The organism is Endozoicomonas sp. 8E, assembly GCF_032883915.1.
In the GTDB taxonomy this organism is placed as follows: Bacteria; Pseudomonadota; Gammaproteobacteria; order Pseudomonadales; family Endozoicomonadaceae; genus Endozoicomonas_A.
On the sequence record NZ_CP120717.1, the window covers coordinates 7,277,626 to 7,334,282 of the forward strand.

General features: G+C 47.5%; 63 protein-coding genes and 1 pseudogene (2 of these 64 only partly in view). 28 read left to right on the plus strand and 36 right to left on the minus strand.

The features are described from left to right. Positions 1–1,579, minus strand: partial view of a Na/Pi symporter gene (locus P6910_RS26125; RefSeq protein WP_317144149.1) — the 5' portion only. Its footprint begins 266 nt before the window's first position; only the first 1,579 of its 1,845 coding nucleotides appear in the window; it begins with the start codon at positions 1,577–1,579; its stop codon lies beyond the left edge, outside the window. Between the two features lie 265 nt (positions 1,580–1,844). Between P6910_RS26125 and P6910_RS26130 the strand changes: the two genes are divergently transcribed. After that, positions 1,845–2,039 carry a hypothetical protein gene (locus P6910_RS26130; protein WP_317144150.1) on the plus strand — a complete coding sequence of 65 codons (195 nt, stop codon included), beginning with the start codon at positions 1,845–1,847 and terminating at the stop codon, positions 2,037–2,039. A gap of 81 nt (positions 2,040–2,120) precedes the next feature. Here the strand turns inward: P6910_RS26130 and P6910_RS26135 are convergent, their stop codons facing one another. Beyond that, complete coding sequence (locus P6910_RS26135) at positions 2,121–3,380, minus strand: FAD-dependent monooxygenase (RefSeq protein ID WP_317144151.1); 1,260 nt, start codon at positions 3,378–3,380, stop codon at positions 2,121–2,123. 428 nt (positions 3,381–3,808) lie between these two features. Between P6910_RS26135 and P6910_RS26140 the strand changes: the two genes are divergently transcribed. Both P6910_RS26140 and P6910_RS26145 read left to right on the plus strand, forming a co-directional pair. After that, complete coding sequence (locus P6910_RS26140) at positions 3,809–5,065, plus strand: hypothetical protein (protein WP_317144152.1); 1,257 nt, start codon at positions 3,809–3,811, stop codon at positions 5,063–5,065. A 252-nt stretch (positions 5,066–5,317) separates the two neighbouring features. Continuing rightward, positions 5,318–7,111 (plus strand): hypothetical protein, encoded by a 1,794-nt coding sequence (locus P6910_RS26145; RefSeq protein ID WP_317144153.1) that lies wholly within the window; start codon positions 5,318–5,320, stop codon positions 7,109–7,111. Between the two features lie 29 nt (positions 7,112–7,140). On the opposite strand, the gene P6910_RS26150 is transcribed toward P6910_RS26145, so the two are convergent. Then, positions 7,141–7,413, minus strand: a complete 273-nt coding sequence (locus P6910_RS26150; protein ID WP_317144154.1) for a hypothetical protein — start codon at positions 7,411–7,413, stop codon at positions 7,141–7,143. 207 nt (positions 7,414–7,620) lie between these two features. On the opposite strand from P6910_RS26150, the gene P6910_RS26155 reads away from it, so the two are divergent. Both P6910_RS26155 and P6910_RS26160 read left to right on the plus strand, forming a co-directional pair. After that, on the plus strand, positions 7,621–8,241 hold the full coding sequence (locus tag P6910_RS26155; RefSeq protein WP_317144155.1) for a hypothetical protein: 621 nt from the start codon (positions 7,621–7,623) through the stop codon (positions 8,239–8,241). Between the two features lie 263 nt (positions 8,242–8,504). Beyond that, positions 8,505–8,774, plus strand: coding sequence for a hypothetical protein (locus P6910_RS26160; RefSeq protein WP_317144156.1), 270 nt, complete (start codon positions 8,505–8,507; stop codon positions 8,772–8,774). On the opposite strand, the gene P6910_RS26165 is transcribed toward P6910_RS26160, so the two are convergent. Together P6910_RS26165 and P6910_RS26170 are read right to left on the minus strand one after the other, a co-directional pair. Further along, positions 8,771–9,259 carry a DUF29 domain-containing protein gene (locus tag P6910_RS26165; protein WP_317144157.1) on the minus strand — a complete coding sequence of 163 codons (489 nt, stop codon included), beginning with the start codon at positions 9,257–9,259 and terminating at the stop codon, positions 8,771–8,773. The two genes, P6910_RS26160 and P6910_RS26165, sit on opposite strands and share 4 nt — an antisense overlap. After that, positions 9,252–9,749 carry a DUF29 domain-containing protein gene (locus P6910_RS26170; RefSeq protein ID WP_317144158.1) on the minus strand — a complete coding sequence of 166 codons (498 nt, stop codon included), beginning with the start codon at positions 9,747–9,749 and terminating at the stop codon, positions 9,252–9,254. The genes P6910_RS26165 and P6910_RS26170 overlap by 8 nt, the downstream gene beginning before the upstream one ends. A gap of 52 nt (positions 9,750–9,801) precedes the next feature. Between P6910_RS26170 and P6910_RS26175 the strand changes: the two genes are divergently transcribed. Together P6910_RS26175 and P6910_RS26180 are read left to right on the plus strand one after the other, a co-directional pair. Beyond that, positions 9,802–10,026 carry a hypothetical protein gene (locus P6910_RS26175; protein ID WP_317144159.1) on the plus strand — a complete coding sequence of 75 codons (225 nt, stop codon included), beginning with the start codon at positions 9,802–9,804 and terminating at the stop codon, positions 10,024–10,026. 57 nt (positions 10,027–10,083) lie between these two features. After that, the gene (locus P6910_RS26180) at positions 10,084–10,272 is read left to right on the plus strand and encodes a transposase domain-containing protein (protein WP_410493955.1); all 189 of its coding nucleotides are present in this window, start codon (positions 10,084–10,086) and stop codon (positions 10,270–10,272) included. Here P6910_RS26180 and P6910_RS26185 read toward each other — a convergent pair. Both P6910_RS26185 and P6910_RS26190 read right to left on the minus strand, forming a co-directional pair. After that, positions 10,269–10,757: a DUF29 domain-containing protein gene (locus P6910_RS26185; RefSeq protein WP_317144160.1), complete on the minus strand. Its 489-nt coding sequence runs from the start codon at positions 10,755–10,757 to the stop codon at positions 10,269–10,271. The two genes, P6910_RS26180 and P6910_RS26185, sit on opposite strands and share 4 nt — an antisense overlap. Continuing rightward, a pseudogene (locus P6910_RS26190) lies at positions 10,750–11,216 on the minus strand (DUF29 domain-containing protein). The gene P6910_RS26185 and the pseudogene P6910_RS26190 overlap by 8 nt, the downstream one beginning before the upstream one ends. A gap of 52 nt (positions 11,217–11,268) precedes the next feature. Between P6910_RS26190 and P6910_RS26195 the strand changes: the two are divergent. The 5 genes from P6910_RS26195 (at position 11,269) to P6910_RS26215 (ending at position 15,604) form a co-directional block, all read left to right on the plus strand. Beyond that, a complete protein-coding gene (locus tag P6910_RS26195; protein ID WP_317144162.1) occupies positions 11,269–11,403 on the plus strand; it encodes a hypothetical protein in 135 nt (44 codons plus the stop codon). A 172-nt stretch (positions 11,404–11,575) separates the two neighbouring features. Further along, complete coding sequence (gene murI / locus P6910_RS26200; RefSeq protein ID WP_317144163.1) at positions 11,576–12,400, plus strand: glutamate racemase; 825 nt, start codon at positions 11,576–11,578, stop codon at positions 12,398–12,400. Between the two features lie 326 nt (positions 12,401–12,726). After that, positions 12,727–14,130 (plus strand): hypothetical protein, encoded by a 1,404-nt coding sequence (locus tag P6910_RS26205; protein ID WP_317144164.1) that lies wholly within the window; start codon positions 12,727–12,729, stop codon positions 14,128–14,130. A gap of 317 nt (positions 14,131–14,447) precedes the next feature. After that, positions 14,448–14,999 carry a hypothetical protein gene (locus P6910_RS26210; protein ID WP_317144165.1) on the plus strand — a complete coding sequence of 184 codons (552 nt, stop codon included), beginning with the start codon at positions 14,448–14,450 and terminating at the stop codon, positions 14,997–14,999. Between the two features lie 173 nt (positions 15,000–15,172). Further along, positions 15,173–15,604, plus strand: a complete 432-nt coding sequence (locus P6910_RS26215; protein WP_317144166.1) for a hypothetical protein — start codon at positions 15,173–15,175, stop codon at positions 15,602–15,604. A gap of 165 nt (positions 15,605–15,769) precedes the next feature. Here P6910_RS26215 and uvrD read toward each other — a convergent pair whose 3' ends face one another. Then, positions 15,770–17,923: a DNA helicase II gene (uvrD, locus tag P6910_RS26220; protein ID WP_317144167.1), complete on the minus strand. Its 2,154-nt coding sequence runs from the start codon at positions 17,921–17,923 to the stop codon at positions 15,770–15,772. Between the two features lie 281 nt (positions 17,924–18,204). Here uvrD and P6910_RS26225 point away from each other — a divergent pair, with 281 nt between their 5' ends. Both P6910_RS26225 and znuA read left to right on the plus strand, forming a co-directional pair. Next, a complete protein-coding gene (locus P6910_RS26225) occupies positions 18,205–18,384 on the plus strand; it encodes a hypothetical protein (protein ID WP_317144168.1) in 180 nt (59 codons plus the stop codon). Positions 18,385–18,666: 282 nt separating this feature from the next. After that, entirely contained in the window at positions 18,667–19,668 is a 1,002-nt protein-coding gene (gene znuA, locus P6910_RS26230) for a zinc ABC transporter substrate-binding protein ZnuA (protein WP_317144169.1), read from the plus strand. 55 nt (positions 19,669–19,723) lie between these two features. On the opposite strand, the gene P6910_RS26235 is transcribed toward znuA, so the two are convergent. Continuing rightward, the gene (locus P6910_RS26235) at positions 19,724–19,993 is read right to left on the minus strand and encodes a hypothetical protein (RefSeq protein WP_317144170.1); all 270 of its coding nucleotides are present in this window, start codon (positions 19,991–19,993) and stop codon (positions 19,724–19,726) included. 571 nt (positions 19,994–20,564) lie between these two features. Between P6910_RS26235 and def the strand changes: the two genes are divergently transcribed. Next, the gene (def, locus tag P6910_RS26240) at positions 20,565–21,173 is read left to right on the plus strand and encodes a peptide deformylase (protein ID WP_317144171.1); all 609 of its coding nucleotides are present in this window, start codon (positions 20,565–20,567) and stop codon (positions 21,171–21,173) included. A gap of 5 nt (positions 21,174–21,178) precedes the next feature. Here the strand turns inward: def and P6910_RS26245 are convergent, their stop codons facing one another. The 8 genes from P6910_RS26245 to P6910_RS26280 form a co-directional block, all read right to left on the minus strand. Further along, positions 21,179–21,520, minus strand: a complete 342-nt coding sequence (locus P6910_RS26245; protein WP_317144172.1) for a hypothetical protein — start codon at positions 21,518–21,520, stop codon at positions 21,179–21,181. Between the two features lie 10 nt (positions 21,521–21,530). After that, positions 21,531–22,130: a hypothetical protein gene (locus tag P6910_RS26250; protein WP_317144173.1), complete on the minus strand. Its 600-nt coding sequence runs from the start codon at positions 22,128–22,130 to the stop codon at positions 21,531–21,533. Then, positions 22,102–22,716 carry an NUDIX domain-containing protein gene (locus P6910_RS26255; protein WP_317144174.1) on the minus strand — a complete coding sequence of 205 codons (615 nt, stop codon included), beginning with the start codon at positions 22,714–22,716 and terminating at the stop codon, positions 22,102–22,104. The genes P6910_RS26250 and P6910_RS26255 overlap by 29 nt, the downstream gene beginning before the upstream one ends. 8 nt (positions 22,717–22,724) lie before the next feature. After that, positions 22,725–23,288, minus strand: a complete 564-nt coding sequence (locus P6910_RS26260) for an adenylyltransferase/cytidyltransferase family protein (RefSeq protein WP_317144175.1) — start codon at positions 23,286–23,288, stop codon at positions 22,725–22,727. After that, positions 23,285–24,157, minus strand: coding sequence for an endonuclease/exonuclease/phosphatase family protein (locus P6910_RS26265; protein ID WP_317144176.1), 873 nt, complete (start codon positions 24,155–24,157; stop codon positions 23,285–23,287). The genes P6910_RS26260 and P6910_RS26265 overlap by 4 nt, the downstream gene beginning before the upstream one ends. Before the next feature lie 65 nt (positions 24,158–24,222). Beyond that, complete coding sequence (locus tag P6910_RS26270; protein WP_317144177.1) at positions 24,223–24,918, minus strand: thiol:disulfide interchange protein DsbA/DsbL; 696 nt, start codon at positions 24,916–24,918, stop codon at positions 24,223–24,225. Between the two features lie 315 nt (positions 24,919–25,233). Then, a complete protein-coding gene (locus P6910_RS26275) occupies positions 25,234–25,845 on the minus strand; it encodes a c-type cytochrome (RefSeq protein WP_317144178.1) in 612 nt (203 codons plus the stop codon). A gap of 119 nt (positions 25,846–25,964) precedes the next feature. Beyond that, positions 25,965–26,225 (minus strand): hypothetical protein, encoded by a 261-nt coding sequence (locus P6910_RS26280; protein ID WP_317144179.1) that lies wholly within the window; start codon positions 26,223–26,225, stop codon positions 25,965–25,967. A gap of 56 nt (positions 26,226–26,281) precedes the next feature. On the opposite strand from P6910_RS26280, the gene yihA reads away from it, so the two are divergent. Next, on the plus strand, positions 26,282–26,905 hold the full coding sequence (yihA, locus tag P6910_RS26285; protein WP_317144180.1) for a ribosome biogenesis GTP-binding protein YihA/YsxC: 624 nt from the start codon (positions 26,282–26,284) through the stop codon (positions 26,903–26,905). 730 nt (positions 26,906–27,635) lie between these two features. Here the strand turns inward: yihA and polA are convergent. After that, a complete protein-coding gene (gene polA / locus P6910_RS26290; RefSeq protein WP_317144181.1) occupies positions 27,636–30,374 on the minus strand; it encodes a DNA polymerase I in 2,739 nt (912 codons plus the stop codon). Between the two features lie 158 nt (positions 30,375–30,532). Between polA and P6910_RS26295 the strand changes: the two genes are divergently transcribed. From P6910_RS26295 to znuB, 5 genes are all read left to right on the plus strand, one after another. Next, positions 30,533–30,943, plus strand: coding sequence for a DUF2782 domain-containing protein (locus tag P6910_RS26295; protein WP_317144182.1), 411 nt, complete (start codon positions 30,533–30,535; stop codon positions 30,941–30,943). 268 nt (positions 30,944–31,211) lie between these two features. Beyond that, positions 31,212–32,687, plus strand: a complete 1,476-nt coding sequence (locus P6910_RS26300) for a hypothetical protein (RefSeq protein ID WP_317144183.1) — start codon at positions 31,212–31,214, stop codon at positions 32,685–32,687. A 211-nt stretch (positions 32,688–32,898) separates the two neighbouring features. Continuing rightward, a complete protein-coding gene (locus tag P6910_RS26305; RefSeq protein ID WP_317144184.1) occupies positions 32,899–33,384 on the plus strand; it encodes a Fur family transcriptional regulator in 486 nt (161 codons plus the stop codon). 74 nt (positions 33,385–33,458) lie between these two features. Further along, entirely contained in the window at positions 33,459–34,238 is a 780-nt protein-coding gene (gene znuC / locus P6910_RS26310) for a zinc ABC transporter ATP-binding protein ZnuC (RefSeq protein WP_317146594.1), read from the plus strand. Next, on the plus strand, positions 34,231–35,013 hold the full coding sequence (znuB, locus tag P6910_RS26315; RefSeq protein ID WP_317144185.1) for a zinc ABC transporter permease subunit ZnuB: 783 nt from the start codon (positions 34,231–34,233) through the stop codon (positions 35,011–35,013). The genes znuC and znuB overlap by 8 nt, the downstream gene beginning before the upstream one ends. 48 nt (positions 35,014–35,061) lie before the next feature. Here znuB and P6910_RS26320 read toward each other — a convergent pair whose 3' ends face one another. The 7 genes from P6910_RS26320 to P6910_RS26350 all read right to left on the minus strand — a co-directional run bounded on the left by P6910_RS26320 (position 35,062) and on the right by P6910_RS26350 (position 41,941). Further along, positions 35,062–35,724, minus strand: coding sequence for an SCO family protein (locus P6910_RS26320; protein WP_317144186.1), 663 nt, complete (start codon positions 35,722–35,724; stop codon positions 35,062–35,064). Between the two features lie 58 nt (positions 35,725–35,782). Continuing rightward, positions 35,783–36,700 (minus strand): heme o synthase, encoded by a 918-nt coding sequence (gene cyoE, locus P6910_RS26325; protein ID WP_317144187.1) that lies wholly within the window; start codon positions 36,698–36,700, stop codon positions 35,783–35,785. Beyond that, complete coding sequence (locus tag P6910_RS26330) at positions 36,697–37,782, minus strand: COX15/CtaA family protein (protein WP_317144188.1); 1,086 nt, start codon at positions 37,780–37,782, stop codon at positions 36,697–36,699. The genes cyoE and P6910_RS26330 overlap by 4 nt, the downstream gene beginning before the upstream one ends. A 17-nt stretch (positions 37,783–37,799) precedes the next feature. After that, a complete protein-coding gene (locus P6910_RS26335) occupies positions 37,800–38,405 on the minus strand; it encodes a hypothetical protein (RefSeq protein ID WP_317144189.1) in 606 nt (201 codons plus the stop codon). Positions 38,406–38,453: 48 nt separating this feature from the next. Continuing rightward, positions 38,454–39,641 (minus strand): diacylglycerol/lipid kinase family protein, encoded by a 1,188-nt coding sequence (locus P6910_RS26340; RefSeq protein WP_317144190.1) that lies wholly within the window; start codon positions 39,639–39,641, stop codon positions 38,454–38,456. A 165-nt stretch (positions 39,642–39,806) separates the two neighbouring features. Beyond that, positions 39,807–40,964 (minus strand): diacylglycerol/lipid kinase family protein, encoded by a 1,158-nt coding sequence (locus P6910_RS26345; RefSeq protein ID WP_317144191.1) that lies wholly within the window; start codon positions 40,962–40,964, stop codon positions 39,807–39,809. Positions 40,965–41,158: 194 nt separating this feature from the next. Then, positions 41,159–41,941 carry an SURF1 family protein gene (locus tag P6910_RS26350; protein ID WP_317144192.1) on the minus strand — a complete coding sequence of 261 codons (783 nt, stop codon included), beginning with the start codon at positions 41,939–41,941 and terminating at the stop codon, positions 41,159–41,161. 202 nt (positions 41,942–42,143) lie between these two features. Here P6910_RS26350 and P6910_RS27060 point away from each other — a divergent pair, with 202 nt between their 5' ends. Further along, positions 42,144–42,296: a DUF2909 family protein gene (locus P6910_RS27060; RefSeq protein ID WP_410493956.1), complete on the plus strand. Its 153-nt coding sequence runs from the start codon at positions 42,144–42,146 to the stop codon at positions 42,294–42,296. 50 nt (positions 42,297–42,346) lie between these two features. Here P6910_RS27060 and P6910_RS26360 read toward each other — a convergent pair whose 3' ends face one another. The 4 genes from P6910_RS26360 to coxB are packed head-to-tail and all read right to left on the minus strand — an operon-like array spanning position 42,347 to position 46,650. Continuing rightward, entirely contained in the window at positions 42,347–43,243 is an 897-nt protein-coding gene (locus P6910_RS26360; protein ID WP_317144194.1) for a cytochrome c oxidase subunit 3, read from the minus strand. A 10-nt stretch (positions 43,244–43,253) separates the two neighbouring features. After that, the gene (locus P6910_RS26365; protein ID WP_317144195.1) at positions 43,254–43,823 is read right to left on the minus strand and encodes a cytochrome c oxidase assembly protein; all 570 of its coding nucleotides are present in this window, start codon (positions 43,821–43,823) and stop codon (positions 43,254–43,256) included. Further along, positions 43,823–45,424, minus strand: coding sequence for a cytochrome c oxidase subunit I (gene ctaD / locus P6910_RS26370; protein ID WP_317144196.1), 1,602 nt, complete (start codon positions 45,422–45,424; stop codon positions 43,823–43,825). Before ctaD ends, P6910_RS26365 begins: the two co-directional genes overlap by 1 nt. Positions 45,425–45,435: 11 nt before the next feature. Beyond that, a complete protein-coding gene (gene coxB, locus P6910_RS26375) occupies positions 45,436–46,650 on the minus strand; it encodes a cytochrome c oxidase subunit II (RefSeq protein ID WP_317144197.1) in 1,215 nt (404 codons plus the stop codon). A 1,239-nt stretch (positions 46,651–47,889) separates the two neighbouring features. On the opposite strand from coxB, the gene P6910_RS26380 reads away from it, so the two are divergent. Then, complete coding sequence (locus P6910_RS26380; protein ID WP_317144198.1) at positions 47,890–48,540, plus strand: hypothetical protein; 651 nt, start codon at positions 47,890–47,892, stop codon at positions 48,538–48,540. Between the two features lie 95 nt (positions 48,541–48,635). On the opposite strand, the gene P6910_RS26385 is transcribed toward P6910_RS26380, so the two are convergent. Beyond that, positions 48,636–49,841: an RNA-guided endonuclease InsQ/TnpB family protein gene (locus tag P6910_RS26385; RefSeq protein ID WP_410493957.1), complete on the minus strand. Its 1,206-nt coding sequence runs from the start codon at positions 49,839–49,841 to the stop codon at positions 48,636–48,638. Continuing rightward, positions 49,762–50,184: an IS607 family transposase gene (locus tag P6910_RS27065; protein WP_410493958.1), complete on the minus strand. Its 423-nt coding sequence runs from the start codon at positions 50,182–50,184 to the stop codon at positions 49,762–49,764. The genes P6910_RS26385 and P6910_RS27065 overlap by 80 nt, the downstream gene beginning before the upstream one ends. On the opposite strand from P6910_RS27065, the gene P6910_RS26390 reads away from it, so the two are divergent. Continuing rightward, positions 50,125–50,307, plus strand: coding sequence for a hypothetical protein (locus P6910_RS26390; protein WP_317144200.1), 183 nt, complete (start codon positions 50,125–50,127; stop codon positions 50,305–50,307). The genes P6910_RS27065 and P6910_RS26390 overlap by 60 nt on opposite strands. Positions 50,308–50,502: 195 nt before the next feature. On the opposite strand, the gene P6910_RS26395 is transcribed toward P6910_RS26390, so the two are convergent. The 4 genes from P6910_RS26395 to P6910_RS27070 all read right to left on the minus strand — a co-directional run bounded on the left by P6910_RS26395 (position 50,503) and on the right by P6910_RS27070 (position 54,574). Then, entirely contained in the window at positions 50,503–50,754 is a 252-nt protein-coding gene (locus P6910_RS26395; RefSeq protein WP_317144201.1) for a YheV family putative zinc ribbon protein, read from the minus strand. Between the two features lie 116 nt (positions 50,755–50,870). Beyond that, complete coding sequence (gene prlC / locus P6910_RS26400) at positions 50,871–52,919, minus strand: oligopeptidase A (RefSeq protein ID WP_317144202.1); 2,049 nt, start codon at positions 52,917–52,919, stop codon at positions 50,871–50,873. A gap of 157 nt (positions 52,920–53,076) precedes the next feature. Then, positions 53,077–54,291: an RNA-guided endonuclease InsQ/TnpB family protein gene (locus P6910_RS26405; protein ID WP_410493959.1), complete on the minus strand. Its 1,215-nt coding sequence runs from the start codon at positions 54,289–54,291 to the stop codon at positions 53,077–53,079. Beyond that, positions 54,203–54,574 carry an IS607 family transposase gene (locus P6910_RS27070; RefSeq protein WP_410493960.1) on the minus strand — a complete coding sequence of 124 codons (372 nt, stop codon included), beginning with the start codon at positions 54,572–54,574 and terminating at the stop codon, positions 54,203–54,205. Before P6910_RS27070 ends, P6910_RS26405 begins: the two co-directional genes overlap by 89 nt. Between P6910_RS27070 and P6910_RS26410 the strand changes: the two genes are divergently transcribed. After that, on the plus strand, positions 54,575–54,757 hold the full coding sequence (locus tag P6910_RS26410; RefSeq protein ID WP_317144200.1) for a hypothetical protein: 183 nt from the start codon (positions 54,575–54,577) through the stop codon (positions 54,755–54,757). Between the two features lie 50 nt (positions 54,758–54,807). On the opposite strand, the gene P6910_RS26415 is transcribed toward P6910_RS26410, so the two are convergent. Then, positions 54,808–55,556 (minus strand): IS5 family transposase gene (locus tag P6910_RS26415; protein ID WP_317144204.1). Its coding sequence is split into 2 segments (ribosomal slippage): positions 54,808–55,232 and positions 55,232–55,556, totalling 750 coding nucleotides; the frame shifts between segments, so codons are not numbered across the junction. Positions 55,557–55,740: 184 nt separating this feature from the next. On the opposite strand from P6910_RS26415, the gene P6910_RS26420 reads away from it, so the two are divergent. The 3 genes in view from P6910_RS26420 to P6910_RS26430 are tightly spaced (each overlapping or abutting the next) and all read left to right on the plus strand, a layout consistent with a single transcriptional unit that may run on beyond the window. Next, the gene (locus tag P6910_RS26420) at positions 55,741–55,974 is read left to right on the plus strand and encodes a DUF4160 domain-containing protein (RefSeq protein ID WP_317144205.1); all 234 of its coding nucleotides are present in this window, start codon (positions 55,741–55,743) and stop codon (positions 55,972–55,974) included. Next, a complete protein-coding gene (locus P6910_RS26425) occupies positions 55,934–56,224 on the plus strand; it encodes a DUF2442 domain-containing protein (protein ID WP_317144206.1) in 291 nt (96 codons plus the stop codon). Before P6910_RS26420 ends, P6910_RS26425 begins: the two co-directional genes overlap by 41 nt. After that, a protein-coding gene (locus P6910_RS26430; RefSeq protein WP_317144207.1) for a gamma carbonic anhydrase family protein crosses the window boundary here: on the plus strand, positions 56,221–56,657 show its 5' portion. It continues 103 nt past the right edge of the window; the window shows 437 of its 540 coding nt (coding positions 1–437); its start codon is at positions 56,221–56,223; its stop codon lies beyond the right edge, outside the window. Before P6910_RS26425 ends, P6910_RS26430 begins: the two co-directional genes overlap by 4 nt.

A 56,657-nucleotide genomic window follows, 5' to 3' on the forward strand; every position in this document is an offset into this window, starting at 1 on the left:
TGTAACTGCGACGAACGCCCAAAATGTCAACCAGCTTGAGAACGGAAGCCAGACAGAGCCTCAATTGATTGTACTGTTCCCGAATCTGCTCATTTTCCGACTGGGTGTATTTGCCCATGTTCTTGTAGATATGCTTGACGTGCTTGATGGCCTGAACAAAATCACGACAGGCCACCTTCAGGGCAAACAGCTCCTGAGCTTGCTGTCTGGGGAGTTTACCTTCCAGGGCACCAGAATACTGGACAATATCGGCATAGATGCCCTTTATATGGCGAATATAAAGTTCCTTGATCGTCCAGGGCTGGTCGTCCCTGCGCCAGCTCTGAACCAACTCTTCGAGGTCGTCAGACTCACGAAGCTTTTCACCGCTGAGATAAATGCCATAACAGATCAACTCGAGAGTATTGCGATAGAGATGACCACACTCCTTGGTAATGGCTCTCAATGCGGTATCGGGATAACTGAGAGTGACCGGGTTCAGGTAAATAGCTCTTTCAACCTTCAAAGATTCATCCCCTGCAAGATTTAACGGAGCCTGCGGTGTGCTCTCGGTAAAGAGCTTCTGTAGCCAATGCACCATTTTATTGAGGAAGGGTAAAAGGGCTATGATACCAATGATGTTGAACAGGCTATGAAAGATGGCCAGCTTCAGGGTGTAATTATTCGCTGCAATACCATAAGCAGAAGCCAGATAGTCTACTGCCCCCATCAGAGGTTTGAGAGCAACAATAGCAATGACAGCCGTGACGACATTAAAAGCAAGGTGGGCAACAGCCAGCCTCTTACCTTCTGCGTTGGCACTGATGGCTCCAAGGATGGCTGTAATGGTGGTGCCAATATTTGAGCCGATGGCCAGGGCCAGGGCATTCTCATAACTGAGCTGACCCGCAGCAAGGGCCGAGAATGTCAAAACCATTGTTGCGTTGGTTGACTGCATAATGATGGTGGCCATCATGCCTAACCCGGTATACACCAGCACCCCCGGAAAACCCTGCATGGCAAATTCAGCCAGGTCAATGGAGCTTTTGAAGGCATCAAAGCCCACCTTCATGTAGTGGATACCGAGGAACAGAAAGCCTATGCCAAGAAGGATGTAGCCTAATCCATTAATATTCTTGTGCTTGTTGGATTTCAGGAGCACTCCTATCACTAACAGGGGCATGGCATAGGTTGACAATTTAACCTTCAAGCCAAAAAGAGCCACCAGCCAGGCACCGGCTGTACTGCCAAGATTAGCACCAAAAATAATCCCGATTCCTGCCGTCAGGCCTATCAGTCCGGCACTGAGAAAGGAAATGACGATAACCGAAACCAGAGAGCTGGATTGCAGAAAAGCGGTGGAAATCACACCAAAGGACAGGCTTTTCCAGACCTTATCGGTGGTTTTCTTGAGCAGGGCTTCAAGAAGCCCTCCGGTATAGACCTTGAAGCCCTGCTCCAGATAAACCATGCCAAACAAAAAAATAGCAACACCAGCCGCTATCTCGCGAAACTCGGGGCTGACCCAGAAACCATAGATCAGCATTACGATGATAGAAGGCAAGAAAAGCCGACTTAACATGCCTGATTGAAAGCTCATAAACATTCCGAACGCTGACTTCATTACCGTCCTTATCGGCGCGTTGGTTCGGACTTTTCAATTAATTTATCTGTAGCAAAACTGTCACTAAAGAGTCAGGACTAGGGCCCGATAATATGGGTTCCCGAGGTTCTACTGCCTGATCAGCGGTATGGAATAGCCTCGCGGATAAAGATGACAGAGATGAGAAACATTCAAAGGGCTGTGACGGCAAGTTTCATAACAGGGAACTTCGTTCAGATGGTTGAGTAACAAGGTTAGGAAGATGGCCGGAAATCTGATAGTGAAAGATCGAATCACCTGCGAGCAGGGGCGATTATATCAATGCCTGCGAAATGGTCGGATCAAGGTACTGATGGACACTGGTGAGGTCAGAGAGTACTTTGCCAAAGATCTGGTGGCTACACTGGCCTCCAGTCCGGTGGCAGAGCTGTCCAAAAGACGTCGTCTGAAGCAGTGACATAATGGACTGAAGTGCACTAATAAATGAAGGCCTGTTTTTTCAGGCCTTTTTTCTGACACTCCCCGCCCTGTCAAAAGTTTACGACGATTTTGCTAATTCGGCTTGTCGCCCGGAAATACCCATGGCGTATTTCATGACTTCCTTTACGGCAGGCTTTGATTTAGCGGCAAGACTCAATGCAACGTTTCTCAAAACCTTCAGGGGCGCACTGTTGTTGCTGAAAGCAAGGTAGAAAGCATCCATAGTACTCATCATCAGTTGATTGTCTCTGCGACGAGCTTTTTCGTAACGCGACAGCACTTTCTGGCTACCCAGTGACTCACCTGTTTGAAAGGCATCAGTCAGTACCTCTGCCAGCCAGGCAACATCCTGAAAGCCCAGATTGACCCCCTGACCCGCAAGAGGGTTGATGGTGTGTGCGGCATCGCCTGCGAGCACTACTCCATTAGTGAAATAGTTCATGGCATGACGACGGGCCAGCGGGAAAGAGCCTCTTTCGTGCAGCTTAACCAACGGTGGTAACTCTTTGGGAAAAGTTGATGACAGTTCTTCCAGAAAGTCACTGTCCGAAAGTTTCATGAGTTTCTGGACATTCTCAGGCAGGTTATACCAGACAATGGAACCATAACTTTTGCTGTCGATATCAGACAGTGGCAGAAAGGCTTCCGGTCCGGTAGGCGTGAAAGCCTGCCAGGTAATGTCCTGCAAGCCCCCTTCAATCTCTACAGTAGCCACCAGACACTGTTGCTCATATTCACGCGTGTCAAGACGAATATTAGCCTGCTCCCTGACCTTGGACTGGGCACCGTCAGCCCCAATAAGCAGATCCGCTTTGAATACACTTCCATCCTGCAGCATGATTTCAGGCTTTTCAGCCTTTAGATTCATACTTTCAATAGTTGCCGGGGCGAACAAGGATACCGACTCTACCTCTTTGAGCCTTTTTAAAAGACCCAGCTGAGTGATGCGATTCTCGACGACAAAACCCAGCTGGTCGTGCCTGATATCTGCTGCGTTGAATACGGTTTGATTAGGACGCTTATCCAGTTCACTGCCGGGCGGAAAGTGCAATTTCTCCCATACAGCCATGCGTCGGTATGGGCACATTCTCATGGCTTGCATGTATGGCCAGACTCCCAGGTTTTTCAGAATCTGCTCCGATGCATAACTCAGTGCCGACACTCTCAGATCCGGCAACTGATCGGGTTTGAATGCTAATGGCAAGGCCCGGTCAAAAACCGCAACCCGGATACCTTTGAGACCCAGAGCACAGGCAATTGCGGCACCCACCATACCCGCGCCAACCACCAGTACATCGTAGTTTTCTGATTTCACCATAGCCTCACTTCCCATTAACCCGATCTATGCAGATAACCGGCCCATATGACCACAGGGCCCCTTAATGCTCAACTACCCCGATGAGGGAGGCTGCCGCAGCATCTTATAAATAAAAAACCAATTTTCTTGCATATCAATCAACTACTGCTAAATACATTGTCATCATAAATAAAACTTATTAAGTGAGTATTCAAATGCAGTATCGGTTTCTTCCGATAGTCCCTCTCCTTGTGTCATTTTACAGTGAAGCAGGACAATGGCCTAACTTAGCTCGGTATTCAACTTCTTATTATTACAACCAACCCACAATAATGGACCGGTATCATCCACCTTTACTGCGATTGTCGGAAATTCCCAAAGTACAATGGACTGATGAATTATCTTATCATCCCGAAACACCCCTGAGTGAAACAAAAAAACTTTTTCAATTGAATATTGCTACTGCTGGTGCTTCCTGTATCGAGATTTCTGAAGCCGATGACGGAGTTTTCGTCAGTGCATTTAAAGACGCAGAGGGAACTTCCAAAACAACATCTGCATCGGAGCAGGTCTACCTGAATCATCTGGATATTCTCAGACTGAACAAGATAAGACTGGTGTTTGATTCTCAGTTCAACACCGTGAGATTTTCTTTTCATGGAAAAGCGTTCATTATTTCTGAATTCAGCGATTCTGAAATTTCTGAACCCTATCACTCATTCCTGGTCCCGGCTATCTTATTAATGCCGGAAGTCCTTCAACTGGTTGTCAACCTGATCCAGCACCTGAATGAGCATCCTGACGGTATAGAAGGAGAAGAAGCTTTTCCTGGGGGGATGCTGGAACAGGCTGAAGTAAATGAGTATTTCATTTCTCCCGACATGACTCTTTTTCCCACTTATCCCAACACAAGCTTCTGCAGGGGAAGCAGTCACTGTGTTCCCCTGAGTCAATACGCCTGGCTGGTCTATTCAGGGCATGGGAAAGCAGCCATTATCAGTGATCCTTATTCCTCCGATGAGCCCATGGATGGAAAAAAAGGGAAGAGTGGCAATGGTGGTGGAGGGAAAAAAACGGTCTACAGACCAGCACCCGCCGGGTTTACTAACTTCCGGGTTGGTAGTATCCGAAATGGATACATCGGACTTGGCTCGGGTGGTGAAGACAATGATCCACCTGAAAGGGCAACGGATTATTCCAGAACACCTCCAGAAGACAGGAACGATTTTGAAGATAATGAAACCTCTTTCCTGCTGCCTGAGGATGATGAAGCTGACGAGCAAGATGCTCAGAGAAGGTCTGACCTCGAAAGGTCTCTATTTGCCATACTGAAACGAAATGCAGTTCCGGGCAGAGGCATCGATACTGTCCAGATAGAAAAATTCGCAAACTTCAGAGGCCGTTTTTATCGTGTAAATCGAGGCAAAGGAAATTGGCATCAGCTGAAGGATGACCAAAGCTTTGAATCCAGTGACTCAAAGGAAGCGTCGCAAAAACCGTCCACACCCCCCCCTGAAACACCTGCAACTTCTGATCAGGAACCTGCTGAAACAGAGACAACAGTCGTGGCTCCTGACACGGCCCCATTGCTAGCAAAGGATGAAGAGGAGCCCGTCGTCAGTCCAGGGCCTTCAAAACGCAGAGAGCTGCGCAAGGGTATGTCATCCAGAGAAAGGAGATCACACATCAGCATTGATGATATTTAGCATTTTCGCCTTAAGCCTCCCTACTTTTAGTGGGGAGATATAAGGCGGGAGTCCCTAAGGACTCCGTTTGAGTTTCGAGAGCAGTAGAAGTAGAAGATGGATTGATCTTCATTGGTTGCGCTTCCTTGCTGACCTGCAGAATGAATGTATCCTGAAAAATCTTTTACCTCCAAGAGTAATTAGCTAAATCGTCACAAACCTTAAAAATCAGTTCTGCCAAATGGTTGGAAGATAAATAAAAAAACAATTTTCTTGCATATCGATCAATTACTGCTAGAAATATTCTTTCCATTAAAAGTATTAATTAAGTGGGGTATCCTAATGCAGTATCGGTTGCTTCCGATAGTCCCTCTCCTCGTGTCATTTTACAGTGAAGCAGGACAATGGCCTGATCTGGCCCATCACTCAACTTCTTATAACTACCAACCCAAAACATCGGACTCATATCTACCACCTATAGAAGTATTGGAACTTCCTGAAGCACAATGGACTGATACTTTTTTTTATCAACCCGAAGCGTCCCCTCTGAGTAAAACAAAAACATTTCTTCAGTTAAATGTTGCTACTGCCGGTTCCTCCTCTATTGAGATTTCTGAAGCCGACGAAGGTGTTTTCGTCACTGAATTTAAAACCGCAGAAAGAACTTCCAAAACAACATCTGCATTAGATCAGGTCTATCTTAATCATCTCGATATTCTCAGACTGAACAAGATAAAGCTGGTGTTTGATTCTCAGTTCAACACCATGAGATTTTCTTTTCATGGAAAAACGTTCATTATTTCTGAGTTCAGCAATCCTGAGATTTCCGAACCCTATCACTCATTCCTGGTCCCGGCTATCTTATTAATGCCGGAAGTTCTTCAACTGGTTGTCAACCTGATCCAGCACCTGAATGAACATCCTGACGGCTTAGAAGGAAAAGAAGCTTTCCCTGGGGGAGTGCTGAAACAGGCTGAAGTAAATGAGTATTTTATTTTTCCCGACATGACTCTTTTTCCCACTTATCCCAACACCAGCTTCTGCAGGGGCAGCAGTCACTGTGTTCCGCTGAGCCAATATGCCTGGCTGGTCTATTCAGGGCATGGTAAAGCAGCCATTATCAGCGATCCTTATTCCTCCGATGAGCCTATGGACGCAGATAATGGAAAACAAGCTGAGGGAGGTGAAGTGAAAAAGCCTGCCGATACACCTCCTCCTGCCGGGTCCACTGACTTTCGGGCAGGTAATATCGGCAGTGTTGGAGGTATTGGGGCTGGCTCAGGCGGTGAAGACAATGATCCACCGGAAAGAGCAACCGATTATTCCCGAACTCCTCCAGAAGACATACACGAGTCTGATTATGTTTTTATCTCTTTCATGTATGACATCTCTTTGCTTTTAGCCAAGGTTAGTGAAGTCTACGAGCGACAAGGCTGGACCTTCTCTGACAGGGAAAAGGCTACAGTAATTTATGCACCTGAAGGCGTAACATTTAGTGCATATTCTTTTAGTGCAGATTCTGGAGCAGAGATTCCGAAAGATATGCCACAGGAAGAACTTGAGAAGCTACGATACGCTTTAATGCTCGCCCAGAATGCTATTGGTGATAAATTTAAAGTTATAGGCATAAGACATCTTATACAGAAGCTGGAAAAGCTCATTGGCAAATCTGATGATTCAGGAGAAGCTTCGCCAGAAGCACCTGTCGCTTCTGCTCAGGGATCTTCTGAAACAGAAACAACCGTCACCACTCCTGACAGGGCTACAAGTAGTGCAGCTGGTGGCTACCGTCACTGGATGTTCCTGAAATCTTATGGCACGCTGTACGGCGTCGGTGTTATTTTTGAAGACGTAAAGATGCAGCCAGATGATTCCCACACCAGCATTTCTGATGGCTCAGGGAAAGCTTCCCCAGAAGCACCTGTTACTTCTGCTCAGGGATCTTCTGAAACAGGGACAACCGTCACCGATTTTGACACGGCCCCCTTGCTATCGGAGGAAAAACCTGTCGTCGATCCAGATCCTTCAAACACTGGAGAGCTTCCGGAAGATCGTTCAGGCTCATAAGGGGACTTATTGATCAATACCGAAGGTAACTAAACTTCTGACTCATCTTCACCACGATCCTTGTCTTTTTGCCGGGCCCGACGCTCAGAAAGTTTTCGGGCCCCACGCTTTTTATTGCGTTTTTTTGAAGCTTTTCGGGATCGCAGATTTCGGGCAGAGTTGAGCCCCCGCTCCTTTTGAGGGACTTTAGGCTGATACTCATCGCCACCCTGTTGAGAACCTTCACCCTGATCGCCTGAGCTTTTGTTTGGGTTTTCACCATAGTCCAGGGCAGTCGAAGTAGAAGACGGATTGATCTTCATCAGTTGCGCTTCCTTGCTGACCTATTGAATGAGTGTATCCTGAAAGATCTTTTACCTCCAAGAGTAATTAACTAATTCTTCACAAACCTTAAAAACAGTTCTGCCAAATGGCTGGAAGATAAATAAAAAACAATTTTCTTGCATATCGATCAACTACTGCTAGAAATGTTTTTGCCATAAACAGTGTTGATTAAGTGGAGTATACAAATGCAGCATCGCTTGCTTCCGATAGCCCCTCTCCTTGTTTCATTCTACAGTGAAGCAGGACAATGGCCTGACCTCGCCCATCATTCAACTTCTTATAACTACCAACCCAAGACAACGGACTTATATCTACCACCTATACAACTATTGGAACTTCCTGAAGCACAATGGACTGATACTTTGTTTTATCAACCCAAAGCCTCCCCTCTGAGTAAAACAAAAACATTTCTTCAATTAAATGTTGCGACTTCCAGTTCTTCTTCTGTTGAGATTTCTGAAGCTGATGAAGGTGTTTTCGTCACTGCATTTAAAACCGCAGAAAGAACTTCCAAAACAACATCTGCATTAGAGCAGGTCTATCTGAATCATCTGGATGCACTCAGACTGAACAAGATAAGGCTATTTTTTGACTCTCAGAACAACAGCCTGAGATTTTCATGTTATGGAAAAACGTTCATTATTTCCGATTTCACTGATTCTGAGGTGCCTGAACCCTATCAGTCGTTCCTGATCCCGACTGTCTTATTAATGTCGGAAGTCCTGCAACTGGTTGTCAACCTGATCCAGCACCTTAATGAACATGATGGCGTTATGGATGCCAGTTTACCAGAGCGACATGTCTGAAACAGAGACAACAGTCGCAGATTTTGAGACGTCCTCCTTGCTGACGAACGATCATGAACAGTCCGTCGTCGATCCAAACTCTGCAAACAGAGGAACGCTCCAGAAAGATAGTCCAGACACAGAATTGGACGTAGTTGATCAGCATTAATGAAGCCAAGGTGACCGCGGTCAAGGTGTTTGATTCGGGCAGTGGTCAGGTGGATCGTCAACTGACCGGGTATGGTGTCGGGCTGACAGGGGCATAGAAACAAGCCCGGGAGCGCATGAGGTCACTGAGCCGGAACGGTGCCCGGATTGTCGCCGCCAATACCGTGCAAGAAGGGACAGCACAACGTCAGGACAGTCTGAGGACAGGCTTGATGAATCTTGGCAGAAGCGCACAGGGTCAGGGTTTGCAGGGGATTAACTCAGCAGCCGCATTGGAAAGCCCGCGCAATCAGGCGGCGGTTCAGCAGAGTGCCCGGAACCAGGGCGGGTTCTTTGGCACCATTGGTACGGTGGCGGGGATTGGGGCTGCTGCGCCGCTGTTTTAATCGCCGGGGAGCCAGTTTTTTTTGGTGGCTTGCTCAAAAGACCATGGGCATTCCTTGGGGAAACTGTTTTTGTTCAGGCGTTTGCTTTTGATCTTGATGTAGCGGTTGAGTTCTTCAATGGCGCTTTTTTTTGCCTTTGGGTAAACGTCGTCCATGATCGCCTCCGTACTTGATTGCAGACAGGGGTTTTGCGTTAGAATGTCCTCGATTTCGACTCTTGCGTTGTTAATACTGGGAACCCAGGTATGCAGGACTTTGTCTTCTACCCAGTGATCCTGCAATACCCGTTTCTGATGATCGTATTTCAGTAAATGTATGAGCAGTATTTTAAAATGGGAACCTAATTCGCGGGTATTGTCGCCCATTTCTGAATCCATCGCCTCCAACAAATTGTCGATGTCAAGCTGGTCGAATTGTCTCTGGGCCAGCAGTTCACGCTGTTGGCTCAGCCATTGGGTGTAGTCGGTTTTGTATAGGTTACTCATGGTCAGCCTCCGGCAGCCAGTCTTCTGTCATGATCTGTTCAAATGTCCATGGGCATTGGTCTGGGAAGCTGCTTCTATCAAGCTTATGGCTTTCACTACGGGCGTGTTGATTCATCTCCTTAACTGCAAGCTTTTTGGCATCTCGATAAACGTCGGTTATCAGCTCGTCAGCCTTGGATTCCAGACAGTGGTCGCCCTTTAAATGGCGATTGATCTGAACTCTTGATTGCCCAATACTAGTGATCCATAAATGGGCTACCATACTTTCCACCCAAGGGTCTTTTAACACTCGTTTCTGATAATCGTACTTGAGTAGATGCAGCAACAAGATAGTTAAATGAGAGTCAAAAGCCCTGATACTGTTGCCCATCTCGTACTCCATCGCCTCCAGAAGATTGTCTATGTCGAGCTGGTCAAACTGTCGCTGAGCCAGTAACTCCCGTTGCTTGCTGAGCCATTGGGTGTAATCGGTTTTGTATAGGTTTTCCATAAAATACCTCCATTGCCCTACCACTGTAGGCAAATAACAGAAGGGAATCAAAATGAATGACCAAAGCACAGATGCCTTTGCCGGGGGCTTTGCCCGTGGTTTTGGGCTGGTCAATTCGGCCATTGATGCCAGGGAGAACCGTCAGTATCGAAAACAAATGATGGGGATGCAGAAAGGTCTATATGATGTAAGCGTCAGGGGAACAACATCTACTGCCCCACTGAAAAATCCTGAACACTCATGTTTCCAATTATTCTGGGACGTGCCCGAGCGCTAACCACAAGATGTCAAAAGTGTCAATGATGCAAATGCCAGCGCTACACTTTATAGCCTTATCGAAACCACCAAAGGCAACGGTCTTGAGCCATACGCCTGGCTGCGTTACGTGCTGCCCAGAGTACCTCAGCTGCCCAAAGGGGCGAACGTTGAACACCTGCTGCCTATGAACCGTGCCCAGAGCCAGGGCGGGTTCTTTGGCACCATTGGGAAGGTGGCGGGGATTGGGGCTGCTGCGCTGTTTTAGTCGTCGGGGAGCCAGTCTACTGTCATAATCTGGTCAAACGTCCATGGGCATTGGTCTGGAAAGCTGTTGTTGTTCACAAGATAACGCTTGTTGGTTATGAACAGGTTCATCTGCTCGATAGCTCTTTTTTTAGCTTTAGGGTAACTGTTTGATAAACACTCGTCCTGCTGGGGTTGTAGGTGTGGGTGTTTTTTAATTAAATCACTAATGTCGTTACGTGCATTGGAAATACTTATAAACCAGCTTCTAAAAGTCTTGGGTTCATACAGGTTAGGGTTAATAACAAAGGTTTGGTACTGATACTTGAGTAAGTGCAATACCAGAGTAACAAGATGAGATTCCAGATTATCGGCATAATCCCCCATTCGTAGCTCCATAGCCTCCAACAAATTGTCGATGTCAAGCTGGTCAAATTGTCGCTGGGCTAGCAAATCCCGTTGCTGTCCCAGCCACTTGTGGTAGTCAGTTCTGTATAAATCAGTCATTGTCTGTCTCCGGCAGCCAGTCTTCTGTCATGACTTGTTCGTAGGTCCATGGGCATTCAGTCGGGAAAGCGTCGGGTTTGCACTGCATCTCGTTGGCGGCCAGTTTTCGGGAATATTCGTAAGCGTCAAAAAAATCTCGTCGAGTTTGTTGTGCAAGCCAGGATTTTTTTTTAATTCCTTTAAAATAGCAACCCGTTTTTTACCAATGCTGATCGACCAGCTTCGGAACCATTGATCCATCTCATGCAGGTCATCTTTTTTCCATTGCGTCTGCGATTTGAGTGCATGTAAAAAAAGCTGTTCAAGACAACTCTCCAGGGCACGGTAACGGGCTCTGCCCATGTCCTCAACTTCCTCGTTCAGGTTGTCCATATCAAGTTCATTGAAACGGCCTTGCCTGATAAGCTCAGCTTGTTGGTGACACCATGTGTAAAAATCAGTGTCATACAAGTTTTCCATAAAACACCTCCATTGCCCTACCACTGTAGGCAAATAACAGAAGGGAATCAAAATGAATGACCAAAGCACAGATACCTTTGCCGGGGGCTTTGCACGTGGTTTTGGGCTGGTCAGTTCGGCCATTGATGCCAGGGAGAACCGTCAGTATCGGAAACAAATGATGGGGATGCAGAAAGATTTAATATGATCGCAAGATTCAATCTGGATTCCCTGCACCCAGTAAGTAACCTCATAATCTTCACCAAATGCCCCAATGAGGCATGTGCCGGGCAACTAAGTTTAAGCAACTATTTTCAAAGAGAAACAAAGGCTCTAGTCTATGTTGTTTATTTTCATTGAACCGGTACCTCTGTCATCCTATGCAACAGAAGCCTATCGTCATTTTTGACTCCGGAGTCGGAGGTCTCAGCATTTACCAGAAAGTCAGGGAGAAGCTGCCGTTTCTATCCGTGATTTACTGCTCTGACAGTGAAGGTTTTCCCTATGGCCCAAAACCAGAAAATGATGTGGTAGACCGAACCCTTTATTGCCTGACACGACTGGTCGCCAATTTTCAACCAGCCCTCGCCATCATAGCCTGCAATACAGCCAGCACTATTTCGCTACCCAGAGCCCGCCAGCTGCTCGACATTCCTATTGTTGGCGTTGTGCCAGCCATCAAGCCTGCCAGTCAGACATCACAAAAACGCTGCATTGGTCTTTTAGCTACGCCGGGCACAATTGCAAGAGATTATACCAATCGGCTGATCCATGAGTTTGCGGGAGACTGTGAGGTGATCCAGGTAGGCAGCAGTGAACTGGTACACCTTGCTGAACAACATCTGCGCGGTCAAACAATAAACCCTGAAGATCTGAAAAAGATTATTGAACCGCTGTTCAGTGGCAATAACTGGCCAGACTGCGTTGTTTTGGGTTGCACCCATTTTCCACTGGTTCAGGAACTTCTGGATTCTGTGGTACCCGCCCCCGTGACCTGGATTGATTCGGGAGAAGCCATTGCCCGCAGAGTGGCCTCTTTGCTGGAGGAACACTATTCCCATCATGAAGGGCCTGTTGAACATCGCTTCCTTTATACAGGCTCAGACAAATCGGTCAGGTCATTGCTACCCGCTCTGGAAGCCATGAATTTTTCGGAAATAACCTGTCTGGATAACTGCCTGACCGGGAATGCCCCGTCAGGCTGACAATCAAAGTTCCCTGAAGAAAGGCGCTATTGAAGTCTCTATGTACCTGGCCAGTTGGTTTCGTATTCTGGCGAGAGGATTTTTTCATCCTTCAAGGCGCAACGACGGGCGCGTAGCCATAGCTACGCAACCAGAGTTGGAACGCAGAAGGATGGAAAAAGCCGCCGTCCAGAATATGCGAAACCAACTGGTTAGGTACTTATAACCTTTCAGCTCTCAAGCCTGCTGTGATCCGGATTCTCGTCTACGCTCAATGCCATGATTTCATTATCTGTCAAAAATCAATCAGCAGTTTTCAATCCATTTGATAACTGAAAGGCAATGTTATGTTTATTCAAAAATTGAGATATTCAAATTACAGTCTGGTGTTCATACTCATCATGCTGTCAGTTCTTTCAAATTCTGCCCGTTCTTATTCACATTCAAGCTCGAATTCCTGGCTAAAATCTCTGGCAACCATGTTTGTTCTCCACTCCACTATTAACCGTCCTGATAATCAAAATAGCGGCCTGGCTGACGCTAGCAATCTTAAGAGTTGTAATCCAAGATGTCAGTTTGAGCCACAGTTGCATGAATATTTTGAAGGCAGCACTGTTGCTCTTTTTGTCAGGGTTATTCAAGCCCCTTGTTTACAACGGATGTTTGATGAAAAAAAAGAGATTTGGTTTGGGCTCTGGAATCGTCAATATAATTGGGTCGATTTTTCTATGATGAAGGTAGAAAATCATACATTGGATACAGAAAGAGGTTACGAAGGACGGTTTTCTTATTCTTACAAAGAAGATGTGGCGGGCGCTAATTTGGAAATCTTTTTTAAGGATGTACAGCCAAAAGAGGCCGGATTTTATGGCGTAGAATTCCGGTATGACACCTTCCCATCATTCAGGTTCAGCTGCCCTCTTGTACTAAGACACATTCATCATGGGCCAGTGAATCCAAACATTGCTGCTCTTGAGGGCAATGAAGCACGATTCCAATATAGGTTCAACCCCACTGTTGATAATGAAATACCATCACTGGATTCGGTTCGCTTTGGCCCCCAACAAAAAAATGGCAGTATCGAAACCTACCTTTATTGGCAGAAAGACAAGAAAGAAAGTAACCCCTATCAAAATGACGAAAGACAAATACCGATGAATTTTTCCAGTCCGGGAAACACATCGCTGAGTTTTTCCAATCTGAGAAATATTTCACTGGATCTTTCCAATCTTGGAAACTATACCTTCACTGTGACTATGCACGGAGTCAATGTAACTGATACTGGTCGTTATCTTTGTGATATTGAAGTGACACGCTCTCTAAAAACTTTCCACACGCTAACCACAGACCTGGTTGTCAAAGCAAATCTCTCCGACCCTGAGGTGATAGAAGCATCCACCCAAAGCCCATTTTCACAAACGCACACTTTCTATCCCGGAGATACCAAAACCCGAAAAGCAGGTTTTGCCAATAGACTCAACTCACCCATTGCCACACATCAGCCAATGCCTCAAGAACCGCCTCAACAGGAGTGTCTTTATCCCAACCCCGACTGGGAAAAATTATCACGAGATTACAATAAGGGAATAGAGACAGGAATCGCCGTTGGAATCCCCATAGGGATGGTTGCAAGTGCTATAGTTGCTGGTATTTTCTATTTTGTTCGCAATTGGCGAAAAAACCATAACCATCATCTTATTGAGGGTGAGTTTATTGCTAATTATGATGTAATTATGCTTGACACTAAATGATCATTAAGACTTGTAAAAGTCTCTTCAGCTATTAATGAATCAAGTTACGCAGTTGAAAGTTCTCTTGACTGCCTCTGTTTTTAAAGACCTTGCAGTATAGCAGAATGGAGAAATCCACACCTGCTATACACGCTTGTACAGTTTTTTTTTGTGAAAAATTAACAGTACCTATACCCTGAGAACGCCCATGTAACCAATCCAGGTTAGAATCACTAACCGACTGGTTACTATGTATACGCAAGCAATTGCTAATGTATCAATCTAAATCTGAATAAGTACTCAAAAAATATCTGTTCATTAATACAGAAGATGAAATTATGATCTCGAATAACAACATTCCGCAAACGACACAATCGTTAGACTATACACAGGATATAGAGAATGACTCTTCAGGAGCATCCGGCAGCTTTTCCGGTCGTTCTGTAACCCGGCAAGGAGTAAATTTTTCCTATATCCCAAAGCAAAACGGCTCGTGCAACCTGGAATGCGTCAATATCACCAAATTTTCGGATAACAAAGCCGCAGTGACTTTTTATTTTGGCGTTAAACCTTTGGGTGTCTGGTTTAAAGATTGGAGTAATATTACAGAGTCTTATGGGACCTCATATATTCAGTATCATGACGTTCATCACCATCCGTACATCCACAAAAAAGTGGATCCACTTGAAAGACACACTCACGTCCTTATTGAAAGCGATAAGCTCGAAAGCTACGTACAAGAAGTCTCTGAAAAAATAGGGCTCTCTTCGGTCGATATAAAGCAGATTCAACATTCAACCCGATACTTTTGTGACAATCCCGGAGAATCAGGCATAGATTTTCAAGACGGCAGCTATGCAGAAAATGGTGGGGCCAGTGAATTATTGTAGTCATGCACTCACACAATTTAGTACTGCATGCCTGATCAGACAAAACATAGCTGGTGATAGTAAACGACAGTAAAGCACCTAATTCAGTTAATTATTTATTGTTGTTCGTCATTATGACCTAATGTTGAAGGACAGGAGGAGTCGACTTCATTCGTAATGTTAAAGAAGGGCCTATGAACAGAATTTTAACCCTATTCATGCTGCTATTCACTCCAATAACCTATGCAGAATGGATAAAAGTAAACCCGGGCAAATACTCTGACTATTATCATATGCAATATGAACTAAAGTCTGGCGAGTACAGGGTTAACGAGCACTATGGTTTTAACCAAGGTGGTCAATTTGAAGTATTAGTGCCCAAAAAATACTTTCCTATACCTGCACCAAACTGCAAAAAAAATATCATTATACGAATGCCAGCCTCAGAAAATGAAGGGCGAAAACGAGCACTGTATGAAAAGCTACAGTCTGGAAAGTCGGTATTAGTCACACTGGAGCTCAACCCCTATATCAATATCATCAAGGAATCGCCATTAGAATTAGAGTTACAGTACTGTAACGTGTTTTTCAGACAAAAACGGGGTGATTACTACGACGCATTGTGAATCACACTACAAAATCAATTGCGGCACTCCTCGCCTGTGTTGAGACTGTCACAAAGCTCTCGTTTCCACGCTGGAACCCAAAGAGGCTGAAAGCGCGTGAACCAGGGTTTTGCGACACCCTCTTTAGACGGGGGAAGATCTTGGTAGCTGACCAGATGCCTATACCTACAACGGACTCAGGTTAGCGTAAGCCATCATCAACCATTTTGAGCCTTCCGAATCAAAGTTGACCTGAACCCGGGCTTGGCCGCCTTCACCCTCATAATTCAGGACCACTCCTTCACCAAAGACATCGTGATGAACACGCTGGCCTAAAGCCAATTCATGGTCAGATGTTTGAACAGAAACCGGACGCGTGATTGATCCACCCAGACGCACTTCCTGCAGCAGCTCGCCGGGAATTTCCCGAATAAAACGGGAAGGGCGATTCATGGTGTCATTCCCATAGAGTCTGCGATTCTCTGCATAGGTAAGATAGAGCTTTTCCATAGCCCGGGTAATACCGACATAACAGAGTCGTCTTTCTTCTTCCAGATTGCCTTCTTCCAGAGACATCTTATGAGGGAACAGACCTTCTTCCAGACCGGCAAGAAAAACCAGCGGAAACTCCAGACCCTTAGCTGAATGAAGGGTCATCATCTGAACGCTGTCTGTAAACGGGTCAGCCTGATTTTCCCCGGCTTCCAGAGCCGCATGAGCCAGAAATGCAGCCAGTGGAGACATGGGCTCTGTCTCTTCATCCTGATCGAAGTCTTCAATATCAAACTCGCTACAAGCGGTGACCAGTTCCTCGAGGTTTTCTACCCTGGCACGACCTTTTTCCCCTTTCTCTTTCTGATGATGATCGATCAGACCAGAGACGGATATTACATGGTCGGCCAACTCCCCCAGATTCAGCTCATCACCTGAAGCACTGAGGCTTTCTATCAAATCAACAAATTCACCCAGAGAACGACCGGCTTTGCCACCAATGGCGCTGCTGGCAACAACACTCTTGACAGCACCCCATAAACTCAAGCCTTGTGAACGGGCTGTTTCACGGAGCTTTTCAACGGTTTTTTCACCGATGCCACGAGTAGGGATATTGACGACCCTCTCCAGGGAGGTGTCGTCATCAGGGGAGCTGACCAGTCTCAGATAGGCCAGAGCATTCTTGATTTCCGCCCGTTCAAAGAACCGCTGACCACCATAAATTCGATAGGGAATAGAAGCCCTGAGCATGGCTTCTTCGAGAATGCGGGACTGGGCATTGGAACGATAAAGTATCGCTATACCACTGCGAGCCATACCCTGTTCAGACGCCTCACGAATGCGATCGGTGATAAATCGGGCTTCATCCATTTCGTTAAAACCGGCATAAAGCTGGATGGGCTCTCCCTCATTACCGCTGGTCCAGAGCTCTTTACCCAGCCTGTCCGGGTTATTGGCAATCACTGCATTGGCTGCGCGCAGGATGTTACTGGTAGAGCGGTAATTTTGCTCAAGACGAATAGTTTCGGCTTTCGGAAAGTCTTTTGAGAATTGTCGTATGTTTTCAATACGGGCACCACGCCAGCCATAGATCGACTGATCGTCATCACCGACGATCATCATTTTATCCTGCTCACCGGTCAAGATCCTTAACCAGGCATACTGAATGGCATTAGTATCCTGAAATTCATCCACCAGCAGGTAACGAAATCGCTCTTGATAGTGCTGAAGAATATCCGGTCTTTTCAGCCAGAGTTCATGTGAACGAAGCAGCAGCTCACCAAAATCAACAACACCTGTCTGGTGACAATAGTCATGGTAAGCCCGGTAAACATCCAGCATGGTTCTTTCAAAAGGATCATAGCCCGGATCGATATAGTCAGGTCTGAGCCCTTCATCTTTCTTGCTGTTGATGTACCACTGGGCCTGCCGGGGAGGCCACTTCTGTTCATCCAGATTCATGGCCTTCATTAGCCGTTTTATCACCCTGAGCTGATCATCGCTGTCGAGAATCTGAAAGTTCTCAGGCAAGCCTGCATCCTTAAAGTGAGTCCTCAACAACCGGTGAGCCAGCCCATGGAAAGTTCCAACCCACATGCCACGGGGTGGAATCCCGAGCAGTTCTTCGATACGGCTTCGCATCTCTGCCGCTGCCTTGTTGGTAAAGGTCACTGCCATAATGGAGTAGGGCGACATGCCTTCAGCCTGAATCAGCCAGGCAATACGATGCACCAGTACCCGGGTTTTACCACTGCCAGCACCTGCCAGAACCAGCAGTGAACCCGGAGGGCTTGTGACCGCCTGTCGCTGGGCATCGTTCAGGGAGTCAATGATAGGGGTTACGTCCATAGACAGCATTCTTTCCAGCTAGATAAAAACCATGCAGTCCGGCTGCTCAATCCGCAACCAGAGCCGTTAAGGAATTGTACAAGGTTTTAGCAACATCGTCGTAAACTCTCGTTTGCACGAAGTTTTAAGACAATTCTGCTAAAAATCACTGCCGTGAGACATATCTCACACACTTTGTCGTATTTTTCTCTTGTTCTTCTCAAACATTTTTCATAATTTCGTAACTGTCAGAAAGCATCATAAAAACAATAAAAAAACAAAAAAAACAAAGAGGTGCCGTCATGGCTAACAAAGATATACAGCTTAAGAAAGATTATCTTCAGGAAGAAGAAATTGTTCGAGACGATTTACCTAATAAAGGTTCAAAGCGCGCACTGCAGATTCGAAGAGCTCTGGAAGACAGAAAAGAAACCAAAAAACTCAGCTCGTTCTTCGGCGACAGCTACTGGGGTGATGTTTGACCATCCATTTTTCAGCCCCTTTTTCAGGGGCTGAGATTTTCCTGGCCATTGTAGAGTTCACTTTCCCACCGCTTTCCCTCATACAATCCTGATATCATCCGACTCCCTAACCGCCGTGTATTCAGCAGCTGTTAGCAATCCTATTGCGGGCGACAAGTCAGACAACAAACCAATTTGTTACAAAAATACGGGCATTCACTCTCAGAATCGTTATAATATAACGTTTATTTTTGATACCGATACAGTTGTCTTCCTATGATTTTCTCAAGAAAACCAAAGATAATGTTCTGGCTGGCAGGCCTTTTACTCCCTCTGACCTTGTCGGCCTGGGGCAAAGAACCCCCCAAAGTACTGACTTCTATTAAGCCTTTACAGCTGATTGCTGCTTCCATCACCGAAGGTGTTACTTCTGCTGACGTGCTGCTACCTGCTGGTGCTTCTCCCCACAGTTACAGCCTGAAGCCTTCAGACGCCAGAAAGCTTTATGAAGCCGATTTTGTTTTCTGGGTCGGACCCGATATGGAAGTCTTCCTGGATAAAACCCTGTCAGGTTCAATAAAAGCGACCTCCGTGCCTTTAATGCAGGAAAGTGAGTTAAAGCTTCTGAAAATTAATGAAGGCGAAGAAGCAGTCCATGATAATCATGCTGAAGAAAACCATGATGATCATGACGGAGAAAACCACGATGATCATGACGGAGAAAGCCACGATGATCATGACGGAGAAGATCATGATGATCATGCCGGAGAAAGCCATCATCATCATGGCGAGTACGACGTTCACATCTGGCTAAGCCCGGATAACGCCATAGCGATAGCCAAAACCCTGTCAGAGAAGCTGAGCGATCTGGACCCTGCGCATAAAAAGCAATACACAGATAATTACAACGCATTCAAAAAAGCGGTACAGGCAGCAGACAAGCGCAACATCAGCAAACTGACTGACTACCATAATCAGCCCATGTTCGTTTTTCATGATGCTTATGGTTACCTGGAGAAGCATTACGAGCTGAATATTGTCGATCATTTCACTGCTAACCCAGAACAGCAACCGGGTGCGAAACATCTGACTCAACTGCAAGAGAAGCTTAAAAAAGCCGGTAATAGCTGCGTTTTCCGTGAACCACAGTTCCAGCCTGCTTATATTGACAGGATCATTGAAGGCACCAACGCCAATGTTGCTGTGCTCGATCCTCTGGCCACAGATGTCGCTGTCGGCCCTGAGGGTTATATTGAGTTCATGGACAGTTTGACCAATAACATCATCAGCTGCCTGAAGCGTTAATCATGAGTTAAGAGCGAAGCCCCGCGAGCCTGAAAATAGCAGGTGACCGGGGTATTTACTGAATCCTGAGCCCCATAAAACTGCCACCAAGAAATGCGGCTACTGCCAGAAAAGGCAGAAGGGAAGCCAGCAGGGTTACCCACATTTTCAGCTTTGAGCGTTCCAAACGCAGATTCCATCGTTCTTCCGAAAAGGCCTGGTCATCATCCAGCTCTGTGGATAACCCGCAGCTTGAACAGGTCACCTGCCACATTTCAGTGTCCCCAACCATCATGCTTGCCAACTCTGCTTCACCCAGACAACAGGGACACTTGTCCAGTTTCATAACGCCTCCTTGCATTTATACACACACCAATGACAGCTTTTTCCACATCTTTTAACAGGTTATCCACAGATAGAACGTTTATTCAAGGATTATCTTATTCTGTGGCTGGCCCTACTTTCACATCTCTGCCAGGGTTTCAAATAGCAATATCGCCAGCTAAATGAACACGCATGTTTTGAGTCAGGGCTTGTGCGGCAAATGCCAGAACCACGTCTTTCAGATTTTCTTGCGGCACCTAGCAGCCTGTCGGACTTAAGTCTGCCCTACTGCGGTTGCGATAAATTGGTCTAAAAATTCCTGCCTCTTCGTCAAATAGCCCCGCTATTCTCCTCAGAAGCAGAAATTTTTATCCTCAATTTCTCGCAATCCTCGCTACGGGCGCTTAAGTCCGACAGGCTGCTAGGCAATAGAGATGTGGTTGCTCTGAATACGCCGTTCATCATGCCCATGCAGAAGATGTCGTAAAGCCCCATAAGTTCCTGTCACAGATACACAGCTCCTCGGTCTATTCTGCTGCAACAAAATTAGGCTATAAAGCAGAGAGCGTTTTTTTATTCCGGAAACTATTGTGATGAGACTGAATCAAGATCCAGATGTATTACTTATGGGCCACCCTCTGCTGTTTCAGGAACAGCCCCAGGTCGCCGTCGGAGAAATGTCCTCAGATGACTTTCAGCACAACCTTGAGATTCTCAAGCAAAAGCAATTAAGTACCCTTGGAGTGGGTCTTGCCGCTCCCCAGATAGGTTGGCCCGCCCGTGTTCTCAGTGTTGGTATTTCAGAACTCAACCGGTTCAGATATCCACAGGCACCGGACATCCCTTTTGCATTCTGGATCAATCCGCAAATCACCGATTTCAGTGAAAATACCTGCTGGACTTGGGAAGGCTGCCTTTCAGTTCCGGGCATGAGAGCATGGATTGAGCGTCCTGAAAGCATCACAGTGGTTGGATATAACGAACGGGGAGAGCGGCAGGAAAGAAACCTGTCAGGCTTTACCGCCCGGATAATGCAACATGAACTGGATCACCTTAACGGGAAGCTTTTCCCTACGAGAGTGGAAGATAAAAGTCTGATAATTCCCAATCAGTCAATTGAGCATCAGGAAGAATGGGCAGAAGGCTGGCCAACAGAGAATGCTCACAAGACAACCCGCGGCCAGATTTCTAATGAGCGCTAATGAAGCTAGAAAATCTCATCGCCTCCATCAATCAGATGGGTCGTATCATCCTGATCACGTAACTCTTCACGATACCGGCGACGGTTCAATAACTTCTTCTGAACCGGATTTGGCAGCTCGGTAAACTGAATGATCTGCTTATCAATGAGCAGGTCGATCAAATCTTCAAGTACCCTGATAAAGTCGGCATCCGCCGCCTGCATGACCTTGCTACCGATGGTCGGGTTTCGTTGCAGGAAGGTATGGACGGCTTCATCTTCCAGATTAACGACTTCCCAGTCGTCAGTCAGCTGCCGGTCAGCAACCGCCTGAATTTCACCTTTCTCATCTTTGAGTGCGTATAGCATCCTGCTGCCTCTAAATACGCCGGTTGATAGGTAAAGACTGTAGCAAATCGGATATCAGACCCCGGCTGATATCAAACAGATCGTCACCCTCCAGGCCTTCACTGGCACCGTTTATATCCCAGATCACCTCACCACTGCGGATATCAATAACCGTCAGTCCCATAGAAACATTCGGCCTGCCACTGTCATCGTAGTACCACTCGAAAATCTCACCGGCAATTGCAAAGCTGATATCATTTTGCATAGCCCACTGCTTGCCATTCTGATAGCGATGAGCCGCTTCCAGCGATTTTGAGGCGGTCGTCACTTCTGACTCAGGATACAAGCGAGCCTCTTCAATACCCCGTGAAGGCAAATTAACCATCAGTATTCTTTCTACCTGAGTGGTGATACTGGTCGCTTCACTGTGATTGATAAAAGGCAGGACAGCCCAGTTAGCGGTACCCGGCAGACCTTCACGATACAGACCTGAAGAAGCGGCCGTACCACCCAGGCCACCCGAGTCATTAAAACCTGTGTACTGACATCCTGTCAGAGCCAGCACCGCCGTTAGAATCAGTATTAAAAATCCGGACCTGGCTTCATTGAACATAATCTTTAAGTTCTCCATGGTTCAACCTTAACCATTGCAGGGCAACGATAGCCGGAGCGTTGGAAATACGACCATCTTCAACCATCTGCCAGGCTTCTTCTACTGCCAACACATGCACTCTGATATCTTCACCTTCTTCTGCCAGCCCGTAAACCCCACCTGCCGATGAGGCATCAACAATGCCACAATAGAGCATGAAACGTTCATTGGTTGCGCCGGGGCTGACGTAAAAATTGGATACCGGCAAAAGATGCTTCACTTCACAATCGGCTTCTTCTTTCACTTCACGAATGGCAACCGATTCCAGAGATTCACCCGGCTCGGATATACCCGCAACAATTTCCAGCAACCAGGGGTCATCATCGCTCATCAGAGGGCCTATGCGAAACTGTTCGACCAGTACGACTTTTTCCAGAACAGGGTCATAGAGAAGTACACCCACAGAAGGTACTCGCAAAACCGCTTCCCGAACCAGAGTCTTACTCCACCCCCCCTGAAAAAGGGCATGCCTGACTTTATATCGGCATAGCTTCAGAAATCCAGACCAGACTCGCTCTTCACTTTCAACATGAGCGTCTTCGACTCCCAGACCAGATAATTTCATGGCACACCTTATTGATATAAATGATGCTGAAGAATGTAATCATGAACCGAAGGCAACAGCAAAGCAGCCACGGCTTCCTTGTTGTTATCGTCAGAACTCCCTGAAACTAACAGCTCTCTTACCTGAGTGCTCCGAATATTCTGACGTTCCCGGGCAGTAAAGACCTGCCAGCGTTGTTCAATGTCTTCAGACCGATAGAAGCGTTTCCAGATCCGGGGGTCGGCATTATCGGGCCCTCTGATAAAACCCAGCTGGTCCCCGGGGTATTTCTGCTCCAGGAGTTCCAGCAAATCAAAGGTATACACCGGCTTTTCGGGATTATCTGCCAGCATTTTCAGCTCAATGTCTGAGACTTCTATCTGGCATTGAGGCAGTTGTACCGAGTTCACCAGTTGCTGGCACATGGCCACCCGATGATGAAACGGTAACATCGACTTGGAAAAAGCGTGGGCAGCATTGGGCACCAGCAATATCAGGTCAAATGCTTGTCGGGCCTGTTCCAATACATCCAGATGCCCCAATGTTGGCGGGTTAAAAGCAGAACCCAAAATTCCTATTTTTCTGGCGGTCATAATGTTGTTTCCAAAATGACACTCTTTGGCACTTCCACTTCTACTGCGATGGGCAGATGATCTGAAATGGGCAGATTCAGTACACCGACCTGATGCACTATCAAGGAGGGACTGACCAGAATATGATCCAGTGAACGACTGGGACGCCAGCTGGGAAAAGTGTTCAGCTCAGAGTGAACAGCCTGCAAGTCAGTATCTTTCAGGGGTGAGTTGTTTAGCAGTTGTTCAGCGTGGGTATTCATATCGCCCATCAGGATCACATGATTGTAAGTTCTGACCAGATCCCTGATATAGGAAAGCTGAGTATTTCTGGCCCTCTGGCTGAGAGCCAGATGCATCATCGCCACAACTAAAGGATCCCCGGGGTCACCAAACTGGGCAACGATAGCTCCCCGTCCGGGGATCAATCCGGGCAGTTTATGATCCTCAAGAATGGTGGGCTTGAATCGGCTCAGCAGTCCGTTACTGTGCTGTGCCAGTTTTCCGAGATTCCGATTCAACTGGTGATACCAATAGGGAAACTGACATTTCAGGGCGAGGTATTCGGTTTGATTGATAAAGCCACTTCTGAGGCTGCCACCATCGGCTTCCTGAAGAGCTACCAGATCAAAATCAGGGAGGGCGGCAGCAATCTGATCCAGTGTTCTTGCGCGTCTTGAATGAGGCAACAGATGTTGCCAGCTGCGAGTCAGATAGTGACGATATTGCTGGGTGTTGATGCCTACCTGGATATTAAAACTCAGTAGACGAATGTGTCCGGGCTTTTGTGATCGGGGGTTATAGACCAGCTCACTGCAGTGAACGGATCCCGGAGCTCTGTCCCTCTTCAAGCGAGAAGACAAGGCCCCCTTCAAAGCTCTAATCGGCATCAGTTAAACCTGAATTCTGGATGCTGGTCAGCCCGGCATCCATTTTGTCGAAGGGGTCAAAATGTTCAGCTTTTTGCCTTTGACTCTTCCTTAACCTTAGGCTTTACTTGGGCTGCACGCTCATCACGCACTTTCTTGATCAGGAAGTCAGCAATAACTGGCATGTTTTCCAACCCAACTCTGGGCTCAATAACATATCGGCCATCGACTACCAAAGCTGGAACACCGTTCAGTTGATAACCTTTGATTTTTGACCCACCCTGATTCATCAGGTTCAGAACTCCGAAGGAATTATAGAAGCTGGCAAACTGCTTGGAATCAATGCCGTAGCGCTCCTGAAGAAAATCACCCATAGTTTTTACGTCGCCAAGACGGTTATTTCTATTCTGGATTTCAACAAAAATACTTTTGTGTATCTCGTTCAGTTTTTTCTCGTCCAGTATCATGGTTTCCAAGGTGTAGTAAAGCTGGGCGTGGCTTTTCCAGATGTTTGGACCAAAGAAACCAGGCGTACGAAGAACGCGGGTGTCTTTTTCCAGAGAAGGCTTCCAACGCTCAACCATGGGTTCCAGAGTGTAGCAGTGTGGGCAGCCATACCAGAAGACTTCAGCCACTTCGATCTGGCCTTTCTTCACTGAAGTCTGAACCGGGTTAGGCAGCACCCGATAGTCCTGACCTTCCTTGTATTTATCCTGCACAGCAGCCTGCGCCATTAATGGCAAAACCAGAGCCAACCATAAAAATTTCAGTTGTTTCGGCATCTAAAAACACTCCAAGGCTTTTATAATGATCTATCAGAATGACAAGTTAACAGAAGTCTGGGCAGTGAGTCCAAGCGGAGGTAATCCTCTCTGTTATCCTATCGTATCGATCAGGAAAGATAAGGTATTTTCAAGGCAAATTCCTGTTGAATGTCAGGCTCTTGATAAAAAACTTTTACGTTAAAAAAGCCCATACGAAGAAAAACTTTTCTACCTTTCTTTCAATCATAAAAAAACGGTTTGCAACTTATCATTGCAAACCGTTTTTTGTGCTTATGGCTGAATCGCCAGACATCATTTCTGCTCAACCAGCCGCTACTGTTGCCGCAGGCCACTGATGTAACTCGACAGAGCGTCTACTTCTTTGTTACTCAGTTTTTCAGCGATGCTTCTCATCACTTTGGTATCGCCATCATTGACACGATCACCTTCTCGGAAATCACGCAACTGCTTGGCTGTGTACTGAGCGTGCTGACCACTGATTTTCGGGAAGCCAGCCAGGGGATTACCCTGACCAGTCGGAGAATGACAGGCTGCGCAAGCAGGAATGCCTTTCTTCTGATCACCAAAGCGATAGAGCTGTTCACCCAGCTCCACCCGTTCAGGATCGGCCATCCCCTGTGGCGCAGGCTGGCTCGCATAGAAAGCAGCAATATCTTCGATATCCTGTTCTGTAAGCTGCCCTACAAAAGGCGCCATTTCCGGAACATTGCGGTTACCGGCTTTAATGTCTGAAATCTGTTTAACCAGATAGCGTTCGCCCTGTCCTGCCAGATTTGGGAAATTGGGCGCCAGGCTTACACCTGTTGCTCCATGGCAGGCGGTACAGGTTGCCACTTTGGCTTTTCCAGCATTTGCATCCCCCTTCGCAAATGCCACACCTGATACCCCCAAGGACACTACCAGACCGAAAATAACTTTTTTCATTAACCTGACCCAGCTACGGCACTTGCCATGAGTGACTGTTATTATCCCAACCCTTCCAGTCAGCTGTTCAGCGTCTGATTGTAAAGGCGGAGACCCCTCTGTCTTTACAAACGTCCTCTTTATTCAGCTGCTTTTTCGACCTGTGCTCGGCCTTTTTTCTGAAAAAGGTGGATTAAAATGGCTGCATATGCCTCAAAACGACGGCCATTATATACCTTAATGCTATTTTCCGATAGGTCGTTGAGCCCAGTAAATTCGCCAGTGTTCAGAGAAACTGTTTTTTTCTCGGGCATTTGGCCTGCGACCAGCGGTTGCCAATTGTCGGCAAATAGTTCGCAGCTATTCCATTTGCCCTGCAAGTCAAGCAAAATTGCGCCCACTTTTCATTTCTATAGCGAAACTCCCTGACCAGGGAGCTTCCTGACAGGTCTGACACATGAGTGAAACCAGAACCGGTTTAAATTATCGCAAGGCCAAATTTCTGACCAGCGCCCCCAAGCTGAAACTGTGCCCGCCCGATAATGGCAGGGAAGTTGCCTTTGCGGGTCGCTCCAATGCAGGTAAGTCCAGTGCGCTGAATACCCTGACAGGCTCAAAAATTGCCCGTACCAGTAAAACTCCCGGACGCACCCAACTGATCAACTACTTCAATATTGAAGAGAGCATCCATCTGGTTGACCTTCCCGGTTATGGCTATGCCAAAGTACCGGAAGCTATGAAAATCGAATGGCAAAAACATCTTGATGATTATTTAACCAACCGGAAATCTCTGGTGGGTCTCGTTCTGCTGGTTGATATCCGCCACCCTCTGAAGGAATTTGACCGAATGATGGTCCAGTGGAGCATTGAGTCCAAAATGCCACTGCACATTCTTTTAACCAAGAGTGACAAATTTAAGTCCGGTGTCGCAAAACAGTCCCTGAACAACCTGAAAAGAGAACTCTCGGAATATCCGCAAATTTCGATACAACTTTTTTCTGCCCTGAAGAAAACCGGTGTTGATCAACTGGCACAGCGTCTGGATACCTGGTTGCTGTCAGATGAAGAAGAATTGGAATAAAAAAAAGCTCCAGCCAACGGGGGAAGATGGCTGAAGCGCTAAGCTCCTTGACAAGGAGAAATTAAATACACACAGATTGCAGTGAGAGAAAAGGGAGAGGAATTTCTCTCACATAACTTCAGACTGTCAATGCTCCGGTAAGTTCCATCACATCCACAATAACCTGACCAGATACCTGAAAACAGTTCGCTCACATCGGACTATCGACCCGAACAGAAAAACTCACAGGACAGACTCCAGCTTCCATAAGACACTCGTCCAATGGCTGACGCTCTTCGTGGCAAAAAAAAACCAGTTACCAAAGGGGGGGGTGGTAACTGGTTTATTGCAGGCTTCGTCGGGGAACACAGCACTGCTTTTATTGCCAACACTAAACACACAAGGAGTTTGCAGAAAGGCTTTTCACCTCACTACACAACATTAGACAACTGAATCTTTAGAAAGTTCCCGATAGATGAAAATATTTTTGATTTTTTTTCTGGCAGATCTTCAGGCAAAAAAAACCGGCTACCAAGGGGGGAGGTAACCGGTTCCTCGCAGACTGTGTCGGGGAACACAGCGTTGCTCATATTGCCAACACTAAACACACAAGGAGTTTGCAGAAAGACTTTTCGCCTCCCTACATATACTGAGACAATCAAAATTGAAAAAAGTTCCCGAAGATGTGAAAAAAATAATATTTTTTTCACATCTTCAAATTTTTCAGGGAAACACTACCCTCATTGATGCATCAATGAGCTTCATCCCAGTTGTATCCTGAACCCGCTTCTACCAGCAGGGGGACCTTCAGGTCTGCAGCCTGGGACATTTTTTCCACAACACCGGCTTTTACGATCTCCAGCTGATCCTCTGCTACTTCCAGCACCAGCTCATCGTGGACTTGCATAATCATTCTGGCATCCAGTTCGCTCTCTGAAAGCCACTGATCCACATGAGCCATCGCTCTTTTTATGATATCTGCCGCCGTTCCCTGCATGGGGGCGTTGATCGCAGTTCGCTCCGCTGCCTGACGACGCATACCATTGCGAGCATTGATTTCGGGAAGGTAGAGCCTGCGTCCAAACAAGGTCTCAACATACCCTTTTTCTTTGGCAGACTCTCTGGTTCCGTCCATGTAATGAAGCACACCGGGGTAACGATCGAAATAAAGGTTGATGTACTCTTGTGCTGACTTTCTGGAAATACCCAACTGTTTAGCCAGTCCGAAAGAAGACATCCCGTAAATTAGACCAAAATTAATCGCCTTGGCACTTCTGCGCTGTTCAGAAGTGACCCCTGCCAATTCAACACCGAAGACTTCCGCAGCCGTGGCTTTGTGAATATCCAGACCCTGCGCAAAGGCTTCCAACAAACCGGCGTCATCAGAAAGATGAGCCATGATTCTCAGCTCTATCTGTGAGTAGTCAGCGGCAATCAATTGATACCCTTCAGGGGCAACAAAGGCCTGGCGAACCTTGCGTCCTTCCTCCGTTCGAATAGGAATGTTCTGAAGGTTAGGATCAGAGGAGGATAAACGACCCGTTGCTGTCACCGCCTGATGGTAAGACGTGTGAATGCGCCCAGTGGCCGGATTGATCATCTGGGGCAGCTTATCGGTGTAAGTCGACTTCAACTTGCTAAGGCCACGATGTTCAATCAGAAGTTTTGGCAGGGGATAATCCAGTGCCAGCTCCTGAAGCACTTCTTCAGCGGTGGAAGCTTGCCCCTTCGGTGTTTTCTTGATGACCGGCAGACCCAGCTTCTCAAACAGAATCGCCTGCAATTGTTTGGGAGACGCCAGGTTGAAAGGCTCTCCCGCTTCATCATGAGCCTGCTTTTCAAGCTCATGGAGACGCTTGCCAATCTCCATACTCTGCTGCGCCAGCAGGTGGCCATTAACTCGGGCTCCCTGCCTTTCCATCCGCGACATAACAGCTACCAGGGGCATTTCTATATCACGAAATACAGAGTACAGAGATGGCTCATGCTCCAGTTGGGGGGCAATCGTTTCATGCAGTCTCAGGGTAATATCGGCATCTTCAGCCGCGTAGGGCGCCGCTGTTTCAAGATCAATCTGGTTGAAAGTGAGCTGCTTTTTACCCTTGCCTGCAATCTCTTCAAAAGAGATGCATTGATGGTCGAGGTACTTCTGAGCCAGGCTATCCATATCATGGCGGGTAGCGGTCGAGTTCAGCACATAGGACTCAAGCATGGTATCCCAATGGATACCTTCCAGACTGATATCATAGTTAGCCAGCACACTTTTATCGTATTTCAGGTTCTGGCCTACTTTTTTCTTTTCAGGATTCTCCAGTAGCGGTTTCATCTGCTCCAGCACCCAGTTTCTATCCAGCTGAGCGGGTGCGCCAACATAGTCATGTGCTACCGGAACGTAGGCGGCCTTACCCGCTTCTACAGCAAAGGAGAGTCCAACCAGTTCCGCTTCCATATAATCCAGACTGGTGGTTTCGGTATCAAAAGAAAACAGTTCCGAGTCATTCAATATTTTCTGCCAGCGGCCAAAAGTCTCTTTATCGAGAACCGTCTCATATTCAGCGTGTATAGCTGGCTTGGCCGACTCAGTTTCTGTGCCCCCGTCCATGCCTTTTTCCAGTTCAGCGATCATGGAACGGAATTCATACTCTTTATAAAGAGTCAGCAAAGCATCTTTATCTGCCGGTTCCGCTTTCAGATCCTCAATCGCAACAGGCAGCTGGACATCGGTTTTGATAGTGGCCAGATCCCGGGAAAGCCGCACAATATCCTTGTGCTCTTCAAACTTGGCAGCGAAATTCTTGCTGCCCCTGAAGCCCAGGGCAGGGACTTCATCCAGACGTTTGGCAATCTCGTCAATACTGCCAATCCCCTGTAACAGAGCCAGAGCGGTTTTCTGCCCAACCCCAGGCATGCCCGGAATATTGTCACTGGAGTCACCCATCAGGGCGAGATAATCAATAATCAGGTGCGCAGGAATACCAAACTTGTCCACAACGCCATCCAGATCAGTATGGGTATTGTTCATGGTGTCGATCAAAGTGACATGCTCAGAAACCAATTGGGCGATGTCCTTGTCACCGGTTGAGATGACGGTAGCAATTTTTTTCTCAGTGGCTTCTCTTGCCAGAGTGCCAATGACATCGTCTGCTTCCACACCCTCAATCATCAACAACGGCATACCCAGGGCTCGAACCGTTTCGTGAATCGGTTGGACCTGTGAGCGCAGATCGTCCGGCATAGGCTTGCGGGTTGCCTTGTAGTCTTCGTACAGATCATGCCGGAAGTTTTTCCCCTTGGCATCAAAGACAACCGCTACAGGACTGCCCGGATATTCCTTAAGCAGACTCTTCAGCATGTTCGTCATCACACGGATAGCGCCTGTTGGACGACCGTCTGATGTTCTCAGGTTCGCTCGTTCTGAAGCATGAAAAGCCCGATAGAGGTAAGAAGACCCATCTACGAGCACAAGGGGCGGATTGGCTTGGTCTGACATTGCTGAATTGATCTCTGGTTAAAGAGACTGTCGCAAAATGAGCATTCAGACATTTATATAACTGAACACTGGCGGCTACAGCCTCCCAAATATTGGAGTAGACTGCTATTCTAATCTCTTTTTCCAACCGGACACATGGTTATTCCTTGGGGCACGCTATGAAATCAGTAACAGGTTCAATGGCTTTTGCTGCAATCATGTCTTTATTTCTTGTCGGCTGTGCCAACTTTCCACCGTCATCCAACCCAACAGAAGCCGCTCTGGAAAAGCCTCCCAAAGTCATTCAACCTGAATCGACAACGATCAGCAAAGAAGATTTTGAAAAAATCCCTAAAAACCTGCGTCCGGAAGATCTTGAGCAAAGGGATGACACTACCGTAGTCATTCGTCCCGGCAGCCAGGGAATCATCAAGGAATACCGAATTAATGGCTTTCTTTACGGGATCCATGTCACCCCCGAGTTTGGCGAACCTTATTATCTGGTCGCAGCGGATCATATGGGTAACTTTGTAGATCCCACCAAACCCGAGATGCTGATTCCATCCTGGACTATTTTTCAATGGAAGTAGATGGCTGAGCCTGTTCTCTCAATGGGTGCGGGATTCTCGCCAAGCTCCTAACTGCTCACGATTTCGCAATGATTTCTGCTTAAAACTCCCCACTATCAGCAGCATTGTCTAACCTGAGTTTTCAACCTGCATTCAAAGGAAAACTCGAACATTGCAAGCTGTAAAAAAATTCTTGCTGATTTGGATCGCAACCTTCAGCAAATTCAGCTCAAATTGTTACAGCATGGACGAATGTCTTGCTTTTTTTATGGCGCACGGCAAAACACTTATGACCACCCAACAACTTCCTGTTGAGGTCACATCCACACAGGCTATATACCTCACAGAAGGTCGTGCCCTACCATTCCCTGACACACAATGCATGTACACGGAAATCGAAGGGGAACAGGTCTGTTTCGGGAACAGGACTCCTGCCAGGGTCGGGCTCCAGCCCGGCAAAAACATGAAGCTCGGACTATCTCCCCAGAGTATTTCACAACTAAGATACAATGCATCACTCCCGCCGCAGACTCCTTTAACTCCAACCGGGCCGCCTCTACTCCCTGAGTTTGACTCGGGAAGTGGAGCTGTCGCCACAGAAATAAAGAAAGGTGTTAATCGACATGATGAAATCACCGAAGCCGCCAAACAGAGCAGTCAACTATGCTTATTTCGCTACCCGGGGGAAGATAAGGATGGATTGATAAGTGACGATAAACAGGAGGAGGATGAAGTCATCGAGTGGTATGTCTTAGAAGAAAACGAGAACGAACCTGATGACTCCAATGAAGCAAAAATTCAATATGAAGAGTCGCTCCACGAGGGGACTCCCTTAAAGCCTGATACCCGTTACTGCATACTCCGTCACTTCCATAATGAAAGCCGAATAAGCAAAGCCTGCCCTGATGGAGAAGGAGCCACAGGCGGTGAAGGCCAGTCAACTACCGAAAATACCAGAAATCAGGAAAATGGGAATGAAGACGCCAGCGAAGAGACATCAGAAAACATGGATGAAGAAAACCAGCATGAGACTATAGAGGCTTGCTCAACCTGTGGTGGATCGTTTTGTGAGCACGCCGAATTCTACTTTGATATCCCCATAAAAAAGGATGCCCCCAAAGCCGCCTCGAAAAAAGCAAAGCGCTATGCCTGCACCGATCCAAAATGTAATCTCCGGTTCACTTCCACTTCCAACCGAAATATTCACGTTCGCAGGAAGCATACCAGGGAAAGGCCCTACGCCTGCACCGATTCAAAGTGCGATCGCCGGTTCGCCGCCAATTCCGACCGTGATGCCCACGTTAGCAGGAAGCATAATGGGGATAAGCCCCATGCCTGCAAAGCTCAGGACTGTATTCGCCGGTTCGCTACTACTTCTGACCGTGATAGCCACATTCGCAGAGAGCATACCGGGGAAAGGCCCTATGCCTGCACCGATCCGAAATGTGACCTCCGGTTTCCTTCCATTTCCAACCGTAATGTTCACGTTCGCAGGCATCATACCGGGGAAAAGCCTCATGCCTGCACCGATTCAGAGTGTGATCGCCGGTTCGCCGTCAGTTCCGATCGTGATACCCATGTTCGAAGGAAGCATGACGGGGAAAAAAACTATATCTGTGCCGATCCAAAGTGTAATCGCCGGTTCTTTTCCAAATTCGAGCGTAACGGGCACTTTACCAGGATGCATAACAGCGAGCCAAAACCGAAACGCCAGAGAATTGAAGGTGAACTATTCGCCCCTGAAGGAGCCAACTTAAAAGACTGAGCATCTACCAGAGCCGTTGTGGTTCCTTTCTTAACAGACCCGCCCCTGAAGAAGCGGAATTGCGCCAGTATTTCGATCAAGGAATATAAATCCCCCCGGCGGACTGACGAAAGAAATAGACTCCTGCCCGGTTTGACGTGAGTTCTTTTTCGATTACAGGCAGAATTTCGGTTATAATGTAACATCGTTCACTTGCTACCATTTTCTTGTCATGACCAGTGTCCACCAGCATCACGACCATCATGTGTGTATATCAGAAGCCTTGCAGGAGGCTCGTATACTCTGTCAACAGAGGGGAGTCAGGCTGACCCGTCTCCGTGAGAAGGTACTGGAACTGGTCTGGCAGAGTCATCAGCCCGTTGGAGCCTATGACATTCTTGCTCAACTGGCGAAGCAGGAAGAGCGGGCAGCTCAACCTCCCACCGTTTATCGCGCCCTGGACTTCTTGTTGGAGCAGGGCCTGGTTCACCGTCTTTCCTCTCTTAACGCTTTCATTGGATGCCCGCATCCCGGCATAAAACATAACAGCTGTTTTCTTATCTGCGAGAACTGCCGCGTGACACAGGAAATCGATCATCAGGCCATTAACCAGTCGATTACCTCCTGTGCCTCTGATCAGGGATTCAAGATCGTTGACACTGCGATTGAACTCACCGGTTTGTGCTCAAACTGCCAGGGATTCCAAGAGTCATTATGAGCTCAGACCAAGCCTCTGCCTGTAAAAAAACTTCTGGCCATAAAACAGTAACCACAAGGGATCTGAATACACCTATGTCTGAAGAGACGTTAATCAGATTGAACAACATCCATGTTGCGTTTCGCGAACGAGAAGTCGTTTCCGATATTTCATTGGACGTAAAAGCGGGTGAAATCGTGACCCTGATAGGGCCGAACGGAGCCGGTAAAACGACACTGGTCAGAGTAGTTCTGGGCCTGCAGACGCCTGATTCCGGTGGCCGGACTATAAAAGAAGGCCTGCGTATCGGCTATATGCCACAAAAATTGCATGTTGACGAAAGCATGCCCCTGAGCGTTAAACGCTTTCTTTCTCTGACCGGACAGTCAGGAAAACAGATTCGCTCGGCACTGGCAAGAACCGGAGTAGCCCACGTCATCAGCTCACCGGTTCATTCGCTTTCAGGTGGAGAGCTTCAGAGAACATTGTTAGCCAGGGCGCTGCTCAACAAGCCTCATCTTCTGGTGCTCGATGAGCCGGTTCAGGGAGTAGACGTCAATGGTCAGAAAGAGCTTTATCACCTGATTACCGAACTCAGAAATGGCAACAACCCTGAGCTGAAAGACGGCTGCTCTGTTTTAATGGTCTCCCATGACCTTCATCTTGTGATGGCTTCAACAGATCGGGTCATTTGCCTGAACCAGCACCTCTGTTGCTCTGGCCACCCTCATCAGGTTCGTCAACACCCTGCCTATCTGAAACTTTTTGGTGGCGAGTCCGAAGAACTGGCTGTTTACGCACACCACCATGACCATGAACATACTGTTGATGGTCAAATCATCCACAAGAAAAACACTGGGAGCACTCATGCCTGAACTGCTCCTTACTGCACTGCTCGCAGGATCAGGGGTTGCCATAGTGGCAGGACCTCTGGGTTGTTTTGTCGTCTGGAGAAAGATGGCCTACTTTGGCGATACCCTCTCTCATTCGGCACTGCTGGGCGTAGCCCTGGGGCTGCTGCTCGATATTGATCTTAATCTGGCCATTATAGTGTGCTCGCTGTTTCTTGCGGTTCTCCTGGTCTCGCTGCAGGAACAACAAAAAATGGCGTCCGACACACTCCTGGGGATTCTTGCCCATAGCAGCCTTTCTCTGGGCCTTGTTGCGATCAGTTTTTCCGAGAACGTCCGGATCGACATGATGTCCTACCTGTTTGGAGACATTCTGGCAACCTCACCCACAGACCTGTTCTGGATATACGGCGGCGGCGCACTGGTTCTCATCACTCTGGCCTTGCTGTGGCGACCTCTTCTGGCCATGACCATTCATGCAGAGCTGGCACAGGTTGAAGGTTTTCCGGTTCGCAGAACCAAACTGATTCTGACCTTACTGATGGCCCTTGTGATTGCTGTGGCCATGAAAATTGTTGGTGTGCTTTTGATCACTTCACTGATGATTATCCCGGCCGCAACAGCCCAGAGGTTTTCCCGAACACCAGAACAGATGGCTATCATCGCTGGCATCATAGGCTTGCTGAGTGTGGCAGGAGGATTGACCGCATCCTGGCAACTGGATACACCGTCAGGACCTTCGGTTGTCGTCTGTAGCTTCCTGATTTTTGTTTTGGGTCTGAGCTTCAAACGCAGCTGATCGACGGGCCAGTCTTTCTGGCCCGGAGCCTGAGAACCGATAACAGAGTTATTCCTGATACAACTCATCAACACCCACCATCACCCGTGCCAGTTTTTCTGAATCCAGAGGCGGGCGGATAAAACCGTGATAGTCCCCCTTTGGATTGATGATGACCAGGTTGGCGCCATGATCCACCAGATAGTATTCATCTTCCGGATCGATGACCGGTGTGTAGGGGATGTTCATTTGCACGGCCAGGTTATGGATAGCTTTCTGGGAGCCCGTCACACCCACAAAATCAGGGTTAAAGTGAGGGACATAGCCATTAAGCTTCTCTACTGTGTCACGGCGTGGATCTACCGTCACCATGAAATAGTGCATTTTCTTTGCCATTTCAGGGTTATCGTTCTTCAACAGCTTATCCATCTGGTTCAACTGACCCAGCGTAGTAGGGCAGATGTCCGGACAGAAGGTGTAGCCAAAGTACACCAGGGACCATTTGCCTTCGAGATTAGTCTGGTTAAAAGGTTGCCCCTTGTTATCCACCATTCCCTTCATGTCAAAGGTCCGTGGCTTGTCGAAAACCACTGTCCCCATTCGCTGTAACTCTTCCAGTGTCAACGATGGCTTATTCGTATACTTGTAGAACGTCAGACCCATAATGACCGCAACAATGGCCACCAGAATCAATACTGTTTTATTCACGTTGTTTCTGATCCCAGATTCCATGGAAAATCCTCTGGAGCCCTCAGCTAAAAAGCTGCGGCTCCGTTCGAGCCTATGCCTGTTAAAGCCACAAATAAAATGCGTAATGATCCACCAGCAGTACCACGAAGAGCAACATCAAATAGGTAATGGAATACTTGAACGTCTTGATGGCGGCATGGGGCCTGCTTTCCCGCAACAGAGCAATAGCCCAGTAAAGAAACCGCCCCCCTAGAATTAATGCACCCGCCAGATAAATGGCACCACTCATGCCGGTCAGGAAAGGCAAAACACTGACCAGAATCATGATCATTGTATATAGCAAAATATGCAGTTTGGTGTATGCCTCTCCATGAGTCACCGGCAACATGGGAATGTCCGCCTTGGCATATTCTGCTTTGCGATGAATGGCCAAGGCCCAGAAGTGAGGTGGCGTCCAGGCAAAAATGATCAAGACCAGCAGCAAGGCGTGTCCTTCAAAGTGTCCGGTCACTGCCGTCCATCCCAGCAGAGGAGGGGAGGCACCGGCAATCCCGCCAATGACAATATTCTGTGGGGTAGCACGCTTTAAAATCAGAGTGTAAATCACGGCATAACCCATCAGTGAGGCCAGCGTCAGCCAGGCGGTCAAAGGATTGACCAGAAACACCAGAATCCCTATGCCCAGCACACCCAGGGTAAAAGCAAACAACAAGGCCTGAATGGGCTCAACACGCCCTGTGGCTACCGGTCTCTTGTGGGTTCTGGCCATAACCGCATCAATCTGTCGATCGACCACATGATTGATCACTGCAGCGGAAGCGGCCGAGAGAGCAATGCCCAGATTACCAAACAGCAGAACATCCAGAGGCACCATGCCCGGCGTTGCCAGGCACATACCAATCACCACCGTCAGAACCATCAGGGCGACCACCTTGGGTTTGGTCAGCTCAAGATAATCACGCCAGTGAACGGATTCCTGCAGAGATGCGCTACCGTTCTTTTCAATGACCTTACTCATGATTGAACCTCACTGAATCCTTCAGATATGTTCATACGGAAGTTGAGAGCCACCAGTGTCAACAGCAAAACAGCACCTCCCAGATTATGGGCCACCGCCACTGAAAGTGGCAGGCTGCCCAGGATGTTACTGATCCCCAAAATGACCTGCACCAGCAGAGCCAGCAGCATCAAAGAGGCCAGCACTCTCAGGCTGTTTCGGTTATTAGACAACTGTGTATTACTATATCGAAGTACCTGCACAAAAAGGAACAGCAGAAACACCGTAGTCACCAGTGCCCCTAATCGGTGTAAAAGATGTATAGCAGTCCGGGATTCAGAGTCCATTTTTCCACCCAGATAATTCGGACCAATAGACTGGCTGACATTCAAACCGTCGGCAAAATCAGCCTCAGGCAGCCATTGCCCCTGACACATGGGAAAATCTGGACAGGCCAGGGCAGCGTAGTTGGAGCTGGTCCAGCCTCCCAGTGTGATCTGTAAAATCAACACCAATAGTCCGACAGCGGCTAGCCCTCGCAGCCGATCTCTTTGGTCAGAAGAGGGGAGTTTTGGCCAAACCAATCCGGATAAACGAAGGGTCAGTAAAAACAACAAACTGAAGGTAGCAAAGCCGCCCAGAAGATGAGCGGTCACCACCTGGGGCCAGAGCTTTAATGTCACAGTCCACATGCCAAAGGCCGCCTGCAGAATAATCAGCCCCAGAATAAATAAAGGCAGCTTCACTGGCTGTCCCGGCTCTTTCCGGTTCCGGACGGCCTGAATAGCGATCATTAGAACCAGCAGCAGTAGGGAGCCCGCGACATATCGATGCACCATTTCAGCCCAGCCTTTGTCGACCTCTACCGGGGCATGGGGAAAGAGTGTTTCCGCTATGGCTATTTCCTGCGCTGTTTCAGGTACTGTCAGGAAGCCGTAGCAGCCTGGCCAGTCAGGACAACCCAGTCCTGCATGAACCAGTCGTGTATAAGCCCCTAACCCGACAACCACAGCGGCCAGCAAGGTTGCAAACAGGGAGAGATAAAAACCCGTTCTCTGTCGCTTTGTCTGGCTTCTTGTTTTTGTAATAGACGCTGTTGTCATAGAACACCTTTTTAATATCAGCCGATGTTTGATGCTTTAAGCAACTTCCTTAAGTCTTTTAATAAATCTCCACCGTACTGCCCCGGCTGATACTTCATCATGATATTCCCCAGTGGGTCGACGATGTAAAAGCCATTGGTTGGCCATTCTCTTTTTTCACCCGGGTTTTTACCCAGAGCGTTCAACACCGATTCTTTACGACTGCCTAACCAGATCAGATCAGGGTGTTCGCTGAGTAAAGGCTTATTCAATTCAGGATTGGATGAGGAGGAAATAAAAAGCCGAACGACCCGGTCACTGTCTCTACCTAGCGCCAGATGCGCCTGACGGGTTTGATAGAGCGTCTCCTGACAAGCCTGATCGGAGCAGCTCTCGTCACCAAATACCAGAATCCCCCAGTGTCCCTCCAGCCCCTGCAGATCAAACATTTCGTTGTTTTTCTCAAGCATCATGCTCTGGAAGCTGGCAGGGGGCAACAACAGTTCACCTTTGTTCGTACGACCATCCGGCACAAACTGTGTTCCAAAGAAATAAAAGTACCAGGCCAAACCCATTGCCAGAGATGGCATGAGAATAACCAGAGCCAGTTGCCAGCGACTTTTTGCATTCTTTACTCTTTTCATTCTTATAATACCCGGTTGATTAGATAGTCACATATCCACACTCAAAATTTAAAAGGAATCCGGATCATCCCTGGCTTCGTCAAGGTCCATAAGGGTATAACCGAGTTCTCCATATTCGGGAGGTCTCATAAACCGGAACGCTGACGACAACCAGGTTATTTGTGCCGGCGTTTGCAGTGCAATATCACCATCGACCTGAATAGACAGCGGTGTCTCATCCTGATGTTGAATGCCCAATTGAGTAAAAACAAGCTCCCGTTGACCTGACCAATTGCGTAATTTCTGCATATTCGTCCGAGTCAGACCTGACCAATTGAGTAATCTCTCCATAGTCATCTGAATAAGTGTCCAAATGGGATGCGTCCTCTGAAGACTGTAGAGCAGCTTTCCCCGCGTACAGATCGGGAGCATATAATTAAAAAGGGCAATTCCTCCTCCGAACGTTGGCCCTGTACTTGCGGCCAGAAAATTCAATGGAATATTGAACCTGCCATTATCAGTAGTGCACCTGACTATGGGTGTATTCCATCTCATAGCTGAACTCATGGCTAACATTGCAGAGGCCATACTTCTGGGTGAATATCTGAGCAGTCGGCTTGGTCGCTCACCACTGTCGTGATCGTTTTTCTTTTTTGTCATCTGAGTCGTCAAACCCAGGTCAAACTCGCTCACTGCCAGAACCGTTTTCTTCTCGCAGCTACCTGTTTCACAACCTTCAATTTTGTAGGCACCAAAGGGCATAGAGGCGCCATAAACCAGAGTCCGAAGGGCATGCCTCGGGTTCCTCAATCTGAGTGTTCTTGCTATGTCGTTGCCCTTACCCGCCGGTATAACACCAATAACAACTTGTGGTTGACGTTCAAGACCCTGAACCACCTCATGGACAGTGCCATCGCCACCAACAGCAACAATCAATAACTGATCTTCCTGATCATGTTGCCCCTGCTGCCAGTCAAGATATGCCTCCATTGCCAGTTCCGTTGCATGACCCGCATGCTCTGTAAAAAAAACGTTATATGTCGCTTGTAGCGCAGCTGCAGCCTGGTCTTCTGAGCCAACTGCCGTGTAGTGCTGGCTGACCGCTTCTTCAATTCTGTCCCAGACCCTCCAACCTTTACCATTATTACTGGCAGGATTGACGATAAAGCAGGCGTGACGAATCGTTGCAAATCCGTTTACAGGAATAAGAAACACAAAAAGCAGCAGGACATATAAATAAAAAACTCGACTATTCACAGTAAACCATCCTCTTTTCTGTCAGTCACGGGTAACTGTCTTTGCTGGCTTTGATCCGGGCCTGGCGGTGGCAATTGCCACAGATACAGACCCAGCCATTAAAAACCATTGGATAGCGTAGCTGAGGTTTTTCTGAGAAATAGTCTTATAAGTACTTAGCCCTATTTAACGTTTAAAAAATTCAAGAGAAATCAGCTCTTCTTCACGACGCATTGCTTCATAACCGAAATCGCCGGGTTCAGGGGGTCTCATAAACTGGAATACTTCTGGCATCCAGGTTACTTGTGCCGGGGTTTGCAGCAAAATATCACCGTCAACCTGAATATTCTGAGGTGCCTGACTGTGGTGCCCAATGTCCATTTGAGTAAACCGGGCCTGTTGCAGACCTGATCGATTGAATAATCTCTGCATGGTCATCTGAAAAAGTGTCGAAATCGGGTGAGCCCTCCGCAGACTGTAGAGCAACTGTCCCTGATCACTGTTCGGACGCATACCATTAAAAAGTCTGACTCCACCTCCAATCGTTGGCCCTGTTCCCGCTGCCAGAAGATTCAGGGGGATATTGAAGCTGCTTCCGCGATCAATACTGCAGTTGACTGTGGGTGTACGCCAACTCATTGCTGAACTGAGGGCTGACATTGTATAGACCATTTTTCTGGGAGAGCATCTCAGCAGTCGGCTTGGTCGCTCGCCACTGTCGTGTTCGTTTTTCTTTTTTGTCGCCTGAGCCGTCACACCCAGATCAAACTCGTCCACTGCCAAAACCGTTTTCTTCTCGCAAGTTCCTCTTTGACAACCTTCAATTTTGTAGGCACCAAAGGGGGTAGGTCTTCCATAAACCAGACTCCGAAGAGCATGCATGGGATTACCCAAACGAAGTGTTCTTGCGATATCGTTCCCCGTACCCGCCGGTATAACCCCTATAACGACTTGCTGCTGATGATTTTCTAAACCTTGTACCACCTCATGGACAGTGCCATCTCCGCCAACGGCAACAATTAATAACTGATCTCCATGAGCGTGTTGCCCTTGCTGCCAGTTCTGGTATGCTCGATGTGCCAGTTCCGTTGCATGATCAGGATGCTCCGTCAAAAACACTTCATATGTCGGCCCTACCAGAGCAGCAGCCTGATCTACAGAGCCCCTTGCTACATAGTACTCGTCGAGGGCTCCCTCGATACTGTCCCAGACTCTTTCGCACTGGCCATTATTACTGGTGGGATTAACGATAAAACAGACGTGGCGAATTACCGCAAATCCATTTTCCGGAATAAGAAATATAAAAAACAGCAGGCCGTATAAACAAAAAATTCTGCTAATCACAGTAAATCACCCCCTTATGCCTCAGCAGCGGATAACTGTTTTAGTTACTTTTATTGGCTTTGATCCAAGCTTGGCGATCGCAACTGCCAGAAGTAAAGACCCAGCATTAAAAACCAGTGAATAGCTTAGCCGATGTTTTTCCAGAGTAAGAAATATAAAAAACAGCAGGCCATATAAATAAAAAGTTCTGCTCATCACACTGAATCATCCTCTTTTGCCTCAGCCGCGGAGACCTCTTTATGGTGCTTTTGTTGGCTTTGACCCAAGCCTGAAGATAGCATCTGCCAGAGATAGAGACCGAGCAGGACCAGAGCCATCAGGAACCACTGAATAGCGTAGCCGAGATGTTTCTGAGAGGTGGTTTTCATTGTCAGGGGGCGTATCAGATAAGCGCCGGGCTGATTCTGTTCCAGCTTCAGAATATACAGAGGAAGCCTCTGCCCCAATGCTTCCCCCATTCGGTCAAAGTGGATGGCCTGAATCCGTTTGGGCCAGTCTTCATGCCAGATATCTTCACCCAGCGTGAACGGATTCCCCAATAACCGATACAGTTTGCCCGTTAACTCAAGTTCTCCATGAGGAGTCTTGATTTCCGGCAAACTGTCTCTGGATTGAGCAGGTATCCAGCCTCTGTTGACCAACAGATACTGACCGTCATTGGCCAGAAAAGGCATGATCAGGTCGTAACCGACTCGACCTTCGTGAATCTGGTTATCGAGAAAAAAAGCCCGATCGGAAAGAAAACGACCACGTACACTTATCGGCAGATACATGGCATCAGAGTAACGACTGATATCAGAGAGGCTGAGTGCTGGCATGCTCTGTCGTTCTGCCAGGGTCTGCTCAAGCTCAAGCTTCTCCTGGTATCGTGACATCTGCCAGAACCCCAGTTTTACTAGCAGGGGCAAAAGCAGCACTACTAAAAGCGACAACTTTACGCGATAGCTCTTGAGGGATCGATAGCTATACTTCAACATCGGGTGATCTACCAAACTCCGCTGTTATTCTGACTTGGATACCTATAACGTAAGAAAAAACATGTACGACACAAATTGATTTAAAAATCTGTCAAGCAAACTGTTTTTCATCAACTCAGGCATCAGCAGGGAGTGTTATATGTGGTTAAAAATTATTATTGTTGTTCTTTTTCTTGCCGTAGTCTTCTGTCTGGGCAGAGGCATGTACTTTCTGCTTAAAGGTAATGGCGGTTCCGCCAAACTGCTGAATTCGCTCACCGCCCGGGTTGGCCTGACCGCCCTGATCATGTTGATCATTGTGGTGGCCTGGCTGTTTGGAGATGTTCACAGTAACGCTCCCTGGCTGTACCGCTAAACGACCAAAATCGTTAACCTCCACCTCCTCCCGGAAATGTCGGGCTCTCCTCATATCAGATAGACAAAGATAAACAGACCGAGCCAGACCACATCAACAAAGTGCCAATACCAGCTGGATGCCTCAAAAGCAAAATGGTTATCCGGCTCAAAATGCCCTTTATAGATACGAATCAGCATGATCAGCAACATTATGGCACCCAGGGTGACATGTGCCCCGTGAAAACCCGTCAAAATAAAGAACGTTGAGCCATAGATACCCGCGCTCAGGGTTAACCCAAGCTCATTGTAGGCTTCAGCGTATTCTTCAGCCTGAAAGTAAAGGAAAGTAAAACCCAGAATCAGGGTGAGAATCATCCATACCTTCACCTTGGTTCTCTCCGCCTTTCTGAGGGCATGGTGTGCAATCGTCAGGGTAATACTGGAAGCGACCAGTAACAGGGTGTTCAGCAGAGGAAGATGGAATGGATCGATGACCCCACGGGCTCCCGGGAATGTTTCATTATCCGGGTTGGTCATCAGCGGCCAGTCCGCCTCAAACTCTGGCCAGAGGTGTTCATGGGTGGAAGCACCGTCTCCCTCGCCGGCCAGCCAGGGAACGGCAAAGTAACGGATATAAAAGAGCGTTCCGAAGAAAGCCGCAAAGAACATGACTTCGGAGAAGATAAACCAGCCCATACTCCAACGGAAGCTGCGGTCCATCTGGTCACTGTAAAGACCTTTGCGGGACTCTTCGATGACATTACTGAACCAGCCAAAGATCATGTAGGCCATGATCAGGGAGCCGCCGAAAAACACATAATGTGCAAACGAATCTTTTACCCCTGCAGACATGTCGTTCATCATCATGCCTGCACCCAACAGCATGGTAAAAAGACCTATCGACGCAATGATTGGCCACTTGCTCTGGGCCGGAACATAATAGGTACCTTCACCTTCTTGAGCCATCAGAATCTCCTCAGGACGGCAGTGTCCTCTCTCCCATTGTCGTCACATCAAACAAGGTGTACGACAACGTTAGTTTGGTGATATGCCGGGGTAATGCCTGATCCACAATAATTCTAAGCGGCATGATTTTTTCTTCGCCTGCTTCCAAAGTCTGAGTGGTGAAGCAGAAACACTCTACCTTATGCAGATAGTTGGTAGCCTGAAACGGTGAAACACTGGGGATGGCCTGACCGATCATTCGTTCGCCGGTTGGGTTGCGGGCAAAAAACTCCAGCTCTCCCACCTGTCCGGGATGAACCACCACTTCTGTGACACTGGGCTTGAAGTCCCAGCTCATCTCAGCATTGTTGGTTGCCACAAACTGCACTTTCACCTTCCGGCTGGTATCCACCTTCGCCGTTTCGGCATTGTAGCGGTAGGGATTCGGATCGGTTTTACCGTTGAGTCCTGTTACCTTACAAAACACGTCGTATAAGGGAACCATGGCAAAGCCGAAACCAAACATACCACCAGCCATCAAGCCAGTTTTGATGACAGTTCTCCGCGACAGGTCGGCCGGGGCATCATCCTTCTCACTCATTACTTAACATCCGGTGGTGTGGTGAAGGTGTGGTAAGGTGCCGGTGAAGGCAGGCTCCACTCCAGACCTTCTGCACCTTCCCAGCTTTGAGCCTTGGCTTTCTCGCCCCCCCTGATGCATTTGATCACGATAAACAGGAACAGCAGCTGCGTGGTTCCAAACATAAAGCCACCGATACTGGCAATCATGTTGAAGTCGGCAAATTGCAGGGCATAATCGGGAATGCGGCGAGGCATACCCGCCAGCCCGATAAAGTGCATCGGGAAGAAGGTCAGGTTCATTCCGATAAAGGACAGCCAGAAATGCGTCTTGCCCAACGTCTCGTCATACATATGGCCTGTCCATTTGGGCAACCAGTAATAGACTGCAGCAAAGATGGCAAAAATTGCGCCGGGTACCAGTACATAGTGGAAGTGAGCCACGACAAAATAGGTGTCATGATACTGGAAGTCAGCCGGAGCGATGGACAGCATCAGTCCAGAGAAACCACCAATGGTAAACAGCACCACAAAAGCAATACTGAAGAGCATGGGGGTTTCAAAGGTCATTGCCCCCCTGAACATGGTGGTAACCCAGTTAAAGACCTTCACACCGGTTGGCACAGCAATCAACATGGTGGCGTACATAAAGAACAGTTCTCCCACCAGCGGAATGCCCACGGTGAACATATGGTGCGCCCAGACAATAAACGACAGAAAAGCAATACTTGCGGTGGCGTAGACCATTGAGGTGTAGCCAAACAGGGGTTTTCTGGCGAATGTTGGCAGAATGGCTGACACAATCCCGAAAGAAGGCAGGATCATAATGTACACTTCCGGATGCCCGAAAAACCAGAATATATGCTGGAACAAAACAGGGTCACCACCACCGCCTGCATTAAAGAAACTGGTGCCAAAATGGATGTCCATCAACATCATGGTCACAGCACCGGCCAGAACCGGCATAACAGCAATCAGCAGATACGCTGTAATCAGCCAGGTCCAGACAAACAAAGGCATCTTCATCATGGTCATGCCGGGTGCCCGCAGGTTCAGAATGGTGGCGATAATATTGATCGCCCCCATGATGGACGAGATACCCAGCATGTGGATGGCAAAGATAAAGAAGGTGGTTGACGGCGGCCCGTAGGTAGTTGACAGCGGTGCGTAGAATGTCCACCCAAAGTTTGGACCCCCGCCTTCCATAAACAGTGTACTGATCAGCATCACGGCAGCAAAAGGCAGAATCCAGAAACTCCAGTTATTCATTCTTGGCAGCGCCATGTCTGGCGCACCAATCATCAATGGAATCATCCAGTTAGCCAGGCCGACAAAGGCAGGCATGACCGCACCGAATACCATAATGAGACCGTGCATGGTGGTCATCTGGTTAAAGAAGCCGGGATCAACGATCTGCATTCCCGGCTGGAACAGTTCTGCCCGGATAACCATCGCCATAGCACCACCGGTCAGGAACATAATAAAACTGAACCAGAGATACATAGTGCCAATATCTTTATGGTTCGTGGTCAGCACCCAGCGCATCAGCCCTCTGGCAGGACCGTGATGGTCATGATGCTCGTTTGGTTTTTCATTTGAACATGTGTCTGTCACAGCAGTCATGGTTGCATTCCTCACAGTCCAGCCTGATGTGTATTGGTATTCGGCTCATTAGCCGTTGGCTTATTGACGGCAGCGGACCCGCCTGAAGGTCCAGTACCTGCCGGTTTGTACTCCCCGGTATTCTTGTATTCCAGAACCTGTTTCGGCGTAACCAGATCACCGGTATTATTGCCCCAGGCGTTTCTTTCGTAGGTAATGACTGCCGCCAGATCGACTTCACTCAACTGGGCAGCAAAGGCCTGCATGGCGGTACCCTTCTTGCCATTCAGCACAATGTCGATATGCGCTTTGACCTGATCTTTCTCAACGGCCATTTTTGATCCCTTGAGGGCAGGAAACAGCGGCGGCATACCCTCACCATTGACCTGGTGACAGGCCGCACAGACTCTTTCGTAAGTGTTTTTGCCGCGCTCCATCAGCTCAGCCATAGTCCAGTTTTTACTGGTTAACTCACGCTCTTTAGCAGCCAGTGTTTTCTTCTCCGACAACCAGTCTTCATAGTCTTCAGGTGACCTGACATCCACTACAATGGGCATAAAACCATGATCCTTCCCACACAGTTCTGCACATTGACCACGATAAATTCCGGGACGTTCGACGTTGGTCCAGGCTTCGTTAATAAAGCCGGGAATAGCATCCCGTTTAACGGCGAATGAAGGTACCCACCATGAATGAATAACATCCGCAGCAGTCACCAGGAAACGGATCTTTTTACCCGCAGGCAATACCAGTGGTTCGTCCACTTCCAGAAGATAGTTGGGGTCTTTGCTGCGAACGTTATAAATCTGTTCCGGTGTTGTTTTGAGATTACTGAAGAAGGACACTCCTTCTCCCAGATACTCGTACTGCCACTTCCATTGATACCCGGTAATTTTGATATCAATTTCAGCTTCATCCGTATCGTAGATATCAATCAGTGTTTTTGTTGCCGGAATCGCCATAGCCACCAGAATTAAGAGAGGAATGGTCGTCCACAGTATTTCAACAATCGTACTTTCATGGAAAGGATGGGGCTTGACGCCTCTTGATTTACGGTGCATGAAAATGGAGTAAAACATAACACCGAAGACCACAATGCCAATGACCACACAGATAATAAATATGGTCATATGCAAGTCGTAAACCGAACGACTGACTGCCGTAACCCCCTCAGTCATATTGACTTTCCAATCAGCCAACAGACGACCGGGAATCAAAAAACCTGATAGTGTGGTCAGAAAAACCAAGAAGTATTGACCGGCTCCCCCGGAATTGATGAAAGAGAATCGTACCCTGGAAGTTAAACAAGTGGAGGAAACCAAAACTTTTCTCGATCCGAGCGACAATAACGACCGGACTATTCGAAAAATGGCTCCATACCGGAACCCCGCCACTGGCAACATCCGGGATGGGCGATATTTACCGCTCATGCTTTTCGTCCCGCTCATGGCAGTTTTTATCAAAAGAAAGAGAGCTAGTGCGTGCTGCATCATTCCCTTACATCCCCTGACTGTCCGCCCAGACAAGGCGGTGACTTATTATTATTGTTGAGCAGACCCAAGTCTTGCTTTCAGAGGCGATGGGGCAGTGAGCACTGAGATCCGGACACCCCGGAGTAGTGCTTACTGACTTGACTAATTGTCGCTACCGGATAGGAGCCACACAGCATCTTGCCAGAAAAACTGCGATGCACTTTAACCATCAGAGCTAACTACCAGAGCTGCTGATTTACAGAGATTTCAGCCAACCGTCTACCTGTTATTTCTTTTTCGTCGTGGAGAAAAAAACAACCCGGCTGAGGCTATCTGCGGAAAGCCAAAGTGCCAATATTCAATCGCAAGAGAGCGCTAAGCAACCGACAACGTCATACTACTTCGGACCCAGCCTGCAAAAACTACTGCACAGGAACACCCTGCAAATAACAATACCCGTGAGACGCATTGATTGATACATTCAGTCTGACAATGATCGCTCATCAAGTATAGTCCCAGAACCCCATTAAACAACATGATTGCACAAAATGAAAAGAGCCTTGTCAAAAAATATCTCTACTGAAAAATAGTCACTTGTCGTTTAAAATAAGGTAACGGAAATTTAATGGAAAGAATACTTGTTCAGACTTCTTTTCGATCACTCTTATTGAGCCTGCACAACTTTATGACGCCTATCATGGATACAAACATCCATTCAGCATCTTAACGATGTTTTTATTACACCTTGAAGTGGGCTCATCAGAACCAACTTTTAAAGCCTGTTTAAGCATATGTAGTGCGTCATTTTTTTGACTGCACAAGCACTTGCACTTTTTCATTTTTATCGTGATTTACAGTCTTTTTTAAATTCTAATTTAATGAATAAAAGATCTTCTTATTATGAAAAAGAGGTATTTAAAAAAGCTTGAGTTCTTATTTGCACTATGGTCTTTTTAACACCTTCAAGGTGGCGTTGCAGTACCCAAATTAATAGCAACCGCAACGGAGACAATCATGGACGTAGAGGCAATTAATCATCTGATCGATTGTGCCCGAAAGCACGAAGAGGGCTCAAGCCACCTTCAGTCGCTTGTCTGTCAACAGGTGGAGCAGTTGCACCACACAATCGAACTTCCCGACGACATGGCCAGTGAGACACTGCTGAAGTTTGCAGTTGAATACATTGATCATGTACCTGACTTTCTTGAAGCGCTGGATCAGGCTTCAAAGGAACTGGACATTGAGGCTTTCATTTCCCCTTTTCTAAGCATTGCCGAAGAGAACTTTCTGGCACCGGTTCTGCAATCCCAGAATAATGTGGGACTGTTTGATCTGCTGGATAAAGCCTACTTTACTCATCGACTGATTGAGGAAGTAAACGACAGTTACCTATCTCGAATCGGCTCTCCCCTGATCCCGATGAACATGACCTGGGCCAACCTGATCATTCATGCCATTCTGGGTGAAGAGTTTGGCAATGAGCTGGACAAAATCGTTGAGCAGACGGTCAGGCACATGATTCGTTCGCAGGAGCTCTATAACGATCGCATGTTCAAGGATTTCGTCAACAACCGCAATCCGGAGCAGTGGGTAACGACCTGGTCAAAATGGAATTGCCTGTCCAGCCGTATGGGTATTGAACTGAAGTTTACGTCAGCAGCCTGATCCGGGACACTGACGATGAAGTAGACGTTAATGCGGAGGACTCTTGATTAAAACCGCAACGAGCGCAACGCTCGCTGTTATGGCTAAGGTTCAAGCTACCTTGTCAAACACTTAAGAAAGACATTTCTGGCACCGTTGATATCACGATCAACGGTGAAGCCCTCACCCTTAATAACCTTGGAAGAACCTAATTTTTCGTCAATGGTCCCGCTCCATGATCGAGTCTTGGATGTATAGGCTTCGTTGCAATCAACTACATGCTTTCCATACTTTTTTGCGTACCACTTAAGCCGCTTTTTGAATTGGTAGTGATTGAGGTCAAGCATCTGGCGGCAGGTGTTACGGCGAATGGTGCGAACCTTCTTATCTTTGCGTGTGACCATACCTCTTGTCTCAAAGGTTGGCAAAAATACAACGTCGTAGTTCGACACCAGCTCGAACGCCAGCCGGTTATGCAGATCAAGAACAATGTCATCCTTTTTGCATTTCAGCCGGTCAATTTCCCTGTTGAAATGAATAATCCGATCTCTTGTCCACTGGGGCATGTCGGGGAACTTAACGCCCTTCTGCGTGTTCAGGATTTTTTGCTTTTGACTGATCAAGCTGTCCACTTGTTTCATCAGTGGGAACAGCTTTGTTTTTGCAACGTTATCACCCGCTATCAATGCCTCTTTTTCGCTGTAGCACGTGGCAAAGGTGCGAACTCCGGGGTCAACTCCAACGCATCTAACCTTCCCTTGGATTTCGGGATTTAGCTCAATATGTTGTTGAACCTGAATGAACCAGCGACCTTTGTCATAGGTTATGACACAAGACTTGCCAATCGCTTCTGCTGGCACATCTTCTGTCAGGTGAATCTTGCCAAGAGCCTGTACGCAGGGATTTAATCCCTTTGGCAAACGGTCAATAGAGAATGAGTGCCTGCTACCTTTGCGGCTTTTGAAACTGATTTCTGCAAAGCCCTCTTTAGCTCCCTTGAGCTTCTTGTTGTGCTCGCAGACCGCTTTGAATGTGGTCGCTGCCGCCAGTGTTCCATTATCAGAAACAAGCGAGTTATAAGCCCTGCCACTTTCTTTTTGCTCTTGCTTCACTTGAGCTTTAATGGCAGGTCGCATGTTGATGAATTTTCCGCTGGCATCTTTATAGTCATCGTTGCGGAAACGCTCAACAGCAAGGTTGTACGACCTGCGATAGAGTATCAGGGCATCGTGATAGGCTTGCTTATTCTCTGGGTAAAACCTGATCTTTTTTGACGCTACTATCTTTGCGTCTTTTAGCAGATCGCTTCCCGTAGTGGCTATTGCAGAATGAGGTAATGAAACCGATAAGCTCTTGGGTGTCAAATGACTCACTGGCGTTATCCGGGTCATCCAAAACCTCGATGTGTCCTCCCGATAATTCAACAAGCCATTTGATGAGTCCAAACCCTGATCGGGCAAGTCGATCTTTTGTGGCAACCACAATATGGGTTGGATTTCCGCACACCGCTGATTCCAGAATGGTTTGCAGTCCTTTTCGCTTAAAGTTGAAAGCACTGGCAATGTCGCTGATAAATTCTGCGTCAGGATGTTTTTGGAGTAAGATATGCTTTCGCGTGTCGATGCTGGATTTTTGCTTTCCAGAACTGACTCTTGCATAGCATATCTTCCTTTACTGGCTAATGAATATGCGGAAGTGACCACCACTGGTTTGCTTCACTTTTTCGTAGTGACCGCTTTCGATCTTGCGCCTCATAGTTTGGCTGGTTACGCCTTCAATCTTGGCTAGCTTTGTAGTTGAACCCCACAAGATAAATTCACCTTTTGACGATTTATCTTGTGTCTGGCGTAATTGATTTTGCGATTGTTGCAATTTTATTTGACTGTATTTGAACATCGCTTGTTAAACTCCAATAGCCATGGCGCATTTGCAAAGCAGCACAGCTGGGAAGGTTTATCATAACATCTGATTTCGAACTCAGGGTTATTGATCCAGTATTCTTACGATCTGAACAGCGCTGTCCTTTTTAGCATCATCATCCGACTTCCTGTCTTCTGGGGAGACCCTCGTCACTGGTGGTTTCCCCGCAAGAGAAGGGTCTTTTTCCATCACATCCGAATAATGGCATTCCACGCACTCGCGATAGTTTTCACCGTTCTCGGTGTACATCCTCACCGAATCCTGCTGACCACAGGATGGGCAGACGGCTCCGGCAATAAATCTTTTCGTAGTCATAGCTCTGAGGCCTACAGGGCACAGGTGCCGTAGGGCATAGATACCCACAGCACATAAAGAAATACCAGGACCCCGAGATCCCATGATCTCAGAGCCTTTCACTCAAAGTTCTCTTTTCAGGCAGAGATACCCGAATGGCGCAACAGAGCATCCACTTCTGGCTCTCGGCCACGGAAATTTACAAACAGCTCCATGGGCTCAGCGGAACCGCCTTTTTCCAGAATTTCATGCAGGAAAGACTCACCGGTCTGGCGGTTGAATATACCCTCTTCTTCAAATCGGGAGAAGGCATCCGCTGACAACACCTCAGCCCATTTGTAGCTGTAGTAGCCCGCCGCATACCCCCCCGCAAAGATATGACTGAAGCCATGCTGGAAACGATTGAAGGCCGGAGGAATAACTACAGAGACCTGGCTGCGAACTTCATCCAATACCGCCTGAACCGTTTTCCCTTCACTCTCGCTGTTTGAGAAGTCTTTATGCAGTTTGAAATCAAACAGTGAAAACTCCAGCTGACGCACCATCATCATGGCGGACTGGAAGTTTTTAGCGGCCAGTAATTTATCCAGTTTATCTTTAGGCAGAGGCTCGCCTGTTTCAAAATGGCCGGAGATCAACGCCAGACCTTCTTCTTCCCAGCACCAATTCTCAAGAAACTGGCTGGGCAGCTCGACTGCATCCCAGGCTACGCCATTGATTCCGGATACGGCAGAGTAATCGACCCGGGTCAGCACATGATGCAGACCGTGACCAAACTCATGGAACAGGGTCACAACTTCGTCATGGGTCAGCAGGGCAGGCTGGTTACCAACGGGTGGTGTGAAGTTGCAAGTGAGGTAGGCCACTGGTAGCTGAACTTTGTCGCCAATCCTGCGACGCACCCGGCACTCACCCATCCAGGCACCGCCCCGCTTGTGTTCACGGGCATAAAGATCGAGGTAGAAACGACCAATCACTTCGCCATCGCGAATAACATTGAAGAAGCCAACATCTTTGTGCCAGGTTTCAACGTCGGTGACCTTGTCAAAGGTAATTCCGAATAGGCGTTGCACGACAGAGAACATGCCATTCACTACTTTTTCTGACGGAAACCAGGGACGCAACTCTTCCTGAGAAATAGCGTAGCGCTGCTGCCTGAGCTTCTCGCCGTAGTAGCCAATGTCCCAGGCCTGCAAATCTTCAGCACCGTGTTCTGCTTTGGCAAAGGCTTTCAGTTCATTCAGTTCTTTTTCTGCCTGAGGCTTGCTCTTACTGGCCAGATCTTCCAGAAACGCAACGACCTTGTCAGTGGAGTCAGCCATTTTGGTCGCCAATGAGTATTCTGCATAGTTGTTGAAACCCAGCAGTTCGGCCAGCTCCTGACGCAGCTTGAGGATTTCATTAATGTTGTCTGAATTATCAAATTCACCCGCATTCGGACCCTGGTCTGATGCACGGGTACTGAATGCCGTATAAACCTCTTCCCGTAATTCACGATTGTCTGCATAGGTGATCACCGGGAAATAGCTCGGAAAATCCAGATTCAGCATCCAGCCTTCGCTGTGACCTTTGGACTCTGCCAGCTGTCTGGCGCCTGCCAATGCGGATTCAGGCAGGCCGACGAGCTCTGATTCATCGGTAATCAGTTTGGACCAGGCCATGGTGGCATCCAGAACATTGTCAGAAAACTTACTGGTCAGTTCAGAAAGGCGTTTCTGAATGTCGCCGTAGCGGGCTTTTTCCTCCTGGGGCAGGGCAACACCTGCCAGTTTGAAATCCCGCAGATTATCGGTAATGACTTTTTTCTGAGCCTTATCCAGATTTTCGAACCCGGCTGACTCGGACAGCTTCAGATAGGCCTGATAGAGATCCTGATTCTGACCCAGCCGTGTTGAATATTCGGAAAGCAGGGGAAGACAGGCATTGTAAGCATCTCTTAATTCATCGGTATTCACAACAGCATTCATATGACCCACCGGAGACCAGGCCTGATTAAGCCTGTCTCCCAGACTGTCCATGGGTTCCTGAAGCGTCTTCCAGCTGAACGTTAGATTTTTATCTGCCAGAAGTGCGTCTACCGCTTGCTCACTTTCGGCAATAATGGTCTCTACAGCCGGTTTTATATGCTCTGGTTTAATCTTGGCAAAAGGAGGCAGTTCGCAGGTTTCCAGCAGTGGGTTGCTCATAATTCAGATGCTCGCTGTTTATTGTCCAAACTGATCGTTCTTGTTATGTCTATGGGTGCAGGATTATCGGTTTTCAAGGACAATGCAATACTTGAAAGCGTTCTCTTGATTAAAACCGCAACGAGCGCAACACTCGCTGTAATGGCCAAGGTTCAAGCTACCTTGTCAAACACTTAAGAAAGACATTTCTGGCACCGTTGATATCACGATCAACGGTGAAGCCCTCACCCTTAATAACCTTGGAAGAACCTAATTTTTCGTCAATGGTCCCGCTCCATGATTGAGTCTTGGATGTATAGGCTTCGTTGCAATCAACTACATGCTTTCCATACTTTTTTGCGTACCACTTAAGCCGCTTTTTGAATTGGTAGTGATTGAGGTCAAGCATCTGGCGGCAGGTGTTACGGCGAATGGTGCGAACCTTCTTATCTTTGCGTGTGACCATACCTCTTGTCTCAAAGGTTGGCAAAAATACAACGTCATAGTTCGACACCAGCTCGAACGCCAGCCGGTTATGCAGATCAAGAACAATGTCATCCTTTTTGCATTTCAGCCGGTCAATTTCCCTGTTGAAATGAATAATCCGATCTCTTGCCCACTGGGGCATGTCGGGGAACTTAACGCCCTTCTGCGTGTTCAGGATTTTTTGCTTTTGACTGATCAAGCTGTCCACTTGCTTCATCAGTGGGAACAGCTTTGTTTTTGCAACGTTATTACCCGCTATCAACGCCTCCTTTTCGCTGTAGCAAGTGGCAAAGGTGCGAACTCCGGGGTCAACTCCAACGCATCTAACCTTCCCTTGGATTTCGGGATTTAGCTCAATATGTTGTTGAACCTGAATGAACCAGCGACCTTTGTCGTAGGTTATGACACAAGACTTGCCAATCGCTTCTGCTGGCACATCTTCTGTCAGGTGAATCTTGCCAAGAGCCTGTACGCAGGGATTTAATCCCTTTGGCAAACGGTCAATAGAGAATGAGTGCCTGCTACCTTTGCGGCTTTTGAAACTGATTTCTGCAAAGCCCTCTTTAGCTCCCTTGAGCTTCTTGTTGTGCTCGCAGACCGCTTTGAATGTGGTCGCTGCCGCCAGTGTTCCATTATCAGAAACAATCGAGTTATAAGCCCTGCCACTTTCTTTTTGCTCCTGCTCCACTTGAGCTTTAATGGCGGGTCGCATGTTGATGAATTTTCCGCTGGCATCTTTATAGTCATCGTTGCGGAAACGCTCAACAGCAAGGTTGTACGACCTCCGATAGAGCATCAGGGCATCGTGATAGGCTTGCTTATTCTCTGGGTAAAACCTGATCTTTTTTGACGCTACTATCTTTGCGTCCTTTGCGTCTTTTAGCAGATCGCTTCCCGTAGTGGCTATTGCAGAATGAGGTAATGAAACCGATAAGCTCTTGGGTGTCGAATGACTCACTGGCGTTATCCGGGTCATCCAAAACCTCGATGTGTCCTCCCGATAATTCAACAAGCCATTTGATAAGTTCAAATCCTGATCGGGCAAGTCGATCTTTTGTGGCAACCACAATATGGGTTGGATTTCCGCACACCGCTGATTCCAGAATGGTTTGCAGCCCTTTTCGCTTAAAGTTGAAAGCACTGGCAATGTCGCTGATAAATTCTGCGTCAGGATGTTTTTGGAGTAAGATATGCTTTCACGTGTCGATGCTGGATTTTTGCTTTCCAGAACTGACTCTTGCATAGCATATCTTCCTTTACTGGCTAATGAATATGCGGAAGTGACCACCACTGGTTTGCTTCACTTTTTCGTAGTGACCGCTTTCGATCTTGCGCCTCATAGTTTGGCTGGTTACGCCTTCAATCTTGGCTAGCTTTGTAGGGAGCGTTCTTATCTAACCAGACGATCAATTTACTGACGTTGTCATGCTAACCAGATCATGATGGCTGCTATCTGAAGCATTCCCATATAATTGCGTGCCAAGCGTTCATAGCGAGTTGCAACTCGCCGAAAGTTCTTGAGCTTTTGGAATAGTCGCTCAATTAGATTTCGCTCCTTGTAGATTTCTTTGTCATATTTTCGCTGATCTATCCTATTTCGCTTTGGAGGAATCACTGCTTCAGCACCTGACTTCTTGACCTCGAGGAGGAATGCATTTGAGTCATATCCCTTGTCAGCAAGAACGAAGTCCGCTGAAAACCCCTCTATCAAGGCATTTGCCTGTCCGTACTCTGATGCTTGTCCAGCTGTGAGAATGAAGCGAACAGGATTACCAAGTGCATCCGTCGCAGCGTGGATCTTGGTTGTTAAACCTCCCCTTGATTTTCCAACTGCTTCGGCACTGTTATCCGTTTTTTTGGAGCACCGTGTTGATGAACACGGGTGATTGATCCGTCAACCATGAGGTATTCCATATCACAATCCTGACTCAGTTCTTCAAAGACTTGATTCCATATTCCTTTCAAGCTCCAGCGACTGAATCGGTTGTATATATTGTGCCAATCACCGAACTCTTCAGGCATGTCTCTCCAAGGTGCTCCGGTACGAGCAAGCCAGAGAATCGACTCAATGAATAACCTGTTGTCAGCTGTTGGTCCGGGGTCAGAGACTTTACCGGGAAGCATGTCTTTGATCCGATCCCATTGTTCATCTTTGAGTACTGTGCGAGTCATAGCAAACCTAAATGCCATACTCTAGATCACTTTTAGGTGTCTTTCCGGTCAGGTTACTGATGTTTTTATCTGTTCGGTCGGTTGGATAAGAACGCCCCCTAGTTGAACCCCACAAGATAAATTCACCTTTTGACGATTTATCTTGTGTCTGGCGTAATTGATTTTGCGATTGTTGCAATTTTATTTGACTGTATTCAAGAAGAATGGGTATCGTTTTTTCTTCTTCTCCAGGGAAGAGGAAAGACCTCATGTTCATGTTGTATCTGCAGACGGTGAGTCCAAATCCTGGTTGGAACCCGAGATAGAAATTGCAAAAAACTATTATCATTCATCCAAACAAATTCGAGAGATTGAGAAACTGATCAAGGAGAAGCACTATGCCATCATCAACGCATGGAATATGCACTTCCGGAACTGAAGTGACAAATATCTCATCTCATGGCATCTGGCTATTGACCAGTGGCAAAGAGCTGTTCATGTCTTACGAAGATTTTCCATGGTTTAAGGACCAGCCAGTAAGTGCAATCATCAACGTTGAAGAACTCAGAAAAGGTCACTTCTATTGGCCAGATATTGATGTTGATCTTACTGAAGCAATGATTGAATCTCCTGACCGTTTTCCTCTTAAAGCCCAGACAAAGAGCAAGCAAAGAAGCCAAACACCATGACAAGCCAATCCATCAGAACCTTCAGAGGTCATACTCCAACACTGGGTGACCGGGTATTTATTGACGAAACCGCTCTGGTCCTGGGCGACGTAGAAATTGGTGAAGACAGCTCCGTCTGGCCCATGGCGGTGATACGCGGAGATATGCATCGCATCCGCATAGGCTCAAGAACCAGTATTCAGGACGGTTCGGTGTTGCATATCACCCATGCCAGCGCGTTTAACCCTGATGGTTATCCGTTGATTATTGGTGATGAAGTGACGGTCGGTCACAAGGTCACCCTGCATGGCTGTAAGATCCACAATCGTTGCCTGATTGGCATTGGAGCCGTGGTGATGGATGGCGTAGTGGTCGAAGAGGAAGTGATTGTCGCAGCGGGCAGCCTGGTGCCACCGGGAAAGCGACTGGAAAGCGGGTTTGTTTACAAAGGCAA

Coding starts and splice junctions, on each gene's coding strand:
- P6910_RS26130 (WP_317144150.1), top strand. CDS start 1,845: ATGGCCGGAAATCTGATAGTGAAAGATCGAATCACCTGCGAGCAGGGG.
- P6910_RS26135 (WP_317144151.1), bottom strand. CDS start 3,380: ATGGTGAAATCAGAAAACTACGATGTACTGGTGGTTGGCGCGGGTATG.
- P6910_RS26150 (WP_317144154.1), bottom strand. CDS start 7,413: ATGAAGATCAATCCGTCTTCTACTTCGACTGCCCTGGACTATGGTGAA.
- P6910_RS26155 (WP_317144155.1), top strand. CDS start 7,621: ATGCAGCATCGCTTGCTTCCGATAGCCCCTCTCCTTGTTTCATTCTAC.
- P6910_RS26160 (WP_317144156.1), top strand. CDS start 8,505: ATGAGGTCACTGAGCCGGAACGGTGCCCGGATTGTCGCCGCCAATACC.
- P6910_RS26165 (WP_317144157.1), bottom strand. CDS start 9,259: ATGAGTAACCTATACAAAACCGACTACACCCAATGGCTGAGCCAACAG.
- P6910_RS26170 (WP_317144158.1), bottom strand. CDS start 9,749: ATGGAAAACCTATACAAAACCGATTACACCCAATGGCTCAGCAAGCAA.
- P6910_RS26175 (WP_317144159.1), top strand. CDS start 9,802: ATGAATGACCAAAGCACAGATGCCTTTGCCGGGGGCTTTGCCCGTGGT.
- P6910_RS26185 (WP_317144160.1), bottom strand. CDS start 10,757: ATGACTGATTTATACAGAACTGACTACCACAAGTGGCTGGGACAGCAA.
- P6910_RS26195 (WP_317144162.1), top strand. CDS start 11,269: ATGAATGACCAAAGCACAGATACCTTTGCCGGGGGCTTTGCACGTGGT.
- murI (WP_317144163.1), top strand. CDS start 11,576: ATGCAACAGAAGCCTATCGTCATTTTTGACTCCGGAGTCGGAGGTCTC.
- P6910_RS26205 (WP_317144164.1), top strand. CDS start 12,727: ATGTTTATTCAAAAATTGAGATATTCAAATTACAGTCTGGTGTTCATA.
- P6910_RS26210 (WP_317144165.1), top strand. CDS start 14,448: ATGATCTCGAATAACAACATTCCGCAAACGACACAATCGTTAGACTAT.
- P6910_RS26215 (WP_317144166.1), top strand. CDS start 15,173: ATGAACAGAATTTTAACCCTATTCATGCTGCTATTCACTCCAATAACC.
- uvrD (WP_317144167.1), bottom strand. CDS start 17,923: ATGGACGTAACCCCTATCATTGACTCCCTGAACGATGCCCAGCGACAG.
- P6910_RS26225 (WP_317144168.1), top strand. CDS start 18,205: ATGGCTAACAAAGATATACAGCTTAAGAAAGATTATCTTCAGGAAGAA.
- znuA (WP_317144169.1), top strand. CDS start 18,667: ATGTTCTGGCTGGCAGGCCTTTTACTCCCTCTGACCTTGTCGGCCTGG.
- P6910_RS26235 (WP_317144170.1), bottom strand. CDS start 19,993: ATGAAACTGGACAAGTGTCCCTGTTGTCTGGGTGAAGCAGAGTTGGCA.
- def (WP_317144171.1), top strand. CDS start 20,565: ATGAGACTGAATCAAGATCCAGATGTATTACTTATGGGCCACCCTCTG.
- P6910_RS26245 (WP_317144172.1), bottom strand. CDS start 21,520: ATGCTATACGCACTCAAAGATGAGAAAGGTGAAATTCAGGCGGTTGCT.
- P6910_RS26250 (WP_317144173.1), bottom strand. CDS start 22,130: ATGGAGAACTTAAAGATTATGTTCAATGAAGCCAGGTCCGGATTTTTA.
- P6910_RS26255 (WP_317144174.1), bottom strand. CDS start 22,716: ATGAAATTATCTGGTCTGGGAGTCGAAGACGCTCATGTTGAAAGTGAA.
- P6910_RS26260 (WP_317144175.1), bottom strand. CDS start 23,288: ATGACCGCCAGAAAAATAGGAATTTTGGGTTCTGCTTTTAACCCGCCA.
- P6910_RS26265 (WP_317144176.1), bottom strand. CDS start 24,157: ATGCCGATTAGAGCTTTGAAGGGGGCCTTGTCTTCTCGCTTGAAGAGG.
- P6910_RS26270 (WP_317144177.1), bottom strand. CDS start 24,918: ATGCCGAAACAACTGAAATTTTTATGGTTGGCTCTGGTTTTGCCATTA.
- P6910_RS26275 (WP_317144178.1), bottom strand. CDS start 25,845: ATGAAAAAAGTTATTTTCGGTCTGGTAGTGTCCTTGGGGGTATCAGGT.
- yihA (WP_317144180.1), top strand. CDS start 26,282: ATGAGTGAAACCAGAACCGGTTTAAATTATCGCAAGGCCAAATTTCTG.
- polA (WP_317144181.1), bottom strand. CDS start 30,374: ATGTCAGACCAAGCCAATCCGCCCCTTGTGCTCGTAGATGGGTCTTCT.
- P6910_RS26295 (WP_317144182.1), top strand. CDS start 30,533: ATGAAATCAGTAACAGGTTCAATGGCTTTTGCTGCAATCATGTCTTTA.
- P6910_RS26300 (WP_317144183.1), top strand. CDS start 31,212: ATGACCACCCAACAACTTCCTGTTGAGGTCACATCCACACAGGCTATA.
- P6910_RS26305 (WP_317144184.1), top strand. CDS start 32,899: ATGACCAGTGTCCACCAGCATCACGACCATCATGTGTGTATATCAGAA.
- znuC (WP_317146594.1), top strand. CDS start 33,459: ATGTCTGAAGAGACGTTAATCAGATTGAACAACATCCATGTTGCGTTT.
- znuB (WP_317144185.1), top strand. CDS start 34,231: ATGCCTGAACTGCTCCTTACTGCACTGCTCGCAGGATCAGGGGTTGCC.
- P6910_RS26320 (WP_317144186.1), bottom strand. CDS start 35,724: ATGGAATCTGGGATCAGAAACAACGTGAATAAAACAGTATTGATTCTG.
- cyoE (WP_317144187.1), bottom strand. CDS start 36,700: ATGAGTAAGGTCATTGAAAAGAACGGTAGCGCATCTCTGCAGGAATCC.
- P6910_RS26330 (WP_317144188.1), bottom strand. CDS start 37,782: ATGACAACAGCGTCTATTACAAAAACAAGAAGCCAGACAAAGCGACAG.
- P6910_RS26335 (WP_317144189.1), bottom strand. CDS start 38,405: ATGAAAAGAGTAAAGAATGCAAAAAGTCGCTGGCAACTGGCTCTGGTT.
- P6910_RS26350 (WP_317144192.1), bottom strand. CDS start 41,941: ATGTTGAAGTATAGCTATCGATCCCTCAAGAGCTATCGCGTAAAGTTG.
- P6910_RS27060 (WP_410493956.1), top strand. CDS start 42,144: ATGTACTTTCTGCTTAAAGGTAATGGCGGTTCCGCCAAACTGCTGAAT.
- P6910_RS26360 (WP_317144194.1), bottom strand. CDS start 43,243: ATGGCTCAAGAAGGTGAAGGTACCTATTATGTTCCGGCCCAGAGCAAG.
- P6910_RS26365 (WP_317144195.1), bottom strand. CDS start 43,823: ATGAGTGAGAAGGATGATGCCCCGGCCGACCTGTCGCGGAGAACTGTC.
- ctaD (WP_317144196.1), bottom strand. CDS start 45,424: ATGACTGCTGTGACAGACACATGTTCAAATGAAAAACCAAACGAGCAT.
- P6910_RS26380 (WP_317144198.1), top strand. CDS start 47,890: ATGGACGTAGAGGCAATTAATCATCTGATCGATTGTGCCCGAAAGCAC.
- P6910_RS26390 (WP_317144200.1), top strand. CDS start 50,125: ATGCTTTCGCGTGTCGATGCTGGATTTTTGCTTTCCAGAACTGACTCT.
- P6910_RS26395 (WP_317144201.1), bottom strand. CDS start 50,754: ATGACTACGAAAAGATTTATTGCCGGAGCCGTCTGCCCATCCTGTGGT.
- prlC (WP_317144202.1), bottom strand. CDS start 52,919: ATGAGCAACCCACTGCTGGAAACCTGCGAACTGCCTCCTTTTGCCAAG.
- P6910_RS26410 (WP_317144200.1), top strand. CDS start 54,575: ATGCTTTCACGTGTCGATGCTGGATTTTTGCTTTCCAGAACTGACTCT.
- P6910_RS26425 (WP_317144206.1), top strand. CDS start 55,934: ATGCCATCATCAACGCATGGAATATGCACTTCCGGAACTGAAGTGACA.